50 protein-coding genes and 2 pseudogenes (1 of these 52 running past the window's edge) are annotated in these 57,671 nt (G+C 38.7%); 13 read left to right on the forward strand and 39 right to left on the reverse strand.

Annotation, left to right across the window (positions count from 1 at the left end):
- Positions 1 to 438: 438 nt before the first annotated feature.
- Both D5F11_RS13330 and D5F11_RS13335 read left to right on the forward strand, forming a co-directional pair.
- Complete coding sequence (locus D5F11_RS13330; RefSeq protein WP_120116852.1) at positions 439 to 672, forward strand: hypothetical protein; 234 nt, start codon at positions 439 to 441, stop codon at positions 670 to 672.
- 148 nt (positions 673 to 820) lie between these two features.
- Positions 821 to 1,810, forward strand: a complete 990-nt coding sequence (locus D5F11_RS13335) for a S8 family peptidase (protein ID WP_120116851.1) — start codon at positions 821 to 823, stop codon at positions 1,808 to 1,810.
- A 73-nt stretch (positions 1,811 to 1,883) separates the two neighbouring features.
- Here D5F11_RS13335 and D5F11_RS13340 read toward each other — a convergent pair whose 3' ends face one another.
- From D5F11_RS13340 to D5F11_RS26495, 7 genes and pseudogenes are all read right to left on the reverse strand, one after another.
- Positions 1,884 to 2,777, reverse strand: a complete 894-nt coding sequence (locus D5F11_RS13340) for a DUF6612 family protein (protein WP_120116850.1) — start codon at positions 2,775 to 2,777, stop codon at positions 1,884 to 1,886.
- 663 nt (positions 2,778 to 3,440) lie between these two features.
- On the reverse strand, positions 3,441 to 4,700 hold the full coding sequence (gene cypC, locus D5F11_RS13345) for a CYP152 family fatty-acid peroxygenase CypC (RefSeq protein WP_120116849.1): 1,260 nt from the start codon (positions 4,698 to 4,700) through the stop codon (positions 3,441 to 3,443).
- Positions 4,701 to 5,001: 301 nt separating this feature from the next.
- Positions 5,002 to 5,325: a sigma-70 family RNA polymerase sigma factor family protein gene (locus D5F11_RS13350; RefSeq protein WP_126646585.1), complete on the reverse strand. Its 324-nt coding sequence runs from the start codon at positions 5,323 to 5,325 to the stop codon at positions 5,002 to 5,004.
- Between the two features lie 339 nt (positions 5,326 to 5,664).
- Positions 5,665 to 5,793: pseudogene (locus tag D5F11_RS13355) on the reverse strand (zinc ribbon domain-containing protein); the annotation flags it as partial.
- Between the two features lie 162 nt (positions 5,794 to 5,955).
- Entirely contained in the window at positions 5,956 to 7,026 is a 1,071-nt protein-coding gene (locus tag D5F11_RS13360) for a YHYH domain-containing protein (protein ID WP_120116847.1), read from the reverse strand.
- Between the two features lie 711 nt (positions 7,027 to 7,737).
- The gene (locus tag D5F11_RS13365; protein ID WP_221768455.1) at positions 7,738 to 8,484 is read right to left on the reverse strand and encodes a class I SAM-dependent methyltransferase; all 747 of its coding nucleotides are present in this window, start codon (positions 8,482 to 8,484) and stop codon (positions 7,738 to 7,740) included.
- Between the two features lie 146 nt (positions 8,485 to 8,630).
- The gene (locus D5F11_RS26495) at positions 8,631 to 8,783 is read right to left on the reverse strand and encodes a hypothetical protein (RefSeq protein WP_185830690.1); all 153 of its coding nucleotides are present in this window, start codon (positions 8,781 to 8,783) and stop codon (positions 8,631 to 8,633) included.
- 54 nt (positions 8,784 to 8,837) lie between these two features.
- Between D5F11_RS26495 and D5F11_RS13370 the strand changes: the two genes are divergently transcribed.
- The 5 genes and pseudogenes from D5F11_RS13370 to D5F11_RS13390 all read left to right on the forward strand — a co-directional run.
- Entirely contained in the window at positions 8,838 to 9,539 is a 702-nt protein-coding gene (locus tag D5F11_RS13370) for a response regulator transcription factor (protein WP_120116845.1), read from the forward strand.
- Complete coding sequence (locus D5F11_RS13375; protein ID WP_120116844.1) at positions 9,536 to 10,510, forward strand: sensor histidine kinase; 975 nt, start codon at positions 9,536 to 9,538, stop codon at positions 10,508 to 10,510. The genes D5F11_RS13370 and D5F11_RS13375 overlap by 4 nt, the downstream gene beginning before the upstream one ends.
- A gap of 108 nt (positions 10,511 to 10,618) precedes the next feature.
- The gene (locus D5F11_RS13380) at positions 10,619 to 11,383 is read left to right on the forward strand and encodes an ABC transporter ATP-binding protein (RefSeq protein ID WP_120116860.1); all 765 of its coding nucleotides are present in this window, start codon (positions 10,619 to 10,621) and stop codon (positions 11,381 to 11,383) included.
- On the forward strand, positions 11,358 to 13,256 hold the full coding sequence (locus D5F11_RS13385) for an ABC transporter permease (RefSeq protein ID WP_120116843.1): 1,899 nt from the start codon (positions 11,358 to 11,360) through the stop codon (positions 13,254 to 13,256). The genes D5F11_RS13380 and D5F11_RS13385 overlap by 26 nt, the downstream gene beginning before the upstream one ends.
- A 757-nt stretch (positions 13,257 to 14,013) precedes the next feature.
- A pseudogene (locus D5F11_RS13390) lies at positions 14,014 to 15,752 on the forward strand (endonuclease MutS2); the annotation flags it as partial.
- A 442-nt stretch (positions 15,753 to 16,194) separates the two neighbouring features.
- On the opposite strand, the gene D5F11_RS13395 reads toward D5F11_RS13390, so the two are convergent.
- From D5F11_RS13395 to D5F11_RS13475, 17 genes are all read right to left on the reverse strand, one after another.
- Positions 16,195 to 18,324 (reverse strand): type IA DNA topoisomerase, encoded by a 2,130-nt coding sequence (locus tag D5F11_RS13395; RefSeq protein ID WP_120116859.1) that lies wholly within the window; start codon positions 18,322 to 18,324, stop codon positions 16,195 to 16,197.
- Between the two features lie 1,151 nt (positions 18,325 to 19,475).
- Complete coding sequence (locus D5F11_RS13400; RefSeq protein ID WP_120116841.1) at positions 19,476 to 22,598, reverse strand: AAA family ATPase; 3,123 nt, start codon at positions 22,596 to 22,598, stop codon at positions 19,476 to 19,478.
- Positions 22,591 to 23,178: an ABC-three component system middle component 1 gene (locus D5F11_RS13405; RefSeq protein ID WP_120116840.1), complete on the reverse strand. Its 588-nt coding sequence runs from the start codon at positions 23,176 to 23,178 to the stop codon at positions 22,591 to 22,593. Before D5F11_RS13405 ends, D5F11_RS13400 begins: the two co-directional genes overlap by 8 nt.
- A complete protein-coding gene (locus D5F11_RS13410) occupies positions 23,162 to 24,529 on the reverse strand; it encodes an ABC-three component system protein (RefSeq protein ID WP_120116839.1) in 1,368 nt (455 codons plus the stop codon). Before D5F11_RS13410 ends, D5F11_RS13405 begins: the two co-directional genes overlap by 17 nt.
- Positions 24,530 to 24,532: 3 nt before the next feature.
- Positions 24,533 to 25,600, reverse strand: a complete 1,068-nt coding sequence (locus D5F11_RS13415; protein ID WP_245998214.1) for a ComEC/Rec2 family competence protein — start codon at positions 25,598 to 25,600, stop codon at positions 24,533 to 24,535.
- A 278-nt stretch (positions 25,601 to 25,878) separates the two neighbouring features.
- On the reverse strand, positions 25,879 to 26,022 hold the full coding sequence (locus D5F11_RS26500) for a hypothetical protein (protein ID WP_185830692.1): 144 nt from the start codon (positions 26,020 to 26,022) through the stop codon (positions 25,879 to 25,881).
- Positions 26,023 to 26,065: 43 nt separating this feature from the next.
- Positions 26,066 to 26,971 carry an IS3 family transposase gene (locus D5F11_RS13420; RefSeq protein WP_120116837.1) on the reverse strand — a complete coding sequence of 302 codons (906 nt, stop codon included), beginning with the start codon at positions 26,969 to 26,971 and terminating at the stop codon, positions 26,066 to 26,068.
- A 398-nt stretch (positions 26,972 to 27,369) separates the two neighbouring features.
- Entirely contained in the window at positions 27,370 to 27,729 is a 360-nt protein-coding gene (locus tag D5F11_RS13430; RefSeq protein WP_120116836.1) for a DUF4181 domain-containing protein, read from the reverse strand.
- A gap of 421 nt (positions 27,730 to 28,150) precedes the next feature.
- The gene (locus D5F11_RS13435; RefSeq protein ID WP_126646586.1) at positions 28,151 to 28,384 is read right to left on the reverse strand and encodes a hypothetical protein; all 234 of its coding nucleotides are present in this window, start codon (positions 28,382 to 28,384) and stop codon (positions 28,151 to 28,153) included.
- Between the two features lie 396 nt (positions 28,385 to 28,780).
- Positions 28,781 to 29,374 (reverse strand): YpjP family protein, encoded by a 594-nt coding sequence (locus tag D5F11_RS13440; protein WP_120116834.1) that lies wholly within the window; start codon positions 29,372 to 29,374, stop codon positions 28,781 to 28,783.
- A 230-nt stretch (positions 29,375 to 29,604) separates the two neighbouring features.
- The gene (locus D5F11_RS13445; RefSeq protein WP_126646587.1) at positions 29,605 to 30,258 is read right to left on the reverse strand and encodes a BTAD domain-containing putative transcriptional regulator; all 654 of its coding nucleotides are present in this window, start codon (positions 30,256 to 30,258) and stop codon (positions 29,605 to 29,607) included.
- A gap of 52 nt (positions 30,259 to 30,310) precedes the next feature.
- A complete protein-coding gene (locus D5F11_RS13450; RefSeq protein WP_185830694.1) occupies positions 30,311 to 30,751 on the reverse strand; it encodes a LytR/AlgR family response regulator transcription factor in 441 nt (146 codons plus the stop codon).
- Positions 30,752 to 30,872: 121 nt separating this feature from the next.
- A complete protein-coding gene (locus D5F11_RS13455; RefSeq protein WP_185830695.1) occupies positions 30,873 to 31,556 on the reverse strand; it encodes a class C sortase in 684 nt (227 codons plus the stop codon).
- Positions 31,543 to 32,370, reverse strand: a complete 828-nt coding sequence (locus D5F11_RS13460) for a class C sortase (protein WP_120116830.1) — start codon at positions 32,368 to 32,370, stop codon at positions 31,543 to 31,545. Before D5F11_RS13460 ends, D5F11_RS13455 begins: the two co-directional genes overlap by 14 nt.
- Before the next feature lie 83 nt (positions 32,371 to 32,453).
- The gene (locus D5F11_RS13465) at positions 32,454 to 34,202 is read right to left on the reverse strand and encodes a SpaH/EbpB family LPXTG-anchored major pilin (RefSeq protein ID WP_120116829.1); all 1,749 of its coding nucleotides are present in this window, start codon (positions 34,200 to 34,202) and stop codon (positions 32,454 to 32,456) included.
- A 32-nt stretch (positions 34,203 to 34,234) separates the two neighbouring features.
- Entirely contained in the window at positions 34,235 to 36,964 is a 2,730-nt protein-coding gene (locus D5F11_RS13470; protein WP_120116828.1) for a SpaA isopeptide-forming pilin-related protein, read from the reverse strand.
- A 108-nt stretch (positions 36,965 to 37,072) separates the two neighbouring features.
- Complete coding sequence (locus D5F11_RS13475; RefSeq protein WP_120116827.1) at positions 37,073 to 37,402, reverse strand: hypothetical protein; 330 nt, start codon at positions 37,400 to 37,402, stop codon at positions 37,073 to 37,075.
- 217 nt (positions 37,403 to 37,619) lie between these two features.
- On the opposite strand from D5F11_RS13475, the gene D5F11_RS13480 reads away from it, so the two are divergent.
- A complete protein-coding gene (locus D5F11_RS13480) occupies positions 37,620 to 38,039 on the forward strand; it encodes a VOC family protein (RefSeq protein WP_120116826.1) in 420 nt (139 codons plus the stop codon).
- 67 nt (positions 38,040 to 38,106) lie between these two features.
- Here the strand turns inward: D5F11_RS13480 and aceA are convergent, their stop codons facing one another.
- From aceA to D5F11_RS13500, 4 genes are all read right to left on the reverse strand, one after another.
- A complete protein-coding gene (gene aceA, locus D5F11_RS13485; protein ID WP_120116825.1) occupies positions 38,107 to 39,384 on the reverse strand; it encodes an isocitrate lyase in 1,278 nt (425 codons plus the stop codon).
- A gap of 124 nt (positions 39,385 to 39,508) precedes the next feature.
- A complete protein-coding gene (locus tag D5F11_RS13490) occupies positions 39,509 to 39,802 on the reverse strand; it encodes a hypothetical protein (RefSeq protein WP_120116824.1) in 294 nt (97 codons plus the stop codon).
- A gap of 147 nt (positions 39,803 to 39,949) precedes the next feature.
- Positions 39,950 to 42,133 carry a malate synthase G gene (locus tag D5F11_RS13495; RefSeq protein ID WP_120116823.1) on the reverse strand — a complete coding sequence of 728 codons (2,184 nt, stop codon included), beginning with the start codon at positions 42,131 to 42,133 and terminating at the stop codon, positions 39,950 to 39,952.
- Between the two features lie 234 nt (positions 42,134 to 42,367).
- Complete coding sequence (locus D5F11_RS13500) at positions 42,368 to 43,648, reverse strand: transcriptional regulator (protein ID WP_120116822.1); 1,281 nt, start codon at positions 43,646 to 43,648, stop codon at positions 42,368 to 42,370.
- Between the two features lie 84 nt (positions 43,649 to 43,732).
- Between D5F11_RS13500 and D5F11_RS13505 the strand changes: the two genes are divergently transcribed.
- Entirely contained in the window at positions 43,733 to 44,842 is a 1,110-nt protein-coding gene (locus tag D5F11_RS13505) for a mandelate racemase/muconate lactonizing enzyme family protein (RefSeq protein ID WP_120116858.1), read from the forward strand.
- An 11-nt stretch (positions 44,843 to 44,853) separates the two neighbouring features.
- On the forward strand, positions 44,854 to 45,549 hold the full coding sequence (locus D5F11_RS13510; protein WP_120116821.1) for a GNAT family N-acetyltransferase: 696 nt from the start codon (positions 44,854 to 44,856) through the stop codon (positions 45,547 to 45,549).
- Between the two features lie 42 nt (positions 45,550 to 45,591).
- On the opposite strand, the gene tatC is transcribed toward D5F11_RS13510, so the two are convergent.
- The 10 genes from tatC to D5F11_RS13560 form a co-directional block, all read right to left on the reverse strand.
- Positions 45,592 to 46,428 (reverse strand): twin-arginine translocase subunit TatC, encoded by an 837-nt coding sequence (gene tatC, locus D5F11_RS13515; RefSeq protein WP_120116820.1) that lies wholly within the window; start codon positions 46,426 to 46,428, stop codon positions 45,592 to 45,594.
- A gap of 17 nt (positions 46,429 to 46,445) precedes the next feature.
- A complete protein-coding gene (gene tatA, locus D5F11_RS13520) occupies positions 46,446 to 46,637 on the reverse strand; it encodes a twin-arginine translocase TatA/TatE family subunit (RefSeq protein WP_120116819.1) in 192 nt (63 codons plus the stop codon).
- Positions 46,638 to 46,941: 304 nt separating this feature from the next.
- Positions 46,942 to 48,651 carry a GMC family oxidoreductase gene (locus D5F11_RS13525; protein WP_120116818.1) on the reverse strand — a complete coding sequence of 570 codons (1,710 nt, stop codon included), beginning with the start codon at positions 48,649 to 48,651 and terminating at the stop codon, positions 46,942 to 46,944.
- A gap of 13 nt (positions 48,652 to 48,664) precedes the next feature.
- Complete coding sequence (locus D5F11_RS13530) at positions 48,665 to 49,408, reverse strand: gluconate 2-dehydrogenase subunit 3 family protein (protein ID WP_120116817.1); 744 nt, start codon at positions 49,406 to 49,408, stop codon at positions 48,665 to 48,667.
- A 129-nt stretch (positions 49,409 to 49,537) separates the two neighbouring features.
- Positions 49,538 to 50,473 (reverse strand): dipeptidase, encoded by a 936-nt coding sequence (locus D5F11_RS13535; RefSeq protein WP_120116857.1) that lies wholly within the window; start codon positions 50,471 to 50,473, stop codon positions 49,538 to 49,540.
- A 19-nt stretch (positions 50,474 to 50,492) separates the two neighbouring features.
- A complete protein-coding gene (locus D5F11_RS13540) occupies positions 50,493 to 51,137 on the reverse strand; it encodes an SDR family oxidoreductase (RefSeq protein ID WP_120116816.1) in 645 nt (214 codons plus the stop codon).
- 669 nt (positions 51,138 to 51,806) lie between these two features.
- Positions 51,807 to 52,016 carry a copper chaperone CopZ gene (copZ, locus tag D5F11_RS13545; protein WP_120116815.1) on the reverse strand — a complete coding sequence of 70 codons (210 nt, stop codon included), beginning with the start codon at positions 52,014 to 52,016 and terminating at the stop codon, positions 51,807 to 51,809.
- Positions 52,017 to 52,037: 21 nt separating this feature from the next.
- Positions 52,038 to 54,431, reverse strand: a complete 2,394-nt coding sequence (locus tag D5F11_RS13550) for a heavy metal translocating P-type ATPase (protein ID WP_120116814.1) — start codon at positions 54,429 to 54,431, stop codon at positions 52,038 to 52,040.
- A 35-nt stretch (positions 54,432 to 54,466) separates the two neighbouring features.
- Positions 54,467 to 54,763, reverse strand: a complete 297-nt coding sequence (locus D5F11_RS13555) for a metal-sensing transcriptional repressor (protein ID WP_120116813.1) — start codon at positions 54,761 to 54,763, stop codon at positions 54,467 to 54,469.
- 87 nt (positions 54,764 to 54,850) lie between these two features.
- Positions 54,851 to 55,036, reverse strand: a complete 186-nt coding sequence (locus tag D5F11_RS13560; protein ID WP_126646589.1) for a hypothetical protein — start codon at positions 55,034 to 55,036, stop codon at positions 54,851 to 54,853.
- Between the two features lie 108 nt (positions 55,037 to 55,144).
- Between D5F11_RS13560 and D5F11_RS13565 the strand changes: the two genes are divergently transcribed.
- Positions 55,145 to 55,435, forward strand: a complete 291-nt coding sequence (locus tag D5F11_RS13565; RefSeq protein WP_120116812.1) for a hypothetical protein — start codon at positions 55,145 to 55,147, stop codon at positions 55,433 to 55,435.
- Positions 55,436 to 55,510: 75 nt separating this feature from the next.
- Here the strand turns inward: D5F11_RS13565 and D5F11_RS13570 are convergent, their stop codons facing one another.
- On the reverse strand, positions 55,511 to 56,920 hold the full coding sequence (locus D5F11_RS13570; protein ID WP_120116811.1) for a SpoVR family protein: 1,410 nt from the start codon (positions 56,918 to 56,920) through the stop codon (positions 55,511 to 55,513).
- Positions 56,921 to 57,123: 203 nt separating this feature from the next.
- On the opposite strand from D5F11_RS13570, the gene D5F11_RS13575 reads away from it, so the two are divergent.
- Both D5F11_RS13575 and D5F11_RS13580 read left to right on the forward strand, forming a co-directional pair.
- On the forward strand, positions 57,124 to 57,375 hold the full coding sequence (locus D5F11_RS13575; RefSeq protein WP_120116810.1) for a YhdB family protein: 252 nt from the start codon (positions 57,124 to 57,126) through the stop codon (positions 57,373 to 57,375).
- A 142-nt stretch (positions 57,376 to 57,517) separates the two neighbouring features.
- Positions 57,518 to 57,671: the beginning of a disulfide oxidoreductase gene (locus D5F11_RS13580; protein WP_126646590.1), read on the forward strand. The gene runs 290 nt beyond the window's last position; the window shows 154 of its 444 coding nt (coding positions 1-154); the start codon lies at positions 57,518 to 57,520; the stop codon falls past the right edge of the window.

The following is a 57,671-nucleotide window of genomic DNA, read 5'->3' on the forward strand; positions in this document are numbered from 1 at the left end:
AATTTTTGGGAATTCAGGAATTTACTCGTTTGGAATACCGAGAGTATATTTCATACTGATGTAATCGTATCCCTATACAATGGGCAACTCGTCTAACCTTGAATTCCTTTAGCGCATAAAATTAATTATCTTGTGGCATCTGCATTGTGAAAACTATAGAGCAAAGTAAAATATTATTCTATCTACATGACTTTGGTATTTGAAACATAATTGCCTCCTTGTTTTAAACTGGCACTTATTGTTTCTATTTAAGCCCTGTTTTTAAAATCCATCTCCCCTGGCATTTTATCAAATGCGCCTTGGCGCATCCGCCGGAGGCTTTAACTTTATTCAGCCGGGGTTTGAACCCCCACTGAATGAAGTTAAATTTAAATTATATGAAAAGTTGGTTTCAAAAGTTGCTCATTCATTTACATACGAAGAAAGGAGGGAAAACTGTTGAAAAGGTTTAAAGAATGGGCAAATGTGAATAGCTGGTGGCTGCCATGGGTCGGAGTAACTGCTACCATTTTCGGGCTAATATTTCCTGATATACTTTTAAAAACGGGACAAGCACTAACCAAATTTATGCAAGTGATGTTAGCTTATTGGATCCAAGTGTTAATTGTTGTTTGGGTAATTTATATTCAAATAGAGATACAAAGGCTGAAAAAAAAGAAAGAGTATCCGTAAAAGCCACTCGAAAACAAAGTCTCTTAAACCTCGCCGTATGAAATCGGCTTTTTCATTTTATAAGCCGAAAAAACGACAAATTCTCTCAAAAACAGACGGAAAATTCCGACTTTATTACTCAACACTTTAAAAAAGAGGAGGAAAAGAAATGATGCAATCTGTTCGAGGGATTCCATTCACGATAGTACAGCAATTAAATGAAGTGAATGAAGTACCAAGAGGAATTGAATTGATTCAGGCTCCAAAGATCTGGCAAGATACAAGGGGAGAAGGAATTAAAATCGCAGTTGTAGATACTGGCTGTGATATCAATCATCCTGATTTAAAGGATCGGATTATGGGCGGTAGAAATTTTACGGATGATGATCAAGGCAACCCTGAAATATTTCAAGATTATAATGGTCACGGTACTCATGTATCAGGGACAATTGCAGCAACTGAAAACAACATTGGAGTAGTCGGTGTGGCTCCGGAAGCAAGTTTACTAATTGTAAAAGTTCTTAATAGGCATGGTGTCGGTCAACATGATTGGATCATCAAAGGTCTCAAGTATGCGATTGAACAAAACGTAGATATCATTTCAATGTCTCTCGGTGGACCTGATGACAATCCGGAACTTTATCGTGTTATCAAACAAGCTGTGGCCAAAAATATACTAGTAGTTTGTGCTGCCGGGAATGAAGGAGATGGCAACGAATTAACTGATGAATTCGCATATCCGGGGCGATATAATGAAGTCATTTGCGTTGGAGCAGTCAATTTTGACCGACATTCTTCTGATTTTACAAGTTCTCACAATGAAGTAGATTTAGTGGCTCCTGGGGAAGAAATTTTATCAACATATATAGATGGGAAATACGCCACTTTAAGTGGTACATCCATGGCCACTCCTCATGTTTCTGGAGCGCTGGCCCTTATAAAAGTTTTTGCGAATCAATACTTTGACAGGCAGCTTTCCGAACCTGAGCTTTATGCTCAATTAATTAAAAGAACAATCCCGCTCGGCTTTTCTCCGAAGGTTGAAGGAAATGGCATTCTCTATCTGACTGTCCCAGAACATCTCGCTAAGGTATTTGATCAGGAGTTTGCAGATAAGATTATTAGAGCCTGTGCTGGAGGTGCATCCTTGAAAATTTGACTAGTTTACAAAAAAAGATAATGAAACGGGATGCCCAGAGCATCCCGTTTCATTATCTAAATCACAGCAAGCATTACTGCCCACCCGCTTGATTCATGTCAATTTCCTGCGCATTTTCCAATGCTTCTTTTGGAACTTCAACATCTTTATCTTTCACAGCATTATAGTCGCTGTATGTAGACTTCATATCCATCTGCATATTCATCTTTTGGTCTTCCACATCTGTAGACATTTCCATCACCATGTTCAACGCATTTAAATAGAAAGTTTCTTTATCGATAAAGACCTCGTAATCAACCTTATTGAATTTCATACCACTCATTAGCCCTTCTGCTTGCATGTCAGAAGGTAAAGCGTCTTTGACACTATCCTTTAAAAATTTATCGAATTTATCTCCATCTGCTTTCAATGTCAAAATATAATTCTTGTCATCTTGCTTAAAGTCAAACTCGTTAACAAACTCTTTTAACTGATCCAACTGTCCAGAAGGATTGGACTGTCCTTCAGACATTTGCAGGATTTGGCCTGAAAGTTCTTCTGGAAGCTTCATCCACATTTTTTGAGTCGGCTCATACATATAGAAGCCATCCTTCGTCAAATAAGAATTAATTTCCTGCTTTTGCCCATCAAGCGTCATCGTCATTTTTTGGTGCATTGCCATTGGCTCAGTCACAAACGCCATATCAATATCTGAATTGATATCTTGTTTTTCGCCAGCCGCTTCTACTGCTTGTTTCATGCTGATTTTAGCTTTGAAGCTCTTTACGTCCTTATTGGCTTCTTCTGATTTCTTAAACACATCTTCCAGTGTAAGTTCACTTTCTTTTTCCTTATTCGCTTTTTCTTTTTCAGCCGATGTTCCTTGCTTTGATTCATCCTTTTTATCCACCGGATCAGCCGTTTGGCTGCACGCTGCGAGCATAAGCATTAGCATCGCACCGAAAATGATTGACATTGTTTTCTTCATTACAAAAGTCAGCTCCCTTAAAATTTTGTAAAGCGTCTAGATGCTTGTGGTTATATACGGATCAAAGGCCTGATAGTTTCACAGAATCAGAAAATGATTCTTATGAACTATAAAACGATCAGCCCTTTTCACCTAACTTTCAGTCGTCATGGCGTTTTCCCAACGTTGATTAATGATATTAATCAACTCATCAATGGAACAGGCCAGATTTTTAACTGATATATTGACTTGCGATTCATACCGAATGACGGGTCAACTCGCGGTCAATTGTAAAAAATGCTAAGATAAAATCTACCCAGAAAAGCTAATCAAATCTAGAGCTTCAATCCCATTCCATATGATAAGGCCGCTGCAATATATAACTGGTCTGATCAATAATTCCCCCATTGGAAATAATGACTGCCGGTTCACGTTGAAACAGAGGCCCAATAAGCTATAGTAAGAATACCAATAATAATCACCGGCAAATCCCTTCAAATTGCTCTTTTATATATAATGATTGAATGAATAGCCCCAAGCGACAAAAACGAGGGAAAGAATTGCCAGCATCATCACCAATGAAACAACCCTTTTCAAGCCGAAAACGCAATACTTTCTAAGTTTAAAGGTTATGGATAAAAAAATAAATCCTCCGAATGACCTATGGAGGATTTAAAAAACGATTTACTTCCAAGTGATGCTTTCTATCTTGAATTCACTATTAGGTATGCTTGGCATACTGACTAGGCTGTAGCTTAGATCCTGCTTCGGTATTTCATAAGAAATCCGGTTAATCAAAAAATCGACGAAAACTTTCATGGCTTCAATTGTGATCCATTCTCCCGGACAACGATGGCCGCCATTATAGTCTCCTCCCCCTTGCGGAATCAGACTATATTTCAGATCACCAGTTTTTCCATTAAAGCGCTCCGGATCAAATACATCCGGATTTTCCCATAGCTCCGGGTCATGGTTTGTTCCGTACAAATCCAGCAAGGTCAAAGTTTCTTTTTCAAAAGTAAGGTCCTTCCATGTGAAATCTTCTTTCACCCGTGCAGCAGCAAATGGAAAAAACGGATAAAACCTTCGCACCTCCTGGATGAACATTTGCACATATTCGTCATCCACGGAAGTCAGCTTTTCTTTTTGATCCGGAAACTGATGCAATGCCAAAGCAGTAAAATTAATATAGATTGAAATTGCTACAATCGGCCTTAAAATGTTGATGATTTCAACGGCAGCAACAGCAGAATCCAATAGCCTCCCTTCCAAGTCCTTATGTTCGGAGATGACATGAAGAGCTGACTGTTCCTCCGGCAATAGCTTTCCCTCTCTGACTTGCTCTACAAGCCGGCCGATCTGTTTTTCCATCTGATTACGGGAATTCCTCCCCTTCCAGTGCTTGGGCCCTAAAGTAGCAGGCGACTCAAAAAGTGAACTTAGTTCGTCCGTTCTTTTTCCAAGCTCTTCATCGCTTAATGGAACACCTGCCCATCGGCATGCTGATTTACATAAAATCTTCTTTGCTTCTTCATAGAGAACGACCTCACCTTTATCCAACCATGATTCCACTGCTTTTTCCCACTCATTCCTGTTTATTTCAATAAATCTTTGTACGCCCTCTTCGGACATGAGAGACATGAACATTTCCTTCCTATGAAAATGGGCTTTCCCGTCAAGCGTTTGTACACCCTTTTCCCCAAACAAGGTTTGCCGGACACGCTTGGGGGCCGCGCCGCTTCTTTTGAATTTATTATTGTCATAAAAAAGCTCGGCGGCTTCCTTTCCCCCCATACAAATCGCTTTTTGCCCAAGCAAGCGCGTTTCAAAAATGTCCGATTGGAAACTGCGGCGCCTGTTCGGGATATACATATAACCTTCTCTCATTAAAGAAACACTATGATCCAATCCCTCTTCACGGGGCATTTGATTTAAACCAGACATATGAACCGCCTCCTTTTAAAAAATTGGCTTATCCTATGTTCCCCTAAAAACTCTTTTAAAAACTAGATTTTTTAACTTCATTCAGCAGAAACCTCCCACTTCTGTAAGTGGTGAGATGAATGCCTATTGGTATTCCATTCAGTAGAGGTTCAAACCCCGGCTGAATAAAGTCAAAGCCTCCGGCGGATGCCACAGGTTTTCAGAGGAAATTTATCGAGCGGAGCTCGATAAAATCTGGGCGTAAATACGCCAAGGCGCATTTGATAATAGAGACGGTTTGACTGAAAAATTTTTCCCTGAGTCAGATCCCTTCAAGTTTTTTTGGATTTCTTACAAAATATAAGTTATTGCCTATCCCCTTATTCGCATGAATAAAAGTCACAACCAGAATATGGCCATCGGAACGGACTACAATCCCAGTCTTACCGTATAAAGGGACCAATTGTACAACAAGATCCTCTCCGTTAGCAGAAGCCTGCTGCAATAGACCAAACAGGAATCGTACAACACGATCTCGCGACATAATAGGATGAATGGCAGCGGGGACTTTTCCTCCTCCATCAGATACAGTTACAACATCACCCGCAATAGAGTACATCACCGTGTCGTCGTTGCCACGTGACAATGCACCAATAAAACCTGAAGCTCATGCTGACCGCATACCTTCCTTTAAGTCACTTTCAGAAACTCTCATTTTGCTTTTGGGCCAGCTCATCTGTTTCCGATAATTAACTTTGGTTTTCTCCGCCAGTTCTGCGATTCCAGGATAGTCGAAGCTTAAGCGGCTCCGTTCAAATCAGTCAGTCCGATCCCTCTTTTTCAAGGACAGACTTACAAATAACACTTCCCTCCGCTAATTAAAGGATTGCTTATTCGTAAAATTGAACCTCTCGCCACTTAACAACCTTACGGTCTGTTTGAAGTGGGAGATTCCTAAGAACACCTTCGTAACCGAAAGTTTTGATTAGGCTATCCCCGTAGTTCCTACGGTTAAAAGTCTTATAGCTTCGTTTCTAAGGTTATGGCCTGCGTTAATATCTCTATCGTGATGTGTGCCACAAGATGGACAGTCCCATTCACGAAGATTTAGATTACATAATGATACCAGTTTCGGCTTCGCCAACTGCATTCATCTCCCACTTACTCATTGGGCTCCGCCCTTTATATTCCTTGAAGTGGGAGTCTTCTGTCGGAAAATGATAAAAAAGCATCTCCCCATGGAGATGCAAAAAATAATCAAAAAGTAGACTCATGTTTACTTAGCCGATTTACCTTGACTATAGGCTTCTTTATATAAAGCTTTATAATCTTTATATTTTTTGGGTACCCAGCTAGTCGAGAAAAACTTTTGACCTTTTTTAAAGCCTGCTTTCCTGACCTCTGCTGCTTTTTTATTAGAGTCGAACCCTTGCTCATACCATTTTGAATAATCCTTGTTTTCCTTATAATCTTTAGGAATCTTGACACTATAGTTGGTCTTCGCAGATTTTTTTCCTTCCTTGGTTATTGTCTCTTTTATTCCTGATTTGTAACCTTTTTTATATGCCGCAATAAAGGCTTTTTTATCCTTGTTTCCTGGTTTTGGGTCCTGCTTTTTCAACCCATGTTTCTTTCCCAGCTTATATTGCTTTTCTATTTCTTTTTCTCGTTTTTCATTTCCTTCTTTAAAACCTTCTTCAAAGATACCATGCCTTTTTTTAGGAATGTCATCCAAATCGATTTTTTCTTGGTCTAACCCCTGTTCATACCCTTTTTGAAAATATTTTTTCTGTTCCTTTTTTTCTTTCCAAGACGCCGCATAGCCCTTCTTAAAGCCTTCGGCATAAGCTGAGGATTTCCCGTCTAAATGCTTATCAGGATCGTTTTTTTCAGCTGTATCGAAATCCTCCTTGGCTATTTCAGCTCCTTCTTTTTCTCCTAGCTTACGTTCTTTAATGGCTTCTTGTCTTTTTTTCTCTTCTTCCTCAGCTCTTTTTCGCGCTTCTTCCTCGGCTTTTTTCCTTTCTTCTTCCGCTCTCTGCCGAGCTAACTCCTCTTGCTTTCTCTGTTCCTCTAATGCTTGATTATTTACCTCAGGGGCTTGAGCTGGCGCTGAAGGCCCCTTATTTGTAGAGTTCCCGCTTCCATTTCCATTAGAGCTTCCACTGGAGCTACCACCGTTATGATAGTGATATTCTCCATACTCCAATCCCCATTTTTCACAATTCGTTCTACAAGTATGTCCCCCATTTGAATCTGTTCTTCCTGGATGAGCACTTGTATAGCTTGGGATAGTAAATAAGAAAATGACTAAACTCAACAATCCCAAATAAATCTTTCTGCCCATTTTTTCTTTTCTCCCCTTTCATCGTAATAATTCGACAAAAGGGATATTTTACCTGTTGAAATCATTCGTCAAAAGACGACAAAATTCAATTTTGGCTTTTCTTTTTGTACTATAATTCAATTTTCTTGTAAAATTCTCCAACCTAGGCAAAGCAAAATTAACACCCCAAACAAAGTAATATAGAACATGAAAACCCCTCCCTAGGATCAGGTATTTCATCTCCCCACTTACAGATGTGGGAGACTTCAACTGAATGAAGTTAACATTCTAAGAATCATACCTGATGAGGTTCCCATATTTTAATTAATCCTGCATTTAAGTAATAATCCCAAATTTCGATTCTTCATATTCTGCATCAAAAATAAATATCTTGTCCGACTGCTAGCAATCCAATGAAATCATAGCCTCATCAAAAAAATTTTTACCTAAAAAATAAAACGGCAATACCACTGTTTAGGTATTGCACCGATTGTAATCTCCGCATATTTTTTAGCAACTATGATAACAGAACAATGAACATATTATGTTAATACATCCTCTAGTCATTGCGATTTCCTTACCCATTCAGATCTACTTTTTTTCCTCTCCCCAAATCGATTTATTTGTACATTAATACGCGAGCATTCCGATGAAAAATCACAAAAACTTAGACCTTCTAGAACTTTTTCGTCAATTGCAACAAATTTCATTCATTACATCATCTGTTAAGTATTAGCCAATAGGCTTTTGACCTATCACAATACGAACAGGCGGAAACAATAGATAGTGTGGTCCAATCACGCTTACCTCAGCCATTTCCAACTCTTTAAAAACTTGTGCGTATTCTTTAACATGTTGAAAATCAAGAATAGCAAATCGTCCGCCAGGTTTTAATACTCGGACCACTTCCTTTAAAGCCTTGCGCCGCTCTTTAATATTACGCACATTATGAATCGCAAGGCTGGACACGACGATATCAAAAGTGTCTTGTTCAAAAGGCATGTTTCGAAAATCACCATCAATAATATCGATCTTTTCAAGGACCCCCTCCACTTGAGCATTTTTACGGGTAGCATCTGGATGATTTCCAGATTGATCTTGACGATTCCAAATATCAAGCCCCACAGCTCTTCCTGTTGTGGGTCTTTGGGCAGCTGCATTTAATAACAGCCCTCGGCCACATCCAATATCAAGAATTTTTTCATCTCCTTCAATGTCTACCAAGTCAAGTAATCTTTCTCGTTCGTACAGTTTTCCAACCTTGCTCCCCCAAAACATATATATCGATTCAGCCAAACAAACCACAAAAGTAACACTAAAAACCACACCAAATATCCAACCTGCCCATTGCCATGTCATTCTAAGAAGCCAAAATGATGCGAAGGCTAAAACAAGCCCGGCAACACTTATGAGGGATAAGTTTCGAATCACACCTGGGGCATCAATGCCATAGTCGGGTTTATTTGTTGAGTTATTCATTTTCATCCTCCAGCGGGTTTAGCTTTATATAAATGCTTCCTTAATAAATAAATTTATTCGTGTTCATTAAGTAGGATTCCTGTTTTCATTCCGAAAAAGGATTCATGTATAATGTAGGCTAGCAAAGAAGTCATCTTTCATATATTCTATATAAAAGAACAATGAAATTCTTCTGACGGGCGTATGATTCGCCCTCTATCAAATGCGCCTTGGCGTATTTGCGCCCAGATTTTATCAGAGCTCCGCTCGATAAATTTCCTCTGAAAATCTGTGGCATCCGCCGGAGGCTTTAACTTCATTCAGCAGAAGTGGGAGACTTCTGCTGAATGAAGTTAAATATAGGGAGATGCGGTATGGTAAGAATAATGGTTGTAGAAGATGATCCCAACATTGCTTCGCTATTACACGGTCACATTAAAAAGTATGGGTTTCATGTAACACTTGTTGAAGACTTCGATCATATCATCGACTTTTTTAAAGAAGAAGAACCAGATCTCGTTTTACTGGATATCAATTTACCAAGCTATGACGGGTTTTATTGGTGTCGACAAATTCGGGCAATTTCAACATGTCCCATTCTGTTTATTTCCGCACGTTCCGGAAAAATGGATCAAGTGATGGCCTTGGAAAATGGCGGCGATGATTTTATTACAAAACCGTTTGATTACGATGTCGTCCTGGCCAAGATTCGCAGCAGTTTGCGCAGGGCATATGGGGAGTACGCTCCGAAAACAGAAGAAAGGACCGTTCAACTAGATGGGCTTGTTCTTTACTTGGAACGAATGGAATTACATAAAAATACTGAAGTTGTTTCACTGACAAAAAAAGAGACAATCTTACTGGAACTATTAATGAAACGCTCTCCAAGAGTTGCCAACAGGGAAGCAATTCTTGAAAAACTTTGGGATGACCAATCCTTTGTCGACGAAAATACATTAAATGTCAATGTGACAAGGATTCGTAAAAAGCTTCTCGAACTAGGTATTGAGCATGCGATTGAAACAGTCCGGGGTGCTGGATATCGGCTTATCCCCAATTGGGAGAAACTTTCATGAATCTATTTATTCGAGAACACCTCCCGTTGATCATCATCAATTGTTTACAAATGACTGTCATGATTCTTGTCTTTTGGCTGGATGGCTATCGCTCTGTTCCATTGGTTTTGTATTCGCTTTTTCTCAGTGTCTTTTTCCTTACTGTTTATTTAGTCTATCGTTACATCACACACAAAGATTTTTATAAAAGGTTGGCTCAGCCAATGAAACGCTTTGATGAAGCGTTCGAGACATTCCAATCAGCTCCTTTGACCGAAGCACTTTCCAACTTGTTAAAATCGCAGCATACTCTTCATCTTAATGAACGTCAATACCAAGAAAAGCGCCGTAATGATCATTTAACTTTCATTAATCAATGGGTTCATCAAATGAAAACGCCGCTATCTGTCATAGAGTTGATCACTCAGGAAAACGACGAGGAATATATGACGAGCATAAGAGGCGAAACGGATAAACTGGAAAAGGGTTTGGAAATGGTCCTTTATTCGGCAAGACTTGAGACATTCGAACATGATTTCCAAGTTCAACAAGTCTCATTAAGAAAAATAACGGAGCAAGCTATTCGTGAAAATAAGCGCCTATTTATAAAAAATGAAGTATATCCTGAATTACATGTCCAATCAACGGTTGTCGAGTCAGATGAAAAGTGGCTTATTTTTATCATCAATCAATTGATTACCAATGCTGTGAAATATTCTGCTGGAAAATCACGTAAAGTTATCATCTCCGAAACAAGGCAATCGGCACAAGTGGAACTTATTGTCCAAGATTTCGGAATCGGAATCGCAAAAACAGATGTGAAGCGCGTTTTCAATCCGTTTTTTACAGGAGAGAATGGCAGATTGTATCGTGAATCAACCGGGATGGGATTATATCTAGCTAAAGAAGTATGTGAAAAGCTAGGGCACGGAATCGAACTTGAATCCCTTCAAGGGGAAGGAACGACCGTCAAACTAATCTTTCAAATGTAATCATGAAATCTTACAAAAATGTAAGATTTATGTAAGCTGAACCAATGGTTAAGAAGGCCCCGATTCTTCTACAATAGTTGTAGTGAGAAAGGGGTTTTTCTTATGGAAATGTTAAAAATTAAAAATTTAAGTAAGATTTACGATGGAAAGGTTGCCTACCAAGCATTATCTGATATTAATTTAACAATTGATAAAGGTGAATTTGTTGGGATCATGGGACCGTCCGGGAGCGGGAAATCAACCTTACTGAATATGGTTGCCACGATTGACCTCCCGACATCAGGTTCGCTCATAGTCAATGGTAAGGATCCTCTGAGGATGAAGCATAACGAACTAGCCTTATTTCGTCGCCGTGAATTAGGTTTCATCTTCCAAGATTTCAATTTACTTCCGACCCTTACCGTTGAGGAAAATATTGTTCTCCCCTTGACCCTAGACGGAAAGAGTGTAAAAGAAATGGATCAAAAAATCAAGGACGTTGCGGACAAATTAGGCATTACATCGATTTTGAAAAAGCGTACGTATGAAATTTCCGGAGGACAAGCACAAAGAACAGCCATTGCTCGTGCGATTATTCATCATCCAAAAATGGTATTGGCTGATGAACCAACGGGGAATCTCGATTCCAAATCATCAAGATCAGCCATGGAAATGATGGAACAGATCAATAAAGAGGATGGTACGACAATGATGATGGTAACCCATGACCCAATTGCAGCAAGTTATACCGAACGGGTTGTCTTTATTAAAGATGGTAAATTATTTAATGAAATCCATCGTGGGGACAACCGCCAGGCTTTCTTCCAAAAAATTATAGATGTGTTGTCGCTGTTGGGAGGGAATACAAGTGACCTTTCGTCAATTCGCGTTTAATAATGTTTTTCGGAATAAGCGGACCTATGCAGCCTACTTTTTAAGCAGTTTATTTGCTGTCCTGGTGTTTTTTGTCTATGCCATCTTTTCTTTCCACCCAGAATTGATAAAAGTTAATTCGAGCGTAGCAATTGGCTTACATTTTGCCGAAGGGATTATTTATGTATTTTCTTTCATCTTCGTTTTGGTGTCAATGAGTGCCTTTTTGCATTCACGAAAAAAAGAGTTTGGTTTGATGGTCATGCTGGGAATGACGAATCACCAATTACGCCGAATGGTCTTTCTAGAAAATGTCTTAATCGGATTTTTTGCAACGGTCTCAGGGATTGGAATTGGTCTTGTCTTTGCCAAATTAATATTAATGGCCGCAGAGAGGATATTAAATTTGAAGGAAGCCCTTCCCTTTTATTTTCCGTGGCAAGCGGCGCTCTTAACATTCAGTGCCTTTTTAATTCTATTTGTAGTCATTTCCTTTTTTACCGTCTCAATTCTTAAAGGAAATAAGCTCATTGATTTAATTAAAGGCAGTTCTGCACCGAAAAAGGAACCAAAGGAATCGATTGTCCTTTCGATACTGGCAGCACTTTTGTTGACGACCGGCTATGTGATTGCTTTATCCGTCCGAGAGATCCAAGTTGTGACAGCGATGATCCCTGTTACAATTATCGTCATTATTGGAACGTACTTTCTTTTCACACAGCTCAGCGTCTTTATGATTAATCGTATGAAAAAACGGAAGAACCTATTTTGGAAAAAAACAAATCTTCTGCTCTTATCTGATCTAGCCTATAGAATGAAGGATAATGCCCGGGCCTTTTTCTTTGTGGCCATCGTATCTACAGTAGCCTTTTCAGCAATTGGCTCACTTGTCGGTTTTCGTTACATGTTTACCACTTCATTGACTGAAGAGCGGCCATTTGCTTTTGAATATGTGTCAGATCAAGGCAATCAACAGGAAAAAAAGCATATCCAGCTAATCGAAAAAGAATTAGATTCGACAAAATATGAGAAAGCGAGCATAACAATTAAACATGTAACTACGGAAAACTCCGATGAAGAGGATTCTGTGGGTTGGGGAATTGTTTCGCAATCCGAATATAACCGCTTAGCTAAAGCAGCCAGACAATTGGATAAGCAAGTATCACTTAAGAATAATGAAGCTATGATGCTTTATTTTCACAATCCCCTTCAAGAAATGCCTGATATACAGAAAAGAAAAAGTCATCGTATTGGCGGACATACAATACAACAAATTGGGATCCAACCGATGAATTTAATCCGAACACATGAGGACTATCTTGTTGTTAGTGATGAGTTTTATAACAATATAAAAGATTTTTCAACACAAGTATATTACGGTTTTTACGTGAAGGATTGGAAAGATACTGCGAAGATTGGGGAAAATCTTTTAAAAACTATGGACGTTGAACATACATCGGGATTTGATGACAATTTCAGATTTTCCTCACTTGGATATGATTGGGACAGTTTCAATCAAGCCTCTGGAGCTACCCTGTTCGTCGGGTTATTTATTGGAGCAGTCTTCTTTGTTGCGGCTGGAAGCTTTTTATATTTCCGGCTCTATGCGGATTTAGAAGATGAGAAAAGGAAATTTTCTGCGATTAGTAAGCTTGGGCTAACAAGCAAAGAGCTATCCAAAATTCTGACCATCCAATTGGCTCTATTGTTCTTTGTTCCTATAGTTGTTGCACTCGTCCACGGTGCGGTCGCTCTTACCGCGTTACAACATATGTTCAATTTTAACTTGTTCAAGACTACAGCCTTAGTATTAGGCAGCTTTACTGTAATCCAAATCGTTTATTTTCTCTTTATTCGCTTCAATTATATTCGTAAAATTAAAAGTTCTATCTAAGCTGAAAGAGTGGCGCATTTCTACTATAGAAATGCGCCACTCTTTCGAGAAACCCAGTACACTTCCTGTTAGGGAATTGCGCCCTATTGTTGAAGAACTTTGCATTGAATAGTTAGAAATGTACAGTAAAAAACTTCTCTTAAAGTTATATCAAATGCGCCTTGGCGTATTTGCGCCCAGATTTTATCGAGCTACACTCGATAAAATCTGGGGCATCCGGAGGCTTTAGCTTTATTCAGCCAGGGTTTGAACCCCCGCTGAATGGAATACCAACATGCGTTCATCTCACCACTTACAGAAGTGGAAGACTTCTGCTGAATGAAGTTAAACAGGTGTTTCGTAACCTTTACATTTATCCTAATATAAAGTATAATACATTCTGTAAAGTCAATTTCAATGAGCAAATCATCATATAATAAGAGGTGCTTTTTTTGAGTGCGGTAGTTTCTAAATAGGAAAAACATTATAGGAAATAAGGAAATTTTCAACAAAAGGGGATTGTGGTTAATTTTATGCCCCCTATTTTGTTATGGACTTATTTCCGCCTATGAAGATACCTACCCTACTTTATAAAAAGGCGTACTATTCCATAAGTAGAGCTATCCTTTTGGTGGTTTTATTTATGTACTTTACTTTGCCTTTTAAACGTAAGCTGCGGTATCTGCCGCAGCTTTTTTTATTCAAACAGCTCATTGAAATTCTTGCAGTAGGTTTCTTCATTGCTGATACATTAATCACATTGAGGAGAATGAAAAACATGAATGAAAATACTTTTGAAAAATTACAATACAACGAACTAAAAGAGATTGTAAAATCGTATTGCGTTGGCGGGCTCGGCAAGCAATTAATCGATCAATTAACTCCAAGCTCTAATCTAAAAGTAGTAAAGCACCGATTAACCGAAACCACTGAAGCACGCGCCATTCTAGATGCAGCAGGAAACGTTCCTTTCATCGGAGTTTCCGACATGGAATATATCATCGATAAATTAGATAACGGGACCATTTTAGACCCAGAGGAGCTTTTACGTATTTCAAATTTTTTAAGGGGCAGCCGGAAAATTAAAATGTTCATGTCCAGCAAAGAATTTTTTGCACCGACATTAGCGTCCTATGCTAATTCCATGACAGATTTCGTGAGAGTAGAAGAGGAAATTAATTTTTCCATTAAAAACAATCAGGTTGACTCTGCTGCCAGCAAAGAACTCAAACGTGTTCGTTCCCATATTCAATCCACTGAACAAAAACTTAAAGAACGTTTAAATAAATTCTTAAACAGCAGTGTAAATAAAAAATATATTCAGGAATTCTTTATTAGTATAAAAGATGATCGCTATACAATACCGATAAAAGCTTCCTACAAAAATCAAGTACAGGGTACCATAATTGAAGTATCTTCCAAAGGTTCAACCGTCTTTATAGAGCCTAGCGCGGTAGGAAAATTAAGTGGTGAGTTAGCAGCCTTAAAATCTGAAGAGTCCATGTTGGAATATCAAATACTAGCCACTTTAACAGGGATAGTGGCAGAAAATCTCCAACTTATTAAAAAGAATATCGAGCTTATTTCCCGGTACGATATGATTTTTGCAAAAGGTAAATACAGTAAGCATGTGGGCGGAATTGAGCCAAACATTAATGAACATGGAAATATTACATTAGTCCAGTGCAAGCATCCCTTATTATCAGGTGATGCTGTTCCTCTTCAGTTTCAAATTGGAAGTAGTTATCGGAGCCTAATCATAACCGGTCCTAATGCTGGAGGAAAAACAATTGTTCTGAAAACAATTGGTCTTGTCACTTTGGCCACTATGTCCGGTTTTCATATTATGGCCTCGGAAGAAACCGAAATTGCCATATTTGACCACATTTTTGTGGATATAGGCGACAATCAGAGTCTAGAAAATGCACTTAGTACATTCTCTTCTCACATGAAGAATTTATCGGAAATCCTTCGATCTGTAAACAACAATACGCTGTTGCTATTCGACGAGATTGGCAGCGGGACGGAACCAAATGAAGGAGCTGCTTTAGCAATCTCCCTCTTGGAAGAATTTTACCTTAAAGGATGCATTACTATTGCGACGACGCATTACGGAGAAATAAAACGCTTTTCCGAATTGCATAGTGACTTTATGAATGCAGCCATGCAATTTAATCCAGAAACTCTTGAGCCATTATATCAGCTCCTCATTGGGCAATCAGGAGACAGTCATGCCCTTTGGATTTCCAGAAAAATGGATGTGCCGGAAGATGTTCTACAAAGAGCAGAAGATTACATGAAACATAAAAAATATCGCTTAGAACATTTAAACGAAAGCAAAATTCGAAAGTCAAAGACAACTGTTGAAAAAGCAGAAGATAATGTCGGATATAAAAAAGGGATCCGTATCAACCTAGATGACCATAACGACATGATATAGCGTAAAAAGAAAAAGATAAATACTATTACCCGATTGCGTTCTATCAAAATCGATTTTTTGAGGTATACGAAAAGCGGTTCTTTTGGCGTTAGAGATTACTTTTTTGTTCGAATATGATAACCGTTTTTTGTTTTCTTATTAGGAAAAAAGGTATTAAAAAAGACCAAAGGTGTGATGTGCACATCACACTCTCTGATCTTTTCAATAGCCTTTCAAGGGAGCAGACCACATTGTAGTTAGAAAAAAGTAACCAACCCAAATGCTGACACTAGGCGTTCAATGGGTGGTTACTTTTTTTGTTGCGACAGTATGTTTTTTTCAAATAGGGTTATCCTTACTTGGATCGTATTTCTGTTTTGCGGACACCCTCTAGTAAATTGAAAGCGGTCAGAGCATCATTATTCGAGAAAACGGCCCTTGAATGTGGACGTAAAATTAGATAGGGTGTATTTTGTCCACAATAAGGCAATCGGCCTGCCGTTCCTCCTTTGTGATTGTCTCTAGCCATTTTGATAAAACTTATTTCCTTCCAGGAAATTCAAATGTCAACTTCCCATTTTCAATTTGTAGGTAGGCTTCAAAGGACTTTCCCTTTTTACTTTTAAATCCCTTCAGCAATCCAGTCTTTCCACTATTTAATAGTTTTCTGATCATCGCTTCACTTAATTTTTTTCCACAAAAAGTCTTTGGCAAGGTGAATACACATCCTTTTTGATATTCAGCACATCCATAGAATTTCCCTTTATCTTGAACCCTGCCGCTCCTACATACAGGACACGTTCCCATGAACGAGCTCTGGACTTTATCTTTGACCTGAACATCTAATTGACCGACACTGCTCGGGGCACTTTCTAATAAGGATTGAATAAATTTTTCGATTTGCTGGATAAAAACTTCTTGGGTTCCTTCGCTTTGACCAATTTTATGTAAATATTGCTCCCACTTACCAGTCATCTCCGGGCTGGACAACAATGTTCCTTCTACTGCTTGGCAGAGGGTCCCGCCTTTATTTGTAATATGCACAATGTTCTTTTTCACTTCAATATATTTTTGATGCTTCAATGTTTCGATGATGGCTGCACGAGTAGCTTCAGTTCCGATCCCTTCAGTTTTATTTAACATTTCCTTTGCTTCCTCGTCTTCAACATCCTTTCCAGCATTTTTCATTACTTGAATCAAATGACCTTCTGTAAAGGGTTTCGGCGGCTGAGTCATTCCCTCTTTCAATTTCACATTTACCGTGCAACTCTCCCCTTCTTTCATTTGGGGAAGAGCTGCATCCTCTTCTTTTTTAGAATCCGTTTTGGGTTCTTCTTTGCCAAACAACACTTTCCAACCTTTTTTCAGCTCAGCTTTTCCTGTTTTTTCAAAGATCATCTTATTTACATCTACCGCTACTTTCGTTTCCTCATATTCGTAATCTGGAGCAAACATCGCAAGGGTGGTTAAAAGCACTTCCCGATAAATATTCCGTTCCTTTACTGACAATGCATTTAAGTTCATTGTTTTCCTTGTAGGAATGATCGCATAGTGCTCCTGAACTTTCCGCCCGTCAACAAACCGTCTCTGAGGATAAGGATAAGCCAATTCTAAGGTCACTCCTGCACAGCTTTGATAGTCAGAAAGATGCTCTTTCAAATAGTTAAATTCGTTTTCTGTTATAAAATGAGTGTCCGTCCTGGGGTAGCTGATCAGTTTTTTCTCATACAACCCTTGTGCAGTTTTCAAAGTTTCAGAAGGGCTGTATTTCCAATGCTTGTTGGCTTTCGCCTGTAAAGTGGAGAGCGAGTGCAGCCGGGGGGACTTTGTTTTTTTCAGAGCTTTTTGAATCCGATCAATGACTCCCTTATTTTCCCCGGGGACAACATTATGCTTATCTATTACAGCTTGCGCTTCTTCTTTCGATTTGAATTTTTCTTTATGCTTTGCTTCAAATTGGCCATTTTTTACCGTCGTATCTCCGATCCACTCAAAGAAGGGCTCCGATTTGAAATTCTCAATCTCTTGGTGGCGCTTATAGATCAAATATAGAGTCGGCGTCTGAACTCGCCCAACACTGAAAGGTCCCCGAACTCCCTTTTGCTGGAGCAACAACGTATACAATCTTGAAGCGTTCATGCCGACAAGCCAGTCGCTAAATTGTCTCGTTTGTGCTTCGCGGTACAGCGAAATATAATCATGTCCTTCTTTTAAATTTTGGAAACCCCTTTGAATCTCTTCCACTTCCAATGAATTGATCCATAATCTTTTGGTTGGCTTTTTCCACGCACCTGCCAACAGGATAATACTTCTTGCAATATTTTCACCTTCACGGTCACAATCCGTTGCAACGATGACTCCTGATGATGAATGAAGCAGCTTTTTTACCAAGGCAAACTGCTTCCTTTTGTCTTTAGCCACTTGAAATTTGAAGTGCTCAGGAAAAATCGGCAGGGTTTGCATGGACCACCTTTTCCATTCGCCCTTATACTGTTCAGGCTCCACCAACTCAACTAAATGGCCCAGCCCCCATGTGATAAATACTCTTTTATTAAAAAAACGGCTGTCTTCCACTTCTATATATCCATCTTTTTTTATCGCATTTCGAAATGCATCAGCATAAGCCCTTCCTTGACTGGGCTTTTCTGCTAAAATTAATACGTATCCCAATTTCAAGTCAACCTCCTTTAATTCAGATTCTCATTGATATAAGTCTTGTTCAATTTTTTTACAATGCCAATATAACCTTTGAATCTCTAATAATCGTAAACATCCTCCTACAACAATTCATTCTTCCTTTTAAAGTATCTTGGATCATTTAATTCGTCCACACTATATGGTTAAGTGAGCCCCTCTATAGCAAAGGATTCAAGCATTTGTTTTTTAAAATTATAAAAATCCCTTGGTATTTGATTGCCTTCCACTCAAATCTATAGCTACCATTCTCTATTGTTTACCCTAAAATTTTAAATTAGAGAACATACACTCCCATCCTAATTTGGACAATTTCTCTTGAAAAGTCAATCAATTAAAGCATTTTTGAATGGGATAGGTTCAGAAAAATGTAAATTTATAGGGATAAACAAATCCAATATTAAAAAGCTTAATTTCTCAGCATTAAATTGAAAAATTAAGCTTTTTTGTTATTGAATTAAGGTTCTCTAATTCCTACTGCTAGTAAAAGAAAATAAGCAATTACGAAAAATACGCATTCAGTATAATTCCTATTATAACTAAACACAGTTTTTTAGATTTTATAGCAAAAATAATTTCGAGTATAAAAAGTATCGTATTTACACTTATAAACAATTAGCATTAATTAAAGTTCAATACTGGCACACCTTTATTCTATTCTTTCTTCTGTTACTTAACATTCAACTTTCTAAAAAATTATGTCAATTGGTATTCTTTCATTCGTAAATACACGACACAGTTTAATAGCCAATAGAACAAACATCATAAGAGTTATATTTTGGACAAAATAATTGAGAATAAATTCTTGTTTTGTACTTATGAAAGTTAAAAGAGTCCTCAACCTTATAGTTATTTATCGGAAATAAATTTTAAAATTTGTATAGTATACCCTGTTTAAATATCTCAGTTATTCTTTTGGTAAAAAGAACAAGCCTAATGATATTGTTAAAGAACTGAACGGTGAACTGTAATTGATGAAACAAATGTTGTTATTCCAACTATTGCTACCAATCTATAAAATGGAAAGCAATAGTTAAAGAGAACACTTGTAATTGATTCATTTCAACTGGAAAGTTAAAGAGCTTTAACGAGAACTTTGTTTGAATGCTTTTGTCCCAACCAGTAAATCATTGATTAATCAATTTTCCAGCTGAGTTCAAACTTAAATATTTTACTAAAAAATATTTAGGGTCTATTTTTTTTTGTAGTAATTTGAAAAATCTTTCATCATGAGTGGACAAAATAATCTGCTTACCTAGAGTAGAGCAAATTATTCTCAAAAGGTCTATAAAAGATAATATATTGAGTCCATCAAGATGTTGTATTGGATCATCCATTAATATAGTGTTAAATTCATTAGAGTTTTCAATCGCCCTTGCAAGAAATATACTTAAAGATAATATATTTACTTGAGCTGAACTTAGATAAAGAATTGGTGCTTCAGAATCCTCTTCATTTTCACATATAATATTTAAACCTAAGCTATCTTTTACAGTTTCATCAAGCTTAAAGTTTATATCTGTCATTTTAGGATGTGGATCAATCATTTGAAATATTTTATTTACACTGCTTAAATTAAAAACTTCACTTATCTTTTCCTTTATATAATCATGAGAATCCTCTTTTATGACAGATAATTCATCTATGATATTTGCCAAATATTCGTTTTTAAGTTTTAAAGAATCCCTTTCCTGTTGCTTATTCGTTTTCATTGTATTAGTTAGGTAAGGGCTTAATATATTTATAACTTTTAACAATAGTTCAGTCTTTTTCTCCACCTTATTGATTTTAACATCTAAAGAACGTGTCTCACTTTCTAACACTTCTTCACTTATTTCATCATGTCCAAAATAACGAATAAATCGATCAATGTACAAGTTAAGTTTATTCTGAACTTTTTTGCTCTCTTGTTTTATTTCATTTATATTATTATGCAGGTTTGTATAATCTTGTTTACCTATATCTTTTTTTAGTTTTTTTATTTCAGATTCAATACCAAGCAATTCTTCCCTGCATACTTCAAAATTCAGGTTTAAGGTTATATATTTCTCTTTGATCTTATTTAAATCTTTAAAGTCTATATCTTCTTGAATAGTCAAGTATCTTTTATAAATATCAGTATCTAATATTTTCTCTGCCAATAGATTATTTTGTTTTAATTGTTCCTCATTGACTTTTATTTTATATTTTATATCATTCAACTGTGAATCTAAATTGGAACAAGAGCCTTTAATTGATTTTATCTCATTAATTAAAACTGCTTTTTCTTCTATATGTAACACAATTAATTTGGAAAGCTTCTCTATCTCGTGACTTTCCAACCTAAATTTTTCCATCAGGATTTCTTTAGTCTTTACGTCTTTTTCAATATTTTTTAAATTAGTGAGTTTATTCTCATAAACTAACTGATTAAAACCTTTTTGTTTTTCTAATGTATTTAAATTTTGATTAACACATCTAATTTCCTTATTTAAACTTTCGATAAACCCTCTATATTTTTCCTCCAAGAGATATTGAAAATTACTTTGTTCGTTCTTAAGAATATTTAACTGGGTGCTCAAACTATTTATCTCAACAAGCTCTTCACTCTCTTGGCTTATTTGTTGTAAAAGTGCATCAAAACTAATATACCTATTATTACAAAGAGGACATGCGTTCTTTTTTGAATCATTTAATATCTCGATACCTATTTTTTTTATTCTATTAATATCGTTGCCAAGCTTTTTTAATAATGTTAATTCGTTTTCATAACTTTTCATTTTTGTATCTATATTATTAATTTTATTGTAGATATTTATTAAGTCATTGTAAGTTTCTTTAGCTTCCTTAGGCAAAGAATAAGCGATGTTATTTTTCAATAATAATGTTAATTCAGTACTTAAAACCTCTAGATAATTTTTCTTGTCTAACTCCAGCTTTGCTATATCTGTTGTGTTTTTGTTTATTTTCTGAATATCAGCATCTATTTCTTTATTAATTTTATCCATTTTATGTTCTGAATCATTTATAAGTTTCAAATGGTCAAGTTCTTCTATTTCCTTAGTCTTTACTTCTAAAGTTTTATTTTTTTTATTAAGCAAACCATTTTGTTGAACTACCAAGCCTTCTATTTCAATCAAATTTTTTCCCAGTTTTTCTCTACTTGACACTAAAAGGTTTTTGTTATTTTTCAAATTATTATTTTTTATTTCTAATTCCTTTAGTACTTCATAATTTTCTATTAAAAATAGGAGGTCTGTCCGTCGATTATTTAAACCCTCTTTCTCCAACATTTTTTTTTCTTTCTTGTTTTCTTTTTTGAATAATAATTCAAGTTTTTCTTTCTTCCCATTTTCAATTTTAAATTTAGATTCGTATAAATTTTTTTGATGAATTTGTTTCTTATATCCGTCATTATAATTTTGAATTAAATATTGTAACAGGTTCCTTCTATTATTTACATTAATGGTATATTTTTCTAATTGTGTTCTCTTTTTAATACATTGATTTAGGACTTGTTCAAATTCACTCTCCTTATCAGTTAATAAATTTATGCGTAGCTCTTCTTCAGTACTTAACAAGTTGTTTATTTTTTCTATATCATCATTTAATTCTGTTAAAACATTAGGATCGATTCTTAATTTATCCAACTCCTTTAGAATAGTTTCGTATTCCTTTTCAACATTCTCTTTTTGATTTTCTAATTCTTGTATTATTATAATTAAATTTTTAAACACACCTGTATCATCATTGAAATCCCAAAATACTTTTAATGCATCATATCTTTCTTTAGAATTTTGAAACCTTAAGAATTTATCAACCTGATCATGAGTTAAAATATTTTTCAGTATAGATTTTTCTTTTTTTTCTTCTTTAATTTTTCTGATTTCAGGAGTTACATATAGCTCCTTACCTTCTGCATAGTCAGTTTTCCTGTTTCCTTTTATCTCTTTAGTAGACACTTTAATTAATTCTTCATCAGAAAATTTTATTTGAACTGTACCTACTGGTGATTCACTATATTTATTTTTTAATATATGACCTTTTTCTATATCAGCTATCTCTTTGACTCGATGGTTATCAGAGATTCTTTTTATCTCTCCAGATATGCTCCACTCTACTGCATCGAAAAAAGATGTTTTCCCTGAACCGTTTGGTGCATATAAAACAACTAGATTTGCTACTCCTCCTTCAACACTCATATCAAATACTTCTTTATCCTTAAAAGCACGAAATGATTCAATTTCTATTTTTTCTATTTTTCTAACCATTCTTTCTCATCTCCAAATACCTTTGTACAATATCGGCTTTCTTTTTATTAATTTCTTTTTTACCTTTTTCCTGAATACCTGAAACTTCCTTAATCGAACTTATGAGATATGAATCTTTTTGTTTAATAATATCTTGCAAGCTAACATCATATCCCTCATATTTTATATTTTCAGGAGAAAGCTCTAATTTAAATAGTTTATTTAAAATCATTTCCTCAATCTGCTCGCTTGATGGTTCTTTTCCCATATTATCGTAGAGGATTTTTCTAGTAGCGTATTTATTTTGTTCAATTGAAGTTTTCAGTTCATGAGAAATTTTTTCACCTACAAAGAAAAAAATATATAGATTCCATCGTTCAACATCAAGTAGTAATTTACTTTGAAAGTCAAAAGCAATAATATCATTTATAGGCTTAAAATGAGTCTTTAATTCTTCTTCATCGTTGTAATAACAAGAGAATACATAAAACCTATACTTATTGGAATCACTAATATACTGAAAGCATTTTATGCTTTCATACTCTTTCTCTCCCTCCAATCTTAAAATTTCTTTTATATTTTCTTTATTTATCAACTTCAACTTTGGCGGCCTCTCCTTCTATTACATATTCACATTCTTTAAATAGTTTTTTTAAGCATTCTATAAACTTTTGTTCTATTTCCCCTGTAGACCTATCACAAGCCATAAATTTTATCAACTCAGTTTCCAATTCCTCCAATATATAGTCCAAATGAACAACTCTAATTTTCTTGTATTCCTTGTCTGTAGAAATATCAATTCCATGGTCATACATTACATCGTCTATCTGTAAAACAATGCTATGTATAACATCTTGATTCGGAACTTTAGGCCCTTTAATATTTTCACTATTAACAAAAACTAAATCGTTAGCTTTAATATCCTTGTATGCGCCTGCATATAAATCACTTACAAATGTAGCCATTCTTTTAGCTTCTGAGTAATAGAAACGTTTATTTGAAGTACTGTGTTCCCCTAAGAAAAGATGTTCATTTATATTACTAGCTTCTAATTTTATATTTTTGTATAAACAAATATATAAAATTAACCTCAACCACCCTTCCCATAATTTAACATTCAAAAGGTTTCCATTAAATTCATAAGGGATGAATAATTTTTCTCTTAATTTTTCAGATATAAACACAGGGTTTATATCAATAACCTTATCTCTGAAATTCTTTTTGATTATTGCTTTAACTTTATCATGTTGCTCGTCAATAATCTCATCCAAATACATATCAAATTGGCTCAATTCAAAAGGTATTAGCTCACATAAATTTTGCTCCTTGAGAAACTTATTAATTATGCTAATATTTATCCCTTGTAACCTACCATGAATACCTTTCGACCCTCTTAACCTGACTAATATACCAATTAAGTAGCTGCCTGTAGCATTTATATGATAAATACCTGAACCTGAAAAACCAACAGTATTATCTTTTGCGTCATTTTCACCATCGTCTAGATGCCCGTGTTCATTCTGTATCGTCATATAACATGTGTCTGTTAGTTCTATAATATTTCCTGTCATAGGGTCCCCTGAATTTTGATCAAATTCAAGATATCTCGGAAATCCAAAAAATGTACAACTCATAGAACTAACTGGACTTAATATATTAATATTTTTATAAATTTTCGATGTTTTTACCTCTATAACTGCAAAGTCTAAGTCACAATCAGCCGGTATATTTATGGAATCTATGTTTAATTCATTATTTTCGTGATCAAATATTTTAATAAAATCAATTTCTTCTCTAGTAAAATTTCTTTTAGTTGGTTCGTTTGTCAAGCAATGCTGTGCTGTTAATACATACTTAGTACCTTCTTTATTATCAAACTCATATATACAGCCACTTCCCTTTGCTTTCCCCAACCCTTGTATTTTTACAGCCAATTCTCTAAATATTTCCACACGTTAAACCTCCAGAAAGTCTTCTTTGTTAATTCCCATGTGTAAACATTGAAAGTTGTAATTTTTCATTTCGTCTTCACAAAACACTTGTTCAAATATATCGGGGTAGTTAAAGTAAAGGTAAGTTTTAGATGTATTGCCTTTGTAATTAAAAAAGATAATCTTTGCTAATGTTTCTTTATTGGGAAACCCGTGTGTTTTGCCATTAGTACTAACTATATATCTTTCACACTTTATAGAATTCAAAAAATCATCACTTGTGTTGAACTTACTTCCATGATGCGATATTTTAATTAAATCAAATTTCCTCTCGTGTTCTTCTGGATATAATTTTTGAAGATTTTTTACTACTATAGAAGGAAAAGAGTCTGCTAACATTAGTAGCTTTTTACCTTCGTATTCAATCGAGAAAGCAATACTGCTTCCATTAATTACATCGGTGTCTTCTTTAAATGTGTTTTTCACTAAATCCTCTATAGACTTTTCATAATCTCTATCATCTTTGCTAGCTATGTTTTCACCTTTAGTAGCTTCATTTAGGAACGCTTTCTCCCATTCTGTATGCAACTTTTTTAGAGATTGCTCGTTAGGTGATAAAACTTTAATAACAGCATCCCCAATTTCAAACTCTCTACCTGCCAAGATTAACTCCTGATTGGAAAAGCCTAAATTGTGCAGCATCTTACCAAAAGAAATACCTTGTCTGTAACTTATATTTCCATCAGTTTTATCTTCAATAATTAGTCTAGTATCTTCCTTTTCTTTCCCCTCAAAAAAACTCGTTAAATTCTCTTTGGAATTGAACCATACATTTTTAAAGATACTTTTATCTATTTGATTATCTTCAAATAGCTTTAATATTCCTTGAATATGATCTTCGTCAATGTGTGTTACAATCAGTAAATCTACATTCTGCTTTTTTCTCTTTATAAGTTCAATTTCTTCTTTTAATCTTCTTAGAACTGGTTTTCTTCTTCCTCCATCCACAATAATATTTTTGATGTCACCATCTTTTCCGAAACTTATAATAAAGCAATCTCCATCATGTGCTGGTAGAGATTTTATTCGCATTGTCACTCAATCACCTCCTAACTACTTTAAACATCGTCAAAATTTCTATTCAATACCGTCATCTAACTATTATATCGATAATTACCGCGGTTAAATATGGAAAAAAACACATTAGGATTCGTTTTCACTTTTACATAATCAACTCTGTCATTTTAGCTCGAACTAAACATTAGATGTTTAGCCATAATTTTTAAATTCTTTTATCACATCAACTCTATCTTATCTTCTTAAATCGGATTAACCCCCGAATTTTGGACATAAGCTCACTTATTCTCTGATTATCTTACTTTATTGCTTTTGCGATCTTCTTTTCGTGTTTCGGCAAAACGCCCAAGTGGCTTGACATGGAGCCTCTGCGGGCATGATTCCGCTGCCAAGACACCAGCTTTATAAAACTTGGCTGCACCGAACGAGGGTATCATGCCCACCACTCCATATAAAGCCGTGCTCAGACTTAAATCAGCCCTAGACACGAATTTCCCTGATTTTCATAGGTTGAGCCTTGCTCATTTCGTAGAACTCTGTTGGTGATAGATCAAGAATACTAGAATGCATCCTTCTGTCATTGTAGAATCTCATAAATTCTGAAACTTCTTTATACGCTTCTCCATATGTTTCAAATTGAAATCGGGCAAGACAGTCTTCCTCCAAGATTCGGTGAAAAGATTCAATATGGGCATTCATATTTGGCGTTTTTGGTGGGATTCTTTCGTGTTCCACCTGAAAACTTTCACACCCCTGTTCAAAGGCATGGGAAATAAATTGTGGCCCATTGTCCGATCGGATGATCGGTTTCTTTTCCTGATTGAACTGTTGTCTCTTCAGCAGTGCCCGTTGTAAGGTCTGCTTGGCCTCTTCGCCACTACAGCTAAGACCGATATGGTAGTCAATAATGGAGCGATCATATACATCAATATAGGAGAGGATAAAGAAAAATCGATCTTCTCCTTTAATATAACCATATTTGATATCCGTTTCCCAAAGTTGATTGGATTCTGTGATGATTCGATTTCTTGCTAGTTTTCTGGGGGAAGACATCTTCTTTTTCCGCTGGGGCTTCAAAATGTCTAGTTCCTTGCACAGCCGGTATACTTTTTTCTTATTGATGATGAGTCCATATTGCCGATGAATCATTTTTGTGAGTTTTCGATATCCACAGGCGTATCCATCGCCTGCAATAGCTTCCAAAAGCCAGTCTTTTATTTGTTCGTCTGAAACTTTATTACCGTTCTCAAGGATGGAGTAACCTGGTGCAGGGCGTCCCCCACTTATTTGCTTTTCCTCAACCTTGCCATTTTTTTGATAGTAATAGGTGGAGCGAGGAATACCAATGATTTTAAGCACCTTCTGTTTGGCGTAGCCTCTTTCAATCCATTTGTCGGCTACTTCAAGTTTTTCAGTAAGTGAGGGTTTTTCTTTTTTATAAGATCACGAAGGATGGCGATTTCTAGGTCTTTTTCGCCCATATTGTTTAATACTTGTGTCGTTTTGGAGTTTTTCCATTTATGTTCTCGGCAGATATCTTTGTGGCATTAAAGTATGGGCTAAAAACGTCACCTTCAAGAATAAAATCTTCCTTTTTATGCACGTTTTGAAAAGGACTCCTGTTTATCATACTGGAGTCCGTGAATTTTGCATTATATATTTAATCTTTATCAAGGCATGGATAAAATCTTTAATCCGAAGTCAAGGAGCTCAGTTGGGATTTAAGAAATAGAAGGATGGGGAAATTCACCGTCATCATAGTAGTGAAAAATTCCCTGTCTGGTTCATAAATTGAAGATACGCTCCAAATTATACATAGTCACTGCTCCAAACATTAGCATGATCATTGTTTTGATATAGTGTTTAGAAGGACGGAGATACTTCCATTCAAGCAGCGCTTGAAAGCCAAGTAGTAAGATTAAATAGGAAATGAAAAACAGTTTCATCTTATTGGGGTCTGCATCGATTATAAAAAACAACAGACATAAATAAATAATAAGAATAATCGTTCTTCCCCATGCCTCAATTTTTCTACCAGGGGTTTCTGAAATCTTCTTTTTTTCTAAATGAAGTAGTCTATCCATTACTTTTTCCAGTATAAACCAAATGATTGCCAGCATGATAAATATAGCTAAAAATTTCATACATCATCCACCCACTAAAAACAATCGTTGCACTTCAGTTGATTCGAGCTTGTCCATCAGACAATAGGGGGCTCGTTCCATGAAAAACAAACCCTAAGCTCTCTTTTTCTAACAAATCAGCAACAAGTTTTATTTTTCCGTCTTTTCATACACTAAGCATATCATATAACCCTTTTCTTCAAAAGGGTTTATGAGTGCACAATTGTTCGAGTAAAACCATTTTTTAGTAAGCTATCGCTTCATAAGATTGGAAAAAAACGAAAAAAAGCACCTCGATTTTTAGTATCTTAATCACAAGTTCGCCGGTAAACAGGACAACCAATGTCAGCTTTAATTCTTTAGTTGTCAGTCACAATATTTGCTCAGGAATCTAGATTCCTATAATATAAAAAAACTCACATTCCCATTTTTTATTGTAAAATCAGTTATGATCATCGCTAGATTCCAGTCTAGTTTTCATATATCTTGCCAAATCAAGCCTCGTTTCCTGACTAAAGGTATCTATTTGAAATGCTTCATTTTCTTTCGTAACAAATTGTTCAATCCATCTTCGTACCAGTGCAGAAGAATTTATCCTATTTTGCTTGCAAGTAAAGTAAAAGTTTTCCTTTAATTCTTTAGGAATCTTTATATTCATTTGATCGTCCATCTTCATTTTGTCTTCAGCCCCCCTCATTTGATACACTTCCATCTACCTTCATCGTGAACGGGATGGTCCATCCTGCCTTTTCTTTTTATCTTTTCCATCGGCTGTCTTTTATCATAAAAGGGATCAAAGCTTTATTTTTTCTTTCCGCAAATGATGCAAGCGCCTGAATAGTAATCGATTCTATGCTTCTGAAAAAACCTGCACTGAATCCACCATTTTATTTTCTTCATGTTCAACAGCCTCGTTTTCTCATTCTTATTTTGCGTTTTATATAATATAAGGGGGATCTCCCCTCAATCTAGACATGTGAAAATCCTGCCGTTCGTATCGACTCCAAGAACGGGGATCAAGAGGATATGGAGTATTTTCCTTTCATGAAACATAACCAATCTGCTCCTCCTGCTATGCCATCCATTTCGGAGGGGTATTCTTGGACCAATAAATTTCCCCTATTTGATGATGCTTTTCAAAGTTATCTTTGCTTAAATGATAATGGAAATTAAACCAGTACCCTTCTAAGGGACGTTTATCCCTTCGGACATGAAATCTAGCAACATCCTCTTCGCTCCGTACATCATATATATGAAAGATTCTTTCCCCGTACCCATAGGAAGGCTGATCAGTGATTTTGAAATAAACAGCTTCTTGAGGCCCCGCTTCAATCAGTAAGGAACTCAATACTTCTTCCATTTCTGGCAAGATACCTTCCAAGAATTCGTCTTCCACCTGTTTCAAGATTCTTGGCCCCAGTTTCGCCATTGCCTGTTCTCTTGCCAGACCGGTGAGCAGTAGCGTTTTGTTTTCCTTTTCTTTTGATATTCCAAAATCATCCGCAGATTCCGCTTCAGAATCACCATTTTCCTCCAATGCTTCAAATGACGTATGGACTTCGCTCTCTTCTTTGACTCCTGCCTCTTGTTCAATGGAAGGAATATAGAATCCTAAGGTCACAAGGGCAATAAGAAAAACGAACACTTTCCTGATCCAAATCTTCATTCCTGTATCTCCTGTCTTCTTACTAAAAATTTAAGATGATGAATTGATCATTGATCCTGTACAAAGATTTAAGCCAATTCCTTATACTCCTCAGGAATCGGCTTAAACTTGATGGGACTTACCACTGCGATTCCGCAATTCTGCTCAGTCGTATGTACATAAGCAAGCGCTTCCCAAGCTTATTTTCCTGCCTTGCTATTCGTTCAATATTATGTAGGATAAACTTCCTGTCATGAGGGAGTGGATTGATTGAACAATGTTCGCTTCTCCCAGTTTTGATACCATTTTTGAATGTGTTCACTCGGCAAGGACCCGAACTCTTCTTGCAGCATTTCTTTTAAATGCTTGTATTCCCTTATCACCGAATCACGTTCTCCCACAGTATCGTATAGCTGCATGAGCATAAAATATATGTCTTCTTCAAAAGGGTGAACCTTCTGGGCACGTAAATAAAGCATGATGGCTTCAATATTGTCTTCTTCAAAAATGAAAAAGTCCGCCAGTCTTTTTACATAATCCAACCAAAGAAGCCTTAACCTGTTCTGCTCCGTTTCAGTCCACCAAAAATCATCCTTCTCAAAATAATCCCCTTTGTATAGATCAAGTGCCTGTTTAAAATCAGGAAAAGCTTCTTTTGTTACCAACGACATTCTTTTCATTTTACTTTCCCACTCATCGACATCCAGTAGCGCCCCATTCAGATCTAGTCTGTAGGCATTTTCTGAGTTGACGATTTTAATGGGACAATGGATAGATTTCAAGGTCTTCCTGATTTGGTAGATGGTAGAATAAAGTTGGGATAATCCGTCTTTCGGGTTGGATTCTGGCCAAAAATGTTCCAGCAATTCCACCTTGCGTACAAATCCCGCACGATGGTGAAGCAAGTACGCAAACACTTCTCGTGCTTTAGTCGTTCTCCAATAGACATCTAATACTTCATTTTTTTTTTTTGTCCATTTTAAAATGTAATTTATGAAAACAACAAACCATTATTTTATTAGAAGAATTTCCACTTTTTTCATTTGTTCCGAACAGCCTATTAATCGTTTTTATCAAACGCTCTTTCATAATGGGTTTAAGAAGATAGTCATCAGCACTAACTTCAAACGCATCGACAGCGTATTCACGATAAGCTGTAGTAAAAATAATTTTGACGTTTGGTATTGACTGTTTTATTTCCTTTGCCAGATCTAGTCCATTACCCCCTGGCATTTCTATATCTAGGAAAACAGCGTCTGGCTGTTCATTCTTTATTTCCTTCACCCCTGTATGTGGATCCGAATATTTTCCGATAACCTCTACTCCGGCGATTTCCCCCAATTTCTTCCCCAAATGCTCAAGAGCCAATCGCTCATCATCGATAAGAACTACCCTCAAAAAAATTCTCCCCCTCTTTATACCTGAATCATTTCTACTATATATTTTTTACATACCCTAGTTAAATGAAAATTAAGCATTTTCTTTCAAATTTAATTTAGTAAATAATAGAGAGATCATTTTATTCATCCCGTTCGCCATGAATCAACAACCTTTGATAATTATGACGATAGGGATGGCAGGTTAATAATGTAGCCAGGTCCTTATCTTCCACAATTTCAAGCGAGTCCGTTTCGTGCGGATAAATCACTTCTTGATTCATGACTCGATAGGTTAAGGTTTCATTCATCGTTAGAATGTAAAATATGTCACCTTCGTTTAGCTCATCAATATTTCGAAACATCTCCTTGGTCCCCATTCCACGATGACCAGCCAATACGGTATGCGTATTTGTCCCCCCGAGCGGTAAGGAGGAGCCCTCTACCTGTCCAATTCCTTTGCTTAACACTTCTTCTGATGCCCCTAAATAGATAGGTATCATTAATTTCAATTTCGGTATTTCAATGGCTCCGAAAATTTCATCGTCATCCAAACCTAAACAGTCATTAAAAGCCGTTAATTTTTCCTGATTATCTCCCCACGGATCACGAAAACCGTTCAAGTCATAATAAATTTCCTTATTGCAGCTTTGGGCTCGCTCCATTAATTCATTTATCTCGTCGTCCGATAAATCTCCTAATCCACTTTGAAATTCCTCTACCTGGTTTTTTTGAAAATAACTATTCATGATTTGCGCCATATGCGGGTAAGCCATAATAAGGAGACCTACAATAAATAATGAAATAATTCCTTTATGCTTCATCATGAGTCCCCGCCTTCTTCTTCCTCCGATACCATAAATAGATAGTGGAAAGAAGAATAAGAGTTGCCAACACATACACATATATAGGTAATCCGGTGTTTTCAACCGTTTGTTTTTCATCAGGATGATAAGGTACACGTTTGCCAGTGACGAGCAGTCGATGCGAATTAATCATATACGGATCACACGTAAGCAGTGTGACGATATCCTTGTCTTCCCTCATTTGCAGCCAGTCCGTTTCATGCGGCAGTACGATGTCAATCTTAAACACCTCATAGGCCATTGTTTCATCGAGCACTTGAACATAAAACTGGTCTCCATACGTAAGTGAATCCAAATGTCGAAACAGCTCTGCAGATGGCAGCCCACGATGGGCTGTTAGAACACTGTGAGTTCCTGCCTTTCCTGTAGGCAATGAAGAGTTTTCTAGATGTCCTACGCCTTTGGATAATACTTCTTCACTCGTCCCATGATAGATGGGAAGTTTCATATTCATTTTTGGAATTTCAACACTGCCAATAGCAGGACCAATATTCAATGCATCATAATAGCTTTGATTTCCTCGCCTTTTATCCGCTTCAGCATCTTCGGAAAAAGGATCAACAAAATCCAATTGTGAATCTTCTAATTCTTTATTGTGCAGATCCGCCTTTTCCTTCTCTTTCTTTATCTGGGCCTCGTCCATACTTTTAACCGTATCACTATAATCTTCTACGACAGATTCATGTACCTTTGTAGATAAAATATTACTTATCATAGGATAGAAAAAAATGCCCAATCCAACGATGAATATTGATATCACTAGTGCTTTTTTCATTTCTTTCCCATCCTATCGTAAATAAATTTTATATTTTCACATATTAAATGGGAGAGAAAATATCTCTCTCCCATTATTAATGATTAGCCTACTTGAGCTTCTGACTTTCTGCGGCGCAGATATAGTGCAAATGCTGTCATCATCAACCCAAGTCCGATAAGCGTAAACAAGATCGTACCAATTCCACCTGTTGTCGGAAGTTCCCAGCCAGACTTAGAGTTTTCAACCTCATAAGCCAGGTCTTTTTTGTTTTCGACTTTTACTTCAACAGGTTTTGTTAGTAGACGATATGGTTTTACATTTCCTTTTTCATCTGTATATGTCGGTGCTTTTGTTTCGTGTAAGTAGTAAGTGCCTGGTGTTAATCCGGTAATGTTAAATGAACCGTCTTTGCCAGTTTTTAAGTTTTCTAGTTTACCATTGAATACTTCACCGTTTACTTTCACTACCTTGCCCGCATTGGAAGTATCAATGACATTCCCGTCTTTATCCGTTAATTTAAATTCTGCACCTTCTAATTTAATCTTGTTATCCTTAGAATCTACTTTGATTACCTTTAATCCACCTTCAGTTGGCGTAACAACCGGTGGGTTTGTTGGCTTTTCTGTTCCATACCAGCCTCTATCGTTGTCAAAATCGAGATCTGCTGTGTTCGGAATACCTGTTTCTTCTGGCTCCAACACTGCATCAGGTTTGATTTTTGCTGTGAAGGTGATCTTAATTTCTTTACCTGGCTCAAGTTGTGATAAATCTTTTACTTCCCAAATGAGTTTTTGACCTTCTTGCTTAAAGTCAATATTCTCCTTGGCTGTTCCAGTTACTTCCCATGAACCAGCGTACTCTAAACGGTTATCTAACGTATCTGTTAGACCAAGTGATTTATATTTATCGATGTCTTTAGGAGTTTTGATGGTCAAGTTGTACTTAAACTCTTTATCGCGATCGATGTCTACTTGTTGTTCTCCTTCTACATCTTTCTCAACTTCAGGAGTTTTGTAGTTCGTGACTACTCCGTTATCAACGAAACCATCAACTTTTTTCCACACAACTTCAATGTCTTGGCCTTTGTCTCCCGTTTTCTTTACTTCGAACTCGATTTTTGTAGTATTAAGCGCATAACCGGCAGGAACTTTTGTTTCTTGGAAATAGTACTTGCCAGCAGCTAATCCCGCTACTTTGATTTTTCCATCTGCACCTGTTGCTAATTCAGGGATTACATTGCCATTATTATCCTTGGCTGGTGTTCCATCAGCATTATAAAGCTTAAAAGAAACGCCTTTTAATGGATTCCCATCCTCATCTTTCTTCACTAATTCCACGTCGGAACGAATCGTTTCGTTCTTTGGATATACATGAACATCATAGTTTAACGTCGCTCCGTCTTTACTTGTCATAGGAACGTCGACAAAGAAAGAATCTGGATTTAAAATAATATGGCTAGGCCCATCCGTTTCAGTAACCTCATAGCGACCTAATTCCAAGCCTTCGGCTTTGGTGAAAACGACTTGACCGTTTGCTCCAGTTGTTCCTTGGATCGTTTTGCCATCTGCCACTTCAGTCCACTGATCATTTTCAACGTCATATTTGTGTGTCAATTTTAAAGTAAATTGAACCCCTTCAACTGCGGTTCCTTCAGCATTTTGTCCTGGCAACCCAGTTCCTTCATCCCCAGGTTTAGCCCCAGGTTCTTGCTCAAACTTATGAATGGTCAATGTGGGGTTGTTCGGATCTCCTTTAGTGTCATAAGCCAAGGCAATACTCGGTATAAAAAGTGATACTAATAATGTAAAAGCCAACAGAATATGTAGTGACTTTTTCTTAGCTATAGCCATTGGAACGTTCTCCTCTCACTTCTAGAATATTTTTAGTCTTGCGTAGACTCTCTTGTTCTCTTTTTTTTCAATAAGAAAACAAGGGAAATAATCATTAAAATCGCGCCTAAAGCGTAAAACAGGGTTGTTCCTATTCCTCCAGATTCCGGGAGTTCCCAACCGATCTTGGAGTTTTCCACATTCAGCTCAACGTTCAATTCATTTGCGGTAATTTTGACATCAATCGGCTTACGCAACAGACGGTAACCTTCCGGTGCTTTCGTCTCAACTAGTTTGTATTCGCCCCAGTCAAGATTTTCAAAAATAACCTTTCCAGTTTCGTCCGTTGTTTGAGCAGTTCCTACGCTATCCCCGTTTTTATCACGTAATTCAAATTCTGCGCCAGCAAGTGGAGCACCCTTTTCATCTACCTTTATTACCGTTAATGAACCGAGCTTTTTCTTATATATATAGATGACTGTCTGCGGATCTTTTTTGAATTTTCCTGTTGCTGGTGCACCATCTTCATCCACTTTTACAAACTCATATCCTTGGATGTCTTTTTGTTTTGTAGTGTATGTATCACCAACTTTTCCAGTGAACACTTCACTTTGTGCAATTTCGTTTCCGTTTTCATCTATATACCTTGCTGTAACATCCCCAGCGACTAAATCTTCTGTCTTTACATATCCGAACAAAACCGTTTGAAGTGGTTGTTCAGGTTTCAATGCAATGTCCGTAGGGTTCTCCCCAACAGTTAGCGTGTAATCAGGAACATCATTCGCTGTTACAGAATACGTTGCGTTGAAAAGCAAATCCTCACTGCCGTTTTCCTTATGAAACTCTTCATAAAACTGTTCCGCTTCAGCTGGACTTGATACTACATTTCCGTTACTATCAACTGGTTCACCATCGGTGTTTACGCGGTAACCTATTTTGATAATTTTGCCTTTTTCAATTGCTCCTTCAGGAATTGGAAAAGGCTTTGTTGACGGATTACCTTTTGGGTCCTTATAATTCAATGGTGTATCGCCGTTCATAGGATATGAGACGTTCCCTTGCGGATTTTTGTCCCAGTCAATCGTTACTTTATATTTGAGTGTGTAAATCTCGTTTTCTTTGATTGCACCTACATTCCATGTGAAAGTCTCAGTCACATCATCCCATGTTACCGTTCCATGAGAGGTTTCAAAGTTTTGGCCATTGTAGCTTCCATCCTTAACGAGATTAAACATTTCTCCCATAGGGTCCGTAACGACTGCATCAGTAGCCGCATAATTCAGGCTCGCTGCTATTTCCTCAAAAATTCGGCTAAGATCATCTTGGCCGCCTAGGTAATATCCTTTGTTCTGGCTATTTTCAAGCACATATTTTGCATCCGAATTATTCCCTACTTCAAGACCAACTGAATAAATGCCAATTCCGGAATTCATAACATGTCTTGCTTCAGAAATCGTTGCGATACCGTTTGTTCTGACGGTATATCCGTTTACGGTATATCGTTGATTGCTGTTCAAATTATAGTTGTTACCAGGCCCAATTCGGTTATTATAATTAAAATTGGAAAGGATAAAATTATACTTATTTCCAGGCCATGTATAGGCTGAAGCACTTCCAGCTCTAAAACTATACGTCGGCTCCCCATCACTTAACAGCACGATTGTTTTTAGGTCGGCATTACTGCCTGCAAGCAATGTTTGAGCTTGATGAAGCCCCGCTTGTATATTTGTTCCCCCATTTGCCGGAATCGCATTGATTCTATTTTTTAATTGCTGTTTATTGCTGTATCCAGTAAAATCTTGATCCCTACTGGATTCTGTACTAAATGAAACAAGTGCAATTCTAGTTGAAGAACCTTCGATTAGTAATTGATCAACAAATTGATTTGCCGCAGCTTTCGCCTTACTGAGACGTTGACCAGTGCTCATACTTCCTGATTTGTCAAATACAATCACAATATCAGAACTTGTCTTTAGGTTTTTTCCTTCAATAGTCAGCTCAACTTCCCATTCAGCATACTTGCCTGTCGGAGTACCATCTTTTGTTAGTTTGAGTGAGCCCGGCTCCGGCCAATTTGGCCCGCTGCGAACCCCTTTTAAGGCATTCGGCCTTGACGTTGTTAGGAACGGCGGATGAGGTTGGCCATTTATTTCCTCGGAGTCTACTTCTTCTGAATCTGCTTCTTCATTTTCGGAAGAATTTTCAGAATCATTTTCTAATGGCGTTTCTTCTGCTGGTGCTTTTTCTTTTTCCGCATCTGTTTCTTTTTCCTTCACGCTTTCAGGCTCTTCTTTTTTATCTGTATCTTTGCTTTCTTCAACTGCAGGTTCTTCTTTTGGAACTGTTCGGCTAAATGCCTCAAACTCACCATCTGAATATTCAGATACAGTTGTCAATTCATAAGCTGATTGATTCGGGTCACTAATGCCTGCTTCTACCTCGAATTTATATGTTTCGTTTCCAGCAGGTGTTTGGATGTCATAACCCTCATCATTTTTTTCAATTTTGGCATTTTTCACTTCAGTGATTGTCCCATGTGATAAACCTGAACTAAAACGTATCTTTGTACTGATTCCATCATTTTCTGTTTCTGAAGCATTGATCGTGACCTGCCATTTGATGGACTCCTGACTTTGATCAACACTTTCAACTTTGATTCTTCCGTCACTGTCTTCCTTACTTGCTTCCTCAGATGTTTCGGCAAAAGTCGTTGAAATTGGAACTAGCAACTGCATGACTAACAGGATACTAATCACTACCGAAAGTCTCCTAAATGTTGACATCTCATTTCCTCCTTTCTTGTTGGATTAGGCCTGTTTTTGCAACATTATGTTGGACCCATTCGAAGTATAGCAAACGGTGATATGCACCTACTGTTCAAAATCTGGACATTAAATATACGGATTTGAGCAGCAAAAAAACAGTGTAAAAACAATAAAGTTTTTACACTGTTTTTCTACTTTTATCGACAAAATCCACCTATAATCCTGTATGATTTTGTCGTCAGTACTTTGTCTCAAAAAATATTTTTGTACCAAAAGCTGCATTATATTTAATTTGAAATCCTGCTTCATCATTCCGTTATCAAATGCGCCTTGGCGTATTTGCGCCCAGATTTTATCGAGCACCGCTCGATAAATTTCCTCTGAAAATCTGTGGCATCCGCCGGAGGCTTTAACTTTATTCAGCCGGGGTCTGCCCCCCACAGAATGGAATACCAATATGCATTCATCTCACCACTTACAAAAGTGGGAGACTTCTACTGAATGAAGTTAAACGCAGAAACAGTATTCATTATTTCAGCTCCAGACCTGCAATCCCTTTTGGCAATTCGCTGTTCCAATCCTTCCCCTCAAAAATAATAGTTCATACTAAAAAATCATTTTTCCTTTTTAAAAATTATTGATATAATTTTCAACACATGGAGGTGGCATCGTTATGAAACCATATGTTTCGGTCATTACTTTGGGTGCAAATGATCTAGAAAAATCGGTTCAATTTTACCGTGATGGCCTTGGTCTGGAAACCCAAGGCATAGTTGGCAAGGAGTTTGAACATGGTGCAGTCGCCTTTTTTGATCTTCAACCAGGTTTAAAGCTTGCCCTATGGAGCCGTAATGATCTCGCTCATGAAGCAAAAGTCCCGCTAGGAGATGCAAGTTCTACCGAATTTACCTTAGGGCACAATGTTAATAGTAAAACAGAAGTCGATAACGTAATGGAACAAGCGCAACTAGCTGGAGCTATTATTACTGATCCCCCTCACGACACTTTTTGGGGAGGATACTCTGGACATTTTCAAGACCCGGATGGCCATTTGTGGGAAGTAGTTTGGAACCCGGCTTGGAATTCTAATTAAATCACAGTCAACCACAATTAAAAGCCTTATCAGGAGACATTCACCTGATAAGGCTTTAATATTTCAACTATGATTGAAACTGTGCTTCTTCCGTTGAACCTGTCAATGCTGTTGTGGAAGAAGTTCCTCCAGAAATAACCATTGATACTTCATCAAAGTAACCTGTACCAACTTCACGTTGGTGGCGTGTAGCTGTGTACCCTTCCTTCTCTGAAGCAAACTCTGCCTGTTGAAGCTTGGAATAGGCAGCCATCCCAGAATCTTTGTATCCACGGGCCAATTCGAACATGCCGTGATTGAGAGAATGGAAGCCTGCAAGGGTAACAAATTGGAATTTGTATCCCATTTCCCCTAACTCTTGTTGGAAGCTGGCAATCTCTTCATCACTCAGCTTGCTTTTCCAATTGAAGGAAGGTGAACAGTTATAAGCAAGCAGTTTCCCAGGAAATTTTTCATGGATAGCTTCTGCAAAGCGTCGAGCCTCTTCGATATCCGGTTCTGCCGTTTCGCACCAGATGAGATCTGCATAAGGTGCATAGGCAAGCCCTCTTGCAATTGCTTGATCAAGTCCCGGTTTAGTGTAATAGAACCCTTCCGGACTTCTTTCTCCTGTAAGAAATTCGCGATCATATGGATCAACATCGCTTGTAATCAGGTTCGCTGCATTCGCGTCCGTTCTGGCAACGATGACAGTAGGCACATCCATAACATCTGTAGCAAGTCTTGCTGCAATCAAATGGCGCACAGCCGTTTGTGTAGGTTGAAGAACTTTACCGCCCAAGTGTCCGCATTTCTTCTCGGAAGCAAGCTGGTCTTCAAGATGGACCCCGCCAGCTCCAGCCTCAATCATCGCCTTTGTCAATTCAAAAACGTTGAGAGGGCCTCCAAATCCTGCCTCCATGTCTGCAACAATAGGAGCAAACCAATACGTATCCCCTTCTCCCTCTGACTGCTGGATTTGATCTGCACGCTGCAGCGTCTGATTGATGCGCTTAACTACCTGTGGGACACTGTTGGCTGGATATAAACTTTGATCTGGATACATTTGTCCTGCAAGGTTCGCATCAGCCGCAACCTGCCAGCCGCTCAGATAAATGGCCTTAAGTCCTGCCTTTACCTGTTGAAGTGCCTGGTTACCAGTCAAAGCCCCCAACGCATTGATATAATCTTCTGTATTGATCAGATGCCAAAGCCTTTCAGCACCCATCCGTGCTAATGTTTGTTCAATGACAACTGATCCTCGCAGCTTCACTACATCCTCAGCGGAATATGGTCTTTCGATCCCTTTCCAGCGGTCTGCTTTCCAACTTTCTTCAACTTGGCGGATTTGTGCTTCTCTTGTCATGATAAACCTCTCCTATTCCATGTTTTTATATTTAATAAACAGATTGAATCAATCTATGATTCACCTGTAATATACCTGTTTTAGTTAATTTAATAATGTTATATAACAGATATGACAAAAAAAATTATTCAACGTTCTCGCAGCATTGAATGACTTCTTTATATGTTGGATGCTCCATTCCGCATTTGTTGCAGATGTTTTCAATTTTCATTTTCGCTTCCTCCCGGATGACAACCACTTCTTTCGTTGCCAGCGGCTCAACATCAAACGAACCTTCAGTATTTCTTTTTAAGGTTAGCAATTCGTTTCCCAGAACGAAAGTTGTTCCACTCATTTCTTCAACAGTCTTTCCTTTAGTCATCTCTTCCAAGATCCACTCTTCAATATAATCTTTATCCGCTGTCTGTTTCGTTTGCATGTTCTCCACCTTCCTGCGTTTTTTATTAGGTTGCCACTAATATATAACAGAATATTAATTTAGTCAATTGTTATAATACAATATTTTTCTAAAAATTTCTAGATTTATTTTTTTTGCCATTTTTTCAATATCACTAAAGCCATTGTTCTAAGACTGCTTTATGGATAGCTTCTGCTTGAATTCCAGACGGCGGCGATGAAGGATCGGTTCGGTATATCCACTGGGCTGTTCTCTTCCAAGCAATACGAGATCGCACGCAGCTTGGAAAGCAACGGATTCGTCAAAATTAGCCGACATTGGTCTATATAGCGGATCTCCGGCGTTTTGTTCATCAACAACGGCTGCCATGCGCTTCATCGTTTCCAGAACTTGCTCCTTGGTACAAATTCCATGGTGAAGCCAGTTAGCCATATGCTGACTTGAAATTCTCAGTGTCGCGCGGTCTTCCATTAAACCAACATTATGGATATCCGGAACTTTTGAACAACCTATGCCCTGCTCTACCCACCTGACAACATACCCCAATATTCCTTGAGCATTGTTATCGAGTTCCTCTTGTATTTCTTCATTTGTAAAATGAGGATTGGGTGCAAGCGGTATATCCAACATTTCATCCTCTACATCCTTGATTGCTTTAGACAGGTTGTACTGAATTTCCCAGACATTCTTCTGATGATAATGCAAAGCATGTAATGTAGCAGCAGTCGGGGAAGGAACCCAGGCTGTATTGGCCCCCGCTTCTACATGTCCGATTTTTTGCTCTGTCATGGCCTTCATCTGATCAGGCATGGCCCACATCCCTTTACCGATTTGCGCACGGCCCGGGAGCCCTGTTTCAAGCCCAGAAAATACATTCGACTGTTCATATGCATTTAACCATCTGGACCCTTTCATATCATTTTTTCTGATCATTGCACCCGCTTCCATTGAGGTATGAATTTCATCGCCAGTGCGGTCAAGGAATCCTGTATTAATAAAGACAATCCGATTTTTGGCTTCTTTGATACAAGCTTTCAAATTTAATGACGTTCGGCGTTCTTCATCCATGACGCCCATTTTCAGCGTATTTCGTTCAAGTCCAAGCAAATCCTCAATACGATCAAACAGCTCATTGGCAAATGCCACTTCTTCGGAACCATGCATTTTGGGCTTTACAATATAAACAGATCCTTTTTCAGAGTTCTTCCGAGATGTATTTCCTAGCAGATCATGTTTGGCTATCAAACTTGTGATCACAGCATCAACAATGCCTTCAGGAACTTCTTCCCCGGATTGATCTAAAATGGCTGGTGTCGTCATCAGATGACCTACATTACGTACAAGCTGGAGTGAACGGCCTCGCAGAGAAAATTCGATCCCATCCAGTGACGTATAGCTTCGATCCTCATTCATCTCCCGGATAATGTTTTTCCCATTTTTTTCAAATACAGAGCGAATGGTTCCCTTCATCAATCCAAGCCAATTTCTATAGACAAGGACTTTGTCTTCCGCATCAACTGCCGCAACTGAATCTTCACAATCCATGATGGTAGAAAGGGCCGATTCGATAAGCAGGTCTTTGATTCCAGCAGAATCAGTCCGACCAATTGGATCTTCCGAATCGATTTGTATTTCAACATGGAGACCATTGTTTTTAAGTAAAATAGCACTCGGATGATCCATGCTCCCCCGAAATCCAGCCAATTTCTGATGATCTTGGAGCTTCACGCGTTTGCCATCGCGCAGTTCTATAATCAATTGACCGTCGGAAATGCTGTATTGAACAGAGTCATGATGGGAACCTTGTTGTAATGGGGAAATCTGATCCAAAAAATCTCTTCCGTAATCAATGACTTTTTGGCCTCGAATGGGGTTATAACCGCTTGCCAGTTCCGCCCCATCAGCTTCATCAATCACATCCGTCCCATAAAGCGCGTCATATAAGCTGCCCCACCTTGCATTTGCGGCATTTATGGCATATCTTGCATTATTTACTGGAACAACAAGCTGCGGACCTGCTTGCGCAGTAATTTCTTCATCCACATTTTTCGTTGTGATGCTAAAGTCTTCGACCTGCTCTTCCAGATACCCGATTTCTTTAAGAAATAATTTGTATTTTTTCAAATCTACAGGTCCTCTGTTTTCCTGATGCCACTGATTGATTTTCAGCTGCAGATTTTTTCGTGTTTGTAAAAGCTGTTTGTTCTTAGGCGCAAGATCTTCAATGACACTGCTAAAGCCCTTCCAAAAACTTTTACTATCAACTCTGGTATCAGGCAATGCCTCCTTTTCAATAAATTCGTGCAAAATGGATGCCACTTTCAGTCCATTCACATCCAGGTAGTCCTCCATCTCTCTCTCCTCCTCTGTACTAAGCAAAAACCTCTTTGTGTTATACATCAGGTGTAAGTTACTTCGATTATTATATAACAATACAAACAAAAATAAAAGCCATTTTTTATACTAATCTTTTATTAATGAATTTTATGACATTTGATCAAAGAAGTTTCTCTTAATTATTTTGAAGGAAAACGCAGGGTCTTTTTGTACGACTTTCAAGTCAAATGCATAAAAAAAGAAAGTCCTTCACGGGCTTTCTTTTCCAAAGTTATAGACTGGAATATCAAGTTCATACAAAGCGCGGGGGCGTCCTTGCGTGTATGTCATTTCCTCCCCGACTACTTTTATCGAACCGTGATCGACTAGCTTTTTGATCATTCGTTCTGCGGACCTTCGTGTCACCTGGAGATATGAGGATAAATCCGCTGCAGTGAATTGAAGGGTTTGGCGATATTGGGAGAATTGAATGATTTTTGATAAATTCGCTGGGCTAATTTTGATGGATTTGGCTAATTTCACAAGTTCCGGATGAACATTTACTAAGCTTTGAAACTTTACATCATCTGGATAAGGACCATACAATTCTTTCATTTCCGTCAAAATATAAGCACAACTTGTTTTTTCATGATCCGCAAACCGTTGAGCGATTTTCGCATGCTCCTCCGCATCTGAAGCTGTCTCTCCATAACCGAATCCGACAGTAGCAACCCCCTCCCAGCTTTGCAGGAATTGGCGGAAACTATCTGTATGAATGAAGCTTTCAATATCCCCGCGAGTACAGAAAAGTAAAACAGTGGAATCTGCCCTTTGATGGACGGAGGCCTGAATAGACCGGGCAAAACTGTCCACTTTTGCGTTGGGATATGTTAAAGAAGGAAATGACATGTGGCAAACAGCAATCATGGCAGCATTCTTTTTTATCAATTCAGCTTTCGCCTTTGCATTAAGAAGCCCCCGGATCAGCGCTTTGGAAGGATCGATCATCCGCTGCGCAGGAATCCCAAGTTCCATCAACTGATCGTAGACAGAAGAAATGCTTGTCAGCGCCATTTTCGTTTGGCCGGACTTGTAAAGCTCCTGATGAAACTGGACAATTTGGTTTATATCAAAACCTGCTGGCAGCATACCAGCAAAGTCAATGACATGATGGTTAGCCTCAGGTGCTCCAATGTTTTTCAGGACATTCAAGAAAAAAGAAGCGTCTAATACATCTACAGACAAATGCTCCAGAGTGATGTTTTGATTATGGACAATTGAAAGCAGGGAGACTGCAATCGTCATTTCATCCTGTTCCATATAAAGGGAAGGAATCGTCAAATGCTTCCTGGCTTCCACGGAAAAATGGTACGGAAGACCGCCTGAATAAAACACGATATCACAAGGTTTTAAATTTCTTGTAATGGCATCTGATTCTTCCGGCTGCGAATATATGTAAGGAACAATTTCTACATCCTTGATTTGTTCGGCCAAAAGAGTTATATTATGCATAAAAACAGCTGGTCCTATTACCGCAATTTTTGTAGCCATGGAATCCGCTCCTCGATTTAGCGACTATTTAACGACAATTTTATTCAAGAAATTCTAATTTGTAAAGTGAAGGGATTGATTCATCTGAAAATCGAAGCCATACATATTCATGCCGTCCATTTGCCATTACATAGCCCTTTTATTGTGAGCTATGGCACATATCATTATATGCCGACTATCATCTTAAAATTAGAAACAGATGAAGGAATTATAGGTTACGGTGAAGCTTTGCCAGACGAATACGTTACCGGAGAGTCTTTTGAAAGCACGTATTCCCTTTTAAAACATACTCTTGCCCCGCTGTTGATCGGCAAAAACCCGATGGAATTTGAAAAGCTGCATGATCTGATGAACGAAACGATTTATGCTGTTCCTTCGGCAAAAGCCGCTTTGGACATTGCTTGTTTTGATGCTGTTGGCAAAAAGCTTGGCCAGCCTGTCTACCAGTTGATTGGTGGACGTTATCACGAAAAGTTCCCTATCACCCATGTTCTAAGTATCGCGGAGCCGCAAGAAATGGCTGACGAGGCGGCTATTATGATAGAACAGGGCTATGACTCTTTTAAAATGAAAGTCGGTACAGCTGTCCAAAAAGATGTTGAGCGGATTCAAGCTGTGAGGGAAAAAGTTGGAGAAGGTATTAACATTCGCGTCGATGTCAATCAAGGCTGGAAAAACAGCGCTGCTTCCCTTGTCGCCATGCGTTCATTAAAAAATTTGAATATTGATTGGATAGAACAGCCTGTGAGCGCCGATGATATCGACGGGATGGTTGAAATCAAATCCAAAACTGATATTCCTGTCATGATTGATGAAGGTATAAAAGGCCCCCGCGAACTGCGAGAAATTATCCGAAAGCGGGCAGCAGATAAAGTAAATATCAAACTGATGAAATGTGGTGGCATTCTTCCAGCAGCAAAACTTGCGTATCAAGCTGAAATGGCCGGTATTGAGTGCCAGGTGGGTTCAATGGTGGAATCATCCATCGGGTCTGCCGCCGGTTTTCATGTTGCTTTTTCAAAGAAAAACATCACAAGTGTTGAATTGACTGGACCATTAAAGTTTTCAAAAGACATCGGAAACCTTACATATGATGTCCCTTTCATTCAGCTCAATGAGGAGCCCGGGCTTGGTGTGAAAGTCAACGAGCAAATATTGGAGGAGTTGACACAATTCAAGGACGTTGTCCGTTAAGGAGTGAGGTAATGAGCTATTTTTTTGAAGGAGTTTTAAAAAATAGCATTCCCTATCAAATACGCCGATTGTCAACAAGTGATATTGCACAGATTCTTGCTATGCAGGATATTGTTGTTCAAACATTGGAGAATAAAGATATATTACAGCCGCTGTCTTTTGAAGAATTTCAATTTATCACTGACGGCAATGGTATCCTTATTGGTGCATTTGCTGATCAAAAACTGATTGCCTTCCGTGCTCTTTTGGTTCCCTCTGTTGATGCAGATGACCATTTAGGTCTTGATATCGGCTTGCAAAAAAATGAACTTCAAGATGTCATTTATCAAGAAATATCGAATGTCCATCCGGACTACCGCGGCAACCGCCTCCAACAGCAACTTGCACAGTTGATCATGCAAGAGCTTTCTAAAGAAGAACAAACATATAAATATATATGCGCCACCGTAATGCCTTTCAATATCCCAAGCCTGAAGGACAAATTCAGCCAAGGCATGATGATTACAGCCTTAAAAGAGAAATATGAAGGGCGTTTGCGTTATGTCTTTTATAAACAGCTTGGGAAGGATGTCCCGTGTGAATGGACTGAAACAACGGAACTGGCCATGAGTGATATCAAAAGCCAGCAAATCCTGCTCCAAAAAGGCTGGCGTGGATTCAAAATGGACAAGCGCGAAGGAGAGTATGTTGTCGTTTATGGGAAATAAAACAAGCTCCAGGAAAGAAGATCGTCTTCCTGGAGCTTGTTCTCATTCAGTTGAGACAGCCTCTGTTTGTTGAGCAGACGCCTGTCTTGCTTCCATCCTTCCAACAATATAGATGCTCGCTTCATAGAGTAATGCCATCGGGATCAATACCATCAACTGACTTATAAAATCTGGCGGTGTAATCAAAGCGGATAAAACCGCGATGACCAAATACGCCCATTTTCTCACCTTTTTCATCGTTTCTGAAGTCAGCACACCGATGGATGCCAAAAACATAGCAACAATCGGTAATTCGAATAATAAGCCAAGCGGCACTGTTGTCATAATCAGAAAGTGTACATACTCCTGAGCCGAAACGATGACATCAAAATTCATCGCACCAAAGTTCATTAAAAAATGATAGCTTAAAGGATTGACAACAAAGTATCCGAAAGCGACTCCCGTAATGAACAGTAGAAACATTGCCGGTGAATATAATCCAAGAAAACGAATTTCAGTGGATTTCAAACCCGGCTTGACAAATTGCCAAATAAAATGAACGAAAAACGGCAGGGACAGTCCAAGCGCAAGAGTCACACAAACGGAAGTGTAAAACTTGATGATTTGGAAAGGACCGAAAACAACAAGCTCATTCCCTTTTGTCACAAAAGGAAACCAGAAATTCATCGTTGTGAAAACGAGTATTAGGAATAGGACAAATACAACAAGACTCTTGATCAACTGCTTGCGAAGATCGGATAAATGTTCAACTAAAGCTTCTCCATTCGATCCTTCTTCTTGTTTCTCAATCTGGTAATAAGGACGATCCATATCAAGGTCTTCAGGCTTTTTGTCCAAGGGACTGAGAATTTTTCTATTCTGTTTCTTAACTTGTCCCATACAATGCACCCTCTAAGTCAAGTCTCTTTATGGTTCTCTTGTTTTGCTGTTTCACCTTCGTCCATGATTTCCCGAGTAGATTTTTTAAACTCGGATAATGTTTTTCCCATGGCTCCCCCAATTTCCGGAAGTTTTTTCGGCCCGAAAATAATCAGTACGATGACCAAAATGATAATCAGGCCAGGTACACCAATCTGTGAGATTCCCATCCTAACCAGCCTCCTTTTTATGTTCCGTTTGAAACGAACAGGACGTCTTCATGCTACTAGTTCACAAGAAGAAGCTAAGACGTCCTGAAAAGCCCTTCTGAGAGACTCCGGAAAATCAAATGCGCCTTGGCGTATTTACGCCCAGATTTTATCGAACTCCGCTCGATAAATTTCCTCTGAAAATTTGTGGCATCCGCCGGAGGCCTTAACTTTATTCAGCCGGGGTTTGAACCCCCACTGAATGGAATACTAATATGCATTCATCTCACCACTTACAGAAGTGGGAGGCTTCTGCTGAATGAAGTTAAACAAGGCTTCCGCCTTTCTTGCTGTATTTAACGATTCCTTCCGCACATCTATAGGCTAACGCTCCAACGGTGCCTGTCGGATTATAACCGCTGTTATGTGCAAAGTTCCCAGCCCCAACAACAAATAAATTATCGGCATCCCAATGCTGCAAATAGTTGTTCACAACACTTATAGCAGGATCCGCCCCCATTGTCGTACCGCCCGTGTTATGTGTTGTCTGGTATGGAACAATATCATAATCGGTCAATACGTTGGTAGGGACCACTTCTTTAGCTCCCATATCTTTTATTAATTCAGCAGATTTTTCTGTTGCAAATTTATGCAATGCACGGTCTTGATCTGTAAAATTATATGTCATCTGTAACAGCGGCAAACCGTAAGCATCTTTATAAGTCTTGTCAAGCGACAAATAGTTTTCCTTATGCGGCAGAGATGCCCCCTGCCCCCCCACAAAAAGTGTCCGAGTGTAGTAGTGAATGGACGCCTTCTTGAACTCTTCGCCCCAGAGTGGAACATCTGGTGGGACTGGATTGCTTACAATCGGTCTAGACCCTGACTGCGTAATCCAGATGCCCGCTCCGTGAAGAAAGTCTTCTTTGTTGTGGTCAAAATTGTCGCCATTGAAATCATCCATATACATACCGAGTGCTCCTGCACCCATGAAAGTATTCATCTGATCGTCAAATAAGCCTGTCGCTCCAGCATTCATTTGATAACAATAGTTGCGTCCAAGTGTACCTCTTCCTGTGTCCGGGTCATACTGCTCTCCGATATCAGAAACCATGAGCAGCTTGGCATTGTTTAGAACATAGCTTGTTAAGACTACTATATCTGCAGGCTGAATATATTCATTCCGTGTGCTTGTATCGATATATCTGACCCCTGTGACTTTATCGCCTTTTTTCAAAATCTCGACGACATTGGCGTTTGTCCGTACTTCATAATTGCCGGTCTTTTCCGCTGCCGGAATAACCGTTATTTCAGGAGATGATTTAGCACCATATTCGCAGCCGAACCTCTCACAAAACCCGCAATACTGACAGGCAAAAATCTTTTGTCCGTCAGGATTTTCATAGGTTTCGGACAAATTTGCCGAAGGTAGCATATATGGATGATATCCCCTGTCTTTCGCCGCCTTTTCGAACTTTTGAAGTATAGGCGTCTTTTTCATAGGAGGAGTAGGGTAATCATTGGACCTTTTCCCTCCAAGCGGATTTGTTTCTCCAGAGATCCCGGCTGCTTTTTCAAATTTATCAAAGTAAGGCTCCATCTCATCATATGTAATACCCCAATCCTGGAGCAGAAATCCGTCTGGAATTTTTCCTTTTCCATATTTCTTTTCTGTCATGCTTCTGATTTCAAAGTCATATGGCAAAAACCTGAAAGTCCATCCATTCCAGTGGGTTCCCGAGCCACCAAGGCCTTCCCCCAAAAGAAATGAGCCCATCTGCCTCATTGGGAGCGCTTTCTGTTTTCGGGTATTTCTAAAGGTGACGGTCTCTTTTGACAAATCCTGCATCAAATCATAACGGATAGCATACCGATACTCATCATGAATCCGCTGGTAGTCCTGTGTTCCCCTTCTTTCCCCACGTTCCAGGCCTAGCACTTTCAACCCAGCCTTTGCACATTCGGCCGCTACAATCCCTCCGGCCCAACCTACTCCTACGGTTACAACATCCACCTTATCCAACGTTTTAGCCATGTCCTCAACTCCTTTAATGATCCATAGTCGCCAAAGATTTAGGGTTGATTTTCTGAAATTTGTCACTATCCACGACGTTTATATAGGCTGCCTGATGACCCGGGAAGTTTTTCATCTTCCAGCCATCCATATTGTTATTGCCTCCATAAATCGGGTCAGAGTAGGCTCCTTCCAACGTTGCCGATCTAAGCAGTTTAAAGAAGAAGTCCGACGTGATTCCATCCATTTTTACTTCTCCCTTTTGAAAGTCCGTTAATATTTCATCCATTTGTTTGCTTTCTAGACTAGCAAAACCTTTTTTATAACGATTCTGTGCTTCTTTTTCCATCATTCTGAGCCCCAATAAAAAAGCCTCCTGCCGATTGAGCGGGCTTTGATACCCTTGGGTGGCTTCTCCAATATCAAACGGCCCCTGCATATATTCCCTTGCGTTCAATCCATAGCTTCCAGCTAGTTGATTGTCAATAAAATATGGGACGCCAAGTTCGATGGCCCCGGGGCCTAAATCATCCTGTGGAAAAATCCGTTCGGTTGCTTGTGATAAAACATCAAAGTCATTATAATTCTTGAAGAACTGCAATCCTTTTGGGCTGGACTTGTCTTTGCCTTTGCTCTCCTTTCGCGCACTTTCGGTTTGCTTGTTGGCGTTATATCCGATCAACCCACCAAGCAGGCCGCCTCCAATCAAGGTACCTGTAGCGATTCCAGAAGTTTTCAGAAAGTCGCGGCGCGTTAGTCCTTTATCTTTTTCCGACATCTAAACAGCCTCCTTATCTTCCAATATAAAATAGAAACAACAAATAAAAAAACCGCTTGGGACTTATGTTTCCCATAACGGTTTTTTTTCATTCTTTTTTTAACGTTTTTCATATATTCCAAGTGCCAATCAAATTTTCCAATTTGAAACAGTTTCTAAGAAGTTTTGGCCAGCGAATCCCCGCACCTGATCCTCCGAGTAATATTTTAAAAGCTCATTTATTAGATTTTGATATTGAGATGCATTTTCCAGTCCGCTAATATGTCGATCAATCCCATCAAAGTCAGAGCCGAATCCGATGTGGCGCACGCCCCCAATCGAGCAGAAATGATCGATGTGCTTGATGAGATCAGAAATTGTCACTATTTCTTTTTCCGCTATAAATTCAGGGTAAAATACAACATGAACCATCGCGTTTTTGGCAAAAAGTGCCTCAGCCTGCTTATCTGTCAAATTTCTTGGATGATTACATAATGCCTTTGCATTTGAATGACTCGCTATCGGATAATCCGCCAGCTCCATCACATCCCAAAAGGCTCTTTCGCTTAAATGGGACACATCTGTAAGCATCTTTCGTTGATTATTCAAGAGAACGACTTGTTTTCCAAACATTGTAAGACCCGCGCCACGCAGCTCCTCTGCCCCATCCGCTGCCAGATTGCCATAATTCCAAGTAAGACCTACTGCACGAACCCCCATATGATTTAAAAGGCTGAGTTTCTGAAGGTCATTGCCAATACAATCCACACCTTCAAGTGTTAATACAGCCCCTGTTTGACCGGGTTTCAAATCCAGAACATCTTTCCAATCTCTAATCTGTATGATGTCGGGGTTTTTTTCCAAGATTTCTGTATAAAAATAATTGATTTGCTCTAGAGCCGTTTGGAATTGCTCGTTTGACTTAAGCTCAGGGGAAACGAAAACAGCGAAACACTGGACTTTCACATTCCCTTTTTGTAAACGTTCCTTATTTGCGTCAAGCTCAGGGGAATCAGCGAAACGAATCTTCCCTTTGCTTTCCCACAATTTCCATAAAACATCACAATGAAGATCGATAATATTCACATGCACCACACCATTTCGATTAAATTCTTATTAATGCCTCTTCAATTGGAGTATCTCCGGAAACAAGATCAAACGACCGGTTGTATGTATGTGCTTCTTGCAGACAATCGACAACTGTTTTGGCCACATCTTCTCGTGGAACGGTGGCCCGCTCAGTCATTTCCCCTGCTGAGACTTTGCCTGTTCCTGTCTCGTTCACAAGACCTCCGGGCCGAACAATGGTATAGGTCAGTCCACTTTGCATCAAAGCTCTGTCTGCATAGTGCTTGGCAGCATAGTAATGCTTGATTTTCGAATTCCAATTTTCCCGATTATTTGCTTGAAAAGCACTGACCATAATAAAGCGAGTTACCCTTGCTTTTTCAGCAGCTTCCACCGTTTTGACCGCTCCATCCAAGTCAATAAGCAGAGTTTTATCTGCTCCTGTATGGCCACCGGACCCTGCTGTAAAGATGACAGCATCGTATCCCTTCATCACTTCTGCCAAATCTTTCACGCTATTTTCCAAGTCCGCCACTATGGCTTCCATCCCTTTTTCCCTGAAGGCTTCTGCCTGCTCTCCTTTTCTTACCATTGCAACCCCAGTATGGTCCTTACTTTCCTTTAACAAATTCATTATATGACGGCCAATTTGACCATTAGAGCCGACAACCAATACTTTCATTCATGGTCACTCCCTTATGCCATTTTCCCATTCAAAGAGCATTGATACGATATAACGCATTCAATTTAACTAAATAATCTGATTGTCCTTAATCGAATTCTACCTTAAGAAAGTGGCTTACGCTAACATTTTCTCCTTTTGTTTTCTTAATGCCATTGAAAAAAAGTGCAAACGCCTGTTTATCGACTTACAAACTGATCAAAAAAGTTGTCAATTTTACAGATGTTACATGGTTTCTCAGAACAAAAGCGCAAGCGCCTGTTCATCGACGTACAGACTGGAGTGACTCCAACGAGATAAAGGAAACACGAAGTGCGAGAGTGCCTGCTTATCGGCGACAAGCATAAGACGAGCGCTGAAGAAGGTGTAGTTTGCCTTCAGCAGCGATTGGCTTATGACCTCGAGTCGATGGCACTCGCAGCCAGACAACACGGCGACGAAGGCAGGCTCAAAACACGACATCCTGTCGCTTCGCTTGCACTAGGACGTCCTGTCCGTCGGAGCCGATGTTGACTTATCGTAGGAGGAGGCGCGAAGTCTGCTAGTCGATAGGCGCTGGAGCTGGACGCAGCACAATCTGACAAACAAGTTATACACAAGCATAGAATTTTATAATTTCCTATACATCAATAAAAAATAACCCCCTAAACGGAGGTTATTTCCTGCAATCTATACACGAACATCGTATCCTTGATCTTCTACCGCTTCTTTCATTTTATCGGTATCCGTTTCGGAGGGATTATAGGATACTTTTACAGTTCCTTGAGCCAAGTCCACCTCGGCTTTTTCAACACCCGTAAGTACGGTTAATGCTTTTTCAACGGATTGTTTGCAGTGCCCGCATGTCATTCCTTCCACTTTTAAAACTGTTTCTTGCATTTCAATCTCCTCCTGATTTATTTATAATTTAATTCTTTTTAAACGAAGTGAATTAGAAACCACCGAAACCGAGCTGAATGCCATTGCGGCTCCAGCAACCCACGGAGCAAGCAGCCCAGCCGCTGCAATTGGAATTCCAGCAGAATTATAAGCAAGGGCCCAGAAAAAGTTTTGATGGATATTTCTCATTACCGCATGACTGAGGCGAAATGCTTTTGGAATCAGCATCAAATCCCCGCCTAAAATTGTGAGATCGGCAGCCTCTATGGCAACGTCGGTACCAGTTCCAATAGCAATACCCACATCCGCCAATGCAAGTGCCGGGGCATCGTTAATTCCATCCCCTACCATCGCCACCACTTTCCCTTGAGCTTTCAATTCCTTTACTTTTTCCGCTTTGTGTTCAGGCAATACTTCTGCAAATACTTGATCAATACCGACCTGATCTGCAATCGCTTTTGCTGTTCTTTCATTGTCTCCTGTCAGCATCAGGACTTCAATGCCTTCTTGTTTCAAACGATTGACGGCTTCTTTTGCATGGTCTTTCACAGTATCTGCAACTGCCACTATTCCTGATAAACTTCCATCTACAGCAATAAACATGACCGTTTTTCCAAGGTTCTCCAGTTCTTCAACCTCTTTCAGCTTTTCTTGATATAAAACAAGGTTGTCGCTCATCAGCTTCCTTGTTCCGATCAACACTTGGTGTCCATCAATCACAGCTTTGATTCCATGCCCAGCAATTGCCTGAAAATCTGTTACCTGCTTCATTTCTACGCCATGCTCTTTACCATACCGGACTATAGCGTCTGCCAATGGGTGTTCAGAGGCATTTTCAGCAGAAACAAGATAAGAAAGAACATCCTCATCATTACAATCAATGTCTGTTACAGATGGTTTTCCCACCGTGATGGTCCCTGTCTTATCCAATATGACCGCATTCACTTTATGTGCCATTTCCAAATGCTCGCCGCCTTTGAACAGGATGCCTGTTTCCGCTCCCTTTCCCGATCCTACCATGATCGATGTTGGAGTAGCCAGTCCAAGGGCGCAAGGACAAGCAATGACAAGAACAGTGATTGAAGACTCCAGGGCTTTTTCAATGCTCCCTGGTTCTACGATGAAAAACCAGGCCAAGAAGGTAAGGATGGCAATACCCACAACAATCGGAACAAACACCCCGGATATTATATCCGCAATCCTTTGAATGGGAGCTTTACTGCCCTGAGCTGCTTCGACGATTTTAATAATTCCTGCAAGAGCCGTTTCTTTTCCGACCTTTGTTGCCTTTATTCGAATCATACCATGTTCATTAATTGTTGCTCCAATGACTGCATCGCCCGGCCGCTTTTCCACCGGGATGGATTCTCCTGTGAGCATCGATTCATCAATGGATGTTTCACCGAAAATCAATTCTCCGTCAACTGGAATTTTTTCACCCGGCCGTACAACGATAATATCCCCTGGTTTTACCTCATCCACCGGTATTTGCTGTTCTTCTTCCCCTTTCAGGACACTTGCGTTTTTCGCCTGAAGGCTTAATAAATGTGAAAGAGCTTCGGTGGTTCTCCCTTTAGCTCTCGTTTCAAACATCTTGCCAAGAAGTATTAGCGTAATCAGCACTGCACTTGTTTCGAAATACAGGTGCGGTTCATATCCCGGGTGCATCCATGAACGGACTCCTTCAAGTACACTGTAAAAGAAGGCGGCCGATGTACCAAGCGCCACGAGCACATCCATATTAGCACTTTTATTTCTTAGTGATTTATAGGCACCTCTGTAAAATTGCCTGCCGATATAAAATTGGACTGGCGCTGCTAATATGAACTGAAGCAAAGGATTCATTAGGATTGCCGGCACTGGAAGTGCTAAGTTGCCAGGCAAATGTCCCAGCATTGTATAGAGCAATGGAAAGGAGAAGAGGGCAGAAAGAATGAATTTCTTTTTTTGTTTTTCATATTCCTTCGACTTGACTTCTGCTTTTTCTTCCTGTGTTGTCCTCACTTTGGCATCATATCCGAGATTTTGGATTCTTTCGATAATGTCCGAAGCGGAAGCTCCCCCCTGCTCAAGCTCTACAGAAGCGGTCTCCGCAGCAAGATTGACTGTTGCTATTTGGACCCCGTCCATTTTATTAAGTACTTTTTCAATCCTTGTAGAACAGGCTGAGCAAGTCATTCCATATATATCTAAATCAAGCTGCTCGTTTTTTACGCCATAACCGAGATCTTCTATTTTCTTGGCTATGTCCTGAGCTGATACTTGCTCATCTAGAATCGTTACAGATGCCCGTTCCAGAGCAAGATTGACATTCGCTTCGACTCCCGGCATTTTGTTCAAAACTTTTTCAATTCGGTTTGAACAAGCTGCACATGTCATACCTTCTATGGGTATGTCTAATGTCTTGTTTGTCATTTCAGGCCCTCCTTTCACCAGATTTGTGGATTAAGTCATGTCTTGACCAGTTGATTAACAATCTTCATCAGCTCTTCGATCGCATCGTCTCCGTCCCCGGACTTTATTGCATCAGCCACACAATGATGCGTATGTTTTTCAAGAAGCGTTAAGCCGACCTGCTTCAACGCCGAGCTAACTGCAGTCAGTTGAATAAGTATATCTGCACAGTAGCGGTCATCATCCACCATTTTCTGAATTCCACGTACCTGGCCTTCAATCCTCTTTAATCGATTTTGAAGCATTTTCTTTTCATCTGGATTTCTGTGGACATGCCTCAGGCTTTCACTCATAAAATCCCTCCGTTCCACCAATTTACTTATACGATACCCCCGTACAGTATAAAAATCAAGTTCTTCATCTTAGAATTTTGAAAAATGCTAACAGGGCGGAAAAAGCCTTCTCTTAGCATCCATTATCAAATGCGCCTTGGCGTATTTACAACCAGATTTTATCGAGCCCCGCTCGGTAAATTCCTCTGAAAATCTGTGGCATCCGCCGGAGGCTTTAACTTTATTCAGCCGGGGTTTGAACCTCCACTGAATGGAATGCCAATATGCATTCATCTCACCACTTACAGAAGTGGGAGACTTCTGCTAAATGAAGTTAAAATTTCTAATATCATTCTCTTTTAAGGAAATACTATCTAATATTAAATGATAAGGCGTGATTTAATGGAACCATTTCCGGTCATACATACAAATTTTTGGGACGCCGTTATCGCAGTCCCGGTAGTGTTAATTGCCACCCAGATCATCAAGATCCTGCTTCCAGTCCCCCGAGTTCTCATACCAACCGTTGCCAATATTCTCGGATTAGTATTTGCCCTTTTCATTGCTCATCGATTCAATTTTTGGGGAGCCATCTTTATGGGATTTTTTTACGGAAATGCAGCTGTTGGCGTATATGCATCATTGAAAACATCATGGCATACCTATAGAAAATCAGATCAAAACAAAAAATAAGCCGGGTGCATAAGTGATGCACCCGGCCTATATGATGAATGGCAGCCAATCAATCTTGCAGTACCCATTTAAGTATTATAAAAATTTTCTTTGGACATTCCTGCCTTCATAGCTGAAAATCATTGGGCGATTCTCCACGACACTCTCCAAATGAACCGACCTTCCCCAAAGCCGATAAATGTAAGGGAGAACCTTCTCCAAATACTTCAAATCTAATTCTACTCCCTCATAAGAGTGTTTGATGTACAATTCTCCATTTTTCATGTAATCACCGTCATTGATGGTCAAGTATGGAAATCCCCCGTTGACCCTCATATTGACAAGCTGATCTCTGACTTCCTTCCAATCTTTATCGACAATTTTATAATCGCGCCCCTGTTTCTGAAATAAATACATGTCTTCCTTCAAAACAAGATCTTTTGTAAGATAATTTCGAAGGAAGGAGATGTCTGAATCAAGCTCTCTCACTTCAAAGATTTTCTCTCTTCCCGAACCAGGTTTGACCCCCTGTTTTTTCAACTCGTCATCCGGATGATCCCAGCGATCCTCAATATCTTCGAAAATTTTCAACCCGATGTAATAAGGATTGATGCTCGTTTTTGATGGTTGAATAACTCCAGCATTCAGTTTTGCGAAATCAATTGCTTCATCACTGGATAAATCCATTTCCCTGATAATTCTTTGATGCCAATAGGAAGCCCAGCCTTCATTCATGATTTTCGTTTCTAGCTGCGGCCAGAAATAAAGCATTTCTTCCCGAACCATCGTCAAGATGTCTCGCTGCCAATCAGAAAGTTCCCTGCTGTATTGTTCAATAAAGAGCATCAGGTCTTTTTCTGGCTGCGGCGGAAACTTTTTCTTCCGCTTTTTCCTCTCTTTCTTAGGCTGTTGATCATCCAAATCCCACAAATCATCAAATTCTGATACTATTTTCTCCTCCTCTTCCTCCCACTCATCCTCATCCACTTTCCAATCGATTGATGGTCGAATCAAAGAAGGGTCAATATGCTCTTCTATCGAAAGGACAGCATCTAGAAATTCCTCGACTTCCTGCCTTCCATGTTCAATTTCATATTGCCTGATTCTCTCCGCGGTTGCAGCCATGCTTTCAACCATATCCCGTTTAGTATTACTGAAACGCACATTATTTTTGAAAAAATCACAATGGGCAAGAACATGAGCAACGATGAGCTTGTTCTGAATAAGTGTATTCGAATCCAGCAAAAAAGCATAGCAAGGGTTTGAGTTAATAACAAGTTCATATATCTTGCTCAAACCAAAATCATAATGCAACTTCATTTTAAAAAATTGCTTTCCAAAGCTCCAATGGGAAAAACGAGTCGGCATTCCGTAAGCTCCAAATGTATAAATGATATCTGCGGGGCAAATTTCATAACGCATAGGATAAAAATCAAGTCCGAATCCGCTGGCAATTTCTGTGATTTCTTTTATCGCATATTCCAATGTATTCGCATCCGCACTCATCGGCTATTCCCCTCCCTTATCCACAATGTATGAAGAAAGAAGGGCAATCATGAAGGAGCTAAAGTTTTATTTTACCCCTTCACCCCATTTATATGCCTATCATGAATTGACAAACCGCCTTTTTAACAATGTCAACATTTACACCAAAGTTTCTAGTTCCTGCCGCCAATACTAAAAGCAACTCCTAAAAAGGAGGGAGTTCATTGTTGGACTATGATCGCGCGCTATATTATACCCACCGTTCCGAATGGGATAATTTAATCGTTCTGATGGTCAGGACAAAAGACGATATGCTCTCAAAAAGAATTGAACGCTTCTTGCATGCGTATTACTTTTCCAAGGACTATTCACTGATTGAACGCCAGTTATTTTCTTTGCTCCGTTTTTTGGAGCATGCGGCGTTAGTTACAGATAACAGTGATATTTTTGAGGAATGTCCTCTTACACCCATATGATCAGCGGCTGCCGGAAACGTCGGCAGCCGCATACATAAAACTTTAACAATCCTGCTGCAAGTACATATTTTTTACATTTATATCGGTTTAATACTATAATCAAGATAATTCTTATTGAAACATAATAAAGGCAGTTGATCAGATGGAATCGAAATCAGAAAAAACTCAGGAAAATTTTCTTTTTTTTGCATGGGCTATCTCTGTTGTTGCTACTCTCGGGAGCTTATATTTTTCCGAAATCAAACAATTTGAGCCTTGTGAGCTTTGCTGGTACCAAAGGATTTTAATGTACCCGT

Origin of the sequence: Siminovitchia terrae, from assembly GCF_003605405.2 — a bacterium.
GTDB lineage: Bacteria > Bacillota > Bacilli > Bacillales > Bacillaceae_C > Siminovitchia > Siminovitchia terrae.

Excerpts from the sequence above, each read along its gene's own strand:
- D5F11_RS13335 (WP_120116851.1), top strand. The coding sequence starts at position 821 with ATGATGCAATCTGTTCGAGGGATTCCATTCACGATAGTACAGCAATTA.
- D5F11_RS13340 (WP_120116850.1), bottom strand. The coding sequence starts at position 2,777 with ATGAAGAAAACAATGTCAATCATTTTCGGTGCGATGCTAATGCTTATG.
- cypC (WP_120116849.1), bottom strand. The coding sequence starts at position 4,700 with ATGTCTGGTTTAAATCAAATGCCCCGTGAAGAGGGATTGGATCATAGT.
- D5F11_RS13360 (WP_120116847.1), bottom strand. The coding sequence starts at position 7,026 with ATGGGCAGAAAGATTTATTTGGGATTGTTGAGTTTAGTCATTTTCTTA.
- D5F11_RS13365 (WP_221768455.1), bottom strand. The coding sequence starts at position 8,484 with ATGAATAACTCAACAAATAAACCCGACTATGGCATTGATGCCCCAGGT.
- D5F11_RS26495 (WP_185830690.1), bottom strand. The coding sequence starts at position 8,783 with ATGAAGTTAAAGCCTCCGGCGGATGCCACAGATTTTCAGAGGAAATTT.
- D5F11_RS13370 (WP_120116845.1), top strand. The coding sequence starts at position 8,838 with ATGGTAAGAATAATGGTTGTAGAAGATGATCCCAACATTGCTTCGCTA.
- D5F11_RS13375 (WP_120116844.1), top strand. The coding sequence starts at position 9,536 with ATGAATCTATTTATTCGAGAACACCTCCCGTTGATCATCATCAATTGT.
- D5F11_RS13380 (WP_120116860.1), top strand. The coding sequence starts at position 10,619 with ATGTTAAAAATTAAAAATTTAAGTAAGATTTACGATGGAAAGGTTGCC.
- D5F11_RS13400 (WP_120116841.1), bottom strand. The coding sequence starts at position 22,598 with ATGGTTAGAAAAATAGAAAAAATAGAAATTGAATCATTTCGTGCTTTT.
- D5F11_RS13415 (WP_245998214.1), bottom strand. The coding sequence starts at position 25,600 with ATGCGAATAAAATCTCTACCAGCACATGATGGAGATTGCTTTATTATA.
- D5F11_RS26500 (WP_185830692.1), bottom strand. The coding sequence starts at position 26,022 with ATGATACCCTCGTTCGGTGCAGCCAAGTTTTATAAAGCTGGTGTCTTG.
- D5F11_RS13430 (WP_120116836.1), bottom strand. The coding sequence starts at position 27,729 with ATGAAATTTTTAGCTATATTTATCATGCTGGCAATCATTTGGTTTATA.
- D5F11_RS13435 (WP_126646586.1), bottom strand. The coding sequence starts at position 28,384 with ATGAAGATGGACGATCAAATGAATATAAAGATTCCTAAAGAATTAAAG.
- D5F11_RS13440 (WP_120116834.1), bottom strand. The coding sequence starts at position 29,374 with ATGAAGATTTGGATCAGGAAAGTGTTCGTTTTTCTTATTGCCCTTGTG.
- D5F11_RS13455 (WP_185830695.1), bottom strand. The coding sequence starts at position 31,556 with ATGATGAAGCATAAAGGAATTATTTCATTATTTATTGTAGGTCTCCTT.
- D5F11_RS13460 (WP_120116830.1), bottom strand. The coding sequence starts at position 32,370 with ATGAAAAAAGCACTAGTGATATCAATATTCATCGTTGGATTGGGCATT.
- D5F11_RS13465 (WP_120116829.1), bottom strand. The coding sequence starts at position 34,202 with ATGGCTATAGCTAAGAAAAAGTCACTACATATTCTGTTGGCTTTTACA.
- D5F11_RS13470 (WP_120116828.1), bottom strand. The coding sequence starts at position 36,964 with ATGTCAACATTTAGGAGACTTTCGGTAGTGATTAGTATCCTGTTAGTC.
- D5F11_RS13480 (WP_120116826.1), top strand. The coding sequence starts at position 37,620 with ATGAAACCATATGTTTCGGTCATTACTTTGGGTGCAAATGATCTAGAA.
- aceA (WP_120116825.1), bottom strand. The coding sequence starts at position 39,384 with ATGACAAGAGAAGCACAAATCCGCCAAGTTGAAGAAAGTTGGAAAGCA.
- D5F11_RS13490 (WP_120116824.1), bottom strand. The coding sequence starts at position 39,802 with ATGCAAACGAAACAGACAGCGGATAAAGATTATATTGAAGAGTGGATC.
- D5F11_RS13495 (WP_120116823.1), bottom strand. The coding sequence starts at position 42,133 with ATGGAGGACTACCTGGATGTGAATGGACTGAAAGTGGCATCCATTTTG.
- D5F11_RS13500 (WP_120116822.1), bottom strand. The coding sequence starts at position 43,648 with ATGGCTACAAAAATTGCGGTAATAGGACCAGCTGTTTTTATGCATAAT.
- D5F11_RS13510 (WP_120116821.1), top strand. The coding sequence starts at position 44,854 with ATGAGCTATTTTTTTGAAGGAGTTTTAAAAAATAGCATTCCCTATCAA.
- tatC (WP_120116820.1), bottom strand. The coding sequence starts at position 46,428 with ATGGGACAAGTTAAGAAACAGAATAGAAAAATTCTCAGTCCCTTGGAC.
- tatA (WP_120116819.1), bottom strand. The coding sequence starts at position 46,637 with ATGGGAATCTCACAGATTGGTGTACCTGGCCTGATTATCATTTTGGTC.
- D5F11_RS13525 (WP_120116818.1), bottom strand. The coding sequence starts at position 48,651 with ATGGCTAAAACGTTGGATAAGGTGGATGTTGTAACCGTAGGAGTAGGT.
- D5F11_RS13530 (WP_120116817.1), bottom strand. The coding sequence starts at position 49,408 with ATGTCGGAAAAAGATAAAGGACTAACGCGCCGCGACTTTCTGAAAACT.
- D5F11_RS13540 (WP_120116816.1), bottom strand. The coding sequence starts at position 51,137 with ATGAAAGTATTGGTTGTCGGCTCTAATGGTCAAATTGGCCGTCATATA.
- copZ (WP_120116815.1), bottom strand. The coding sequence starts at position 52,016 with ATGCAAGAAACAGTTTTAAAAGTGGAAGGAATGACATGCGGGCACTGC.
- D5F11_RS13550 (WP_120116814.1), bottom strand. The coding sequence starts at position 54,431 with ATGACAAACAAGACATTAGACATACCCATAGAAGGTATGACATGTGCA.
- D5F11_RS13555 (WP_120116813.1), bottom strand. The coding sequence starts at position 54,763 with ATGAGTGAAAGCCTGAGGCATGTCCACAGAAATCCAGATGAAAAGAAA.
- D5F11_RS13560 (WP_126646589.1), bottom strand. The coding sequence starts at position 55,036 with ATGAATGCATATTGGCATTCCATTCAGTGGAGGTTCAAACCCCGGCTG.
- D5F11_RS13565 (WP_120116812.1), top strand. The coding sequence starts at position 55,145 with ATGGAACCATTTCCGGTCATACATACAAATTTTTGGGACGCCGTTATC.
- D5F11_RS13570 (WP_120116811.1), bottom strand. The coding sequence starts at position 56,920 with ATGAGTGCGGATGCGAATACATTGGAATATGCGATAAAAGAAATCACA.